General features: G+C 32.3%; 46 protein-coding genes, 1 tRNA gene, 1 other RNA gene and 1 pseudogene (1 of these 49 only partly in view). 37 read left to right on the plus strand and 12 right to left on the minus strand.

What is annotated here, in order from left to right; genetic code table 11:
• The 3 genes from Q4Q16_RS03985 to Q4Q16_RS03995 form a co-directional block, all read left to right on the plus strand.
• Nucleotides 1–867 carry the 3' portion of a manganese-dependent inorganic pyrophosphatase gene (locus Q4Q16_RS03985; RefSeq protein WP_303346424.1) on the plus strand. It extends 54 nt beyond the left edge of the window, so only the last 867 of its 921 coding nucleotides appear in the window; the start codon falls outside the window, past its left edge; its stop codon occupies nucleotides 865–867.
• Nucleotides 868–1104: 237 nt separating this feature from the next.
• The gene (mtnA, locus tag Q4Q16_RS03990) at nucleotides 1105–2034 is read left to right on the plus strand and encodes an S-methyl-5-thioribose-1-phosphate isomerase (RefSeq protein ID WP_303346425.1); all 930 of its coding nucleotides are present in this window, start codon (nucleotides 1105–1107) and stop codon (nucleotides 2032–2034) included.
• Between the two features lie 130 nt (nucleotides 2035–2164).
• Entirely contained in the window at nucleotides 2165–2602 is a 438-nt protein-coding gene (locus tag Q4Q16_RS03995; protein WP_303346426.1) for a hypothetical protein, read from the plus strand.
• 28 nt (nucleotides 2603–2630) lie between these two features.
• Here Q4Q16_RS03995 and Q4Q16_RS04000 read toward each other — a convergent pair whose 3' ends face one another.
• Complete coding sequence (locus tag Q4Q16_RS04000) at nucleotides 2631–3629, minus strand: class I SAM-dependent methyltransferase family protein (RefSeq protein WP_303346427.1); 999 nt, start codon at nucleotides 3627–3629, stop codon at nucleotides 2631–2633.
• 35 nt (nucleotides 3630–3664) lie between these two features.
• Here Q4Q16_RS04000 and dph5 point away from each other — a divergent pair, with 35 nt between their 5' ends.
• Both dph5 and Q4Q16_RS04010 read left to right on the plus strand, forming a co-directional pair.
• Nucleotides 3665–4456 (plus strand): diphthine synthase, encoded by a 792-nt coding sequence (gene dph5, locus Q4Q16_RS04005; RefSeq protein ID WP_303346428.1) that lies wholly within the window; start codon nucleotides 3665–3667, stop codon nucleotides 4454–4456.
• A gap of 474 nt (nucleotides 4457–4930) precedes the next feature.
• Nucleotides 4931–5395, plus strand: coding sequence for a MarR family winged helix-turn-helix transcriptional regulator (locus Q4Q16_RS04010; protein WP_303346429.1), 465 nt, complete (start codon nucleotides 4931–4933; stop codon nucleotides 5393–5395).
• On the opposite strand, the gene Q4Q16_RS04015 is transcribed toward Q4Q16_RS04010, so the two are convergent.
• Nucleotides 5392–6327 carry a 3-hydroxyacyl-CoA dehydrogenase gene (locus Q4Q16_RS04015; RefSeq protein ID WP_303346430.1) on the minus strand — a complete coding sequence of 312 codons (936 nt, stop codon included), beginning with the start codon at nucleotides 6325–6327 and terminating at the stop codon, nucleotides 5392–5394. The two genes, Q4Q16_RS04010 and Q4Q16_RS04015, sit on opposite strands and share 4 nt — an antisense overlap.
• A 270-nt stretch (nucleotides 6328–6597) precedes the next feature.
• Here Q4Q16_RS04015 and Q4Q16_RS04020 point away from each other — a divergent pair, with 270 nt between their 5' ends.
• The 4 genes from Q4Q16_RS04020 (at nucleotide 6598) to Q4Q16_RS04035 (ending at nucleotide 8593) form a co-directional block, all read left to right on the plus strand.
• The gene (locus Q4Q16_RS04020) at nucleotides 6598–6885 is read left to right on the plus strand and encodes a hypothetical protein (RefSeq protein WP_303346431.1); all 288 of its coding nucleotides are present in this window, start codon (nucleotides 6598–6600) and stop codon (nucleotides 6883–6885) included.
• 36 nt (nucleotides 6886–6921) lie between these two features.
• Nucleotides 6922–7170, plus strand: a complete 249-nt coding sequence (locus tag Q4Q16_RS04025; RefSeq protein ID WP_303346432.1) for a hypothetical protein — start codon at nucleotides 6922–6924, stop codon at nucleotides 7168–7170.
• 82 nt (nucleotides 7171–7252) lie between these two features.
• Nucleotides 7253–8167: a hypothetical protein gene (locus Q4Q16_RS04030; RefSeq protein ID WP_303346433.1), complete on the plus strand. Its 915-nt coding sequence runs from the start codon at nucleotides 7253–7255 to the stop codon at nucleotides 8165–8167.
• Nucleotides 8168–8170: 3 nt separating this feature from the next.
• Nucleotides 8171–8593 (plus strand): hypothetical protein, encoded by a 423-nt coding sequence (locus Q4Q16_RS04035; RefSeq protein ID WP_303346434.1) that lies wholly within the window; start codon nucleotides 8171–8173, stop codon nucleotides 8591–8593.
• Here the strand turns inward: Q4Q16_RS04035 and Q4Q16_RS04040 are convergent.
• Nucleotides 8585–9328 carry an archaeosine tRNA-ribosyltransferase gene (locus Q4Q16_RS04040; RefSeq protein WP_303346435.1) on the minus strand — a complete coding sequence of 248 codons (744 nt, stop codon included), beginning with the start codon at nucleotides 9326–9328 and terminating at the stop codon, nucleotides 8585–8587. The genes Q4Q16_RS04035 and Q4Q16_RS04040 overlap by 9 nt on opposite strands.
• A 186-nt stretch (nucleotides 9329–9514) precedes the next feature.
• Here Q4Q16_RS04040 and hdrC point away from each other — a divergent pair, with 186 nt between their 5' ends.
• From hdrC to Q4Q16_RS04085, 9 genes are all read left to right on the plus strand, one after another.
• A complete protein-coding gene (gene hdrC / locus Q4Q16_RS04045; protein WP_303346436.1) occupies nucleotides 9515–10426 on the plus strand; it encodes a CoB--CoM heterodisulfide reductase subunit C in 912 nt (303 codons plus the stop codon).
• Between the two features lie 21 nt (nucleotides 10427–10447).
• A complete protein-coding gene (hdrB, locus tag Q4Q16_RS04050) occupies nucleotides 10448–11335 on the plus strand; it encodes a CoB--CoM heterodisulfide reductase subunit B (protein WP_303346437.1) in 888 nt (295 codons plus the stop codon).
• A 197-nt stretch (nucleotides 11336–11532) separates the two neighbouring features.
• Nucleotides 11533–11799 carry a DUF749 domain-containing protein gene (locus tag Q4Q16_RS04055; RefSeq protein WP_303346438.1) on the plus strand — a complete coding sequence of 89 codons (267 nt, stop codon included), beginning with the start codon at nucleotides 11533–11535 and terminating at the stop codon, nucleotides 11797–11799.
• Nucleotides 11796–12323: a DUF2096 domain-containing protein gene (locus tag Q4Q16_RS04060; RefSeq protein WP_303346439.1), complete on the plus strand. Its 528-nt coding sequence runs from the start codon at nucleotides 11796–11798 to the stop codon at nucleotides 12321–12323. Before Q4Q16_RS04055 ends, Q4Q16_RS04060 begins: the two co-directional genes overlap by 4 nt.
• A gap of 8 nt (nucleotides 12324–12331) precedes the next feature.
• Nucleotides 12332–13021 (plus strand): metallophosphoesterase, encoded by a 690-nt coding sequence (locus Q4Q16_RS04065; protein WP_303346440.1) that lies wholly within the window; start codon nucleotides 12332–12334, stop codon nucleotides 13019–13021.
• A gap of 108 nt (nucleotides 13022–13129) precedes the next feature.
• Complete coding sequence (locus Q4Q16_RS04070) at nucleotides 13130–14032, plus strand: 2-phosphoglycerate kinase (RefSeq protein WP_303346441.1); 903 nt, start codon at nucleotides 13130–13132, stop codon at nucleotides 14030–14032.
• Nucleotides 14022–14408 carry a CBS domain-containing protein gene (locus tag Q4Q16_RS04075; RefSeq protein ID WP_303346442.1) on the plus strand — a complete coding sequence of 129 codons (387 nt, stop codon included), beginning with the start codon at nucleotides 14022–14024 and terminating at the stop codon, nucleotides 14406–14408. The genes Q4Q16_RS04070 and Q4Q16_RS04075 overlap by 11 nt, the downstream gene beginning before the upstream one ends.
• A gap of 166 nt (nucleotides 14409–14574) precedes the next feature.
• An RNA gene (gene ffs / locus Q4Q16_RS04080) (signal recognition particle sRNA) lies at nucleotides 14575–14890 on the plus strand.
• Nucleotides 14891–14953: 63 nt separating this feature from the next.
• Nucleotides 14954–15037 (plus strand) — tRNA-Ser (locus Q4Q16_RS04085).
• Nucleotides 15038–15045: 8 nt separating this feature from the next.
• On the opposite strand, the gene Q4Q16_RS04090 is transcribed toward Q4Q16_RS04085, so the two are convergent.
• The 3 genes from Q4Q16_RS04090 to Q4Q16_RS04100 are packed head-to-tail and all read right to left on the minus strand — an operon-like array spanning nucleotide 15046 to nucleotide 18674.
• On the minus strand, nucleotides 15046–15954 hold the full coding sequence (locus Q4Q16_RS04090) for a cation diffusion facilitator family transporter (RefSeq protein WP_303346443.1): 909 nt from the start codon (nucleotides 15952–15954) through the stop codon (nucleotides 15046–15048).
• Nucleotides 15947–17065 (minus strand): pyridoxal phosphate-dependent aminotransferase, encoded by a 1119-nt coding sequence (locus tag Q4Q16_RS04095; protein WP_303346444.1) that lies wholly within the window; start codon nucleotides 17063–17065, stop codon nucleotides 15947–15949. The genes Q4Q16_RS04090 and Q4Q16_RS04095 overlap by 8 nt, the downstream gene beginning before the upstream one ends.
• A gap of 58 nt (nucleotides 17066–17123) precedes the next feature.
• Nucleotides 17124–18674, minus strand: a complete 1551-nt coding sequence (locus Q4Q16_RS04100; RefSeq protein ID WP_303346445.1) for a radical SAM protein — start codon at nucleotides 18672–18674, stop codon at nucleotides 17124–17126.
• A 489-nt stretch (nucleotides 18675–19163) separates the two neighbouring features.
• On the opposite strand from Q4Q16_RS04100, the gene Q4Q16_RS04105 reads away from it, so the two are divergent.
• The 4 genes from Q4Q16_RS04105 to fwdF all read left to right on the plus strand — a co-directional run bounded on the left by Q4Q16_RS04105 (nucleotide 19164) and on the right by fwdF (nucleotide 23879).
• Nucleotides 19164–22019 (plus strand): Ig-like domain repeat protein, encoded by a 2856-nt coding sequence (locus Q4Q16_RS04105; protein WP_303346446.1) that lies wholly within the window; start codon nucleotides 19164–19166, stop codon nucleotides 22017–22019.
• Nucleotides 22020–22124: 105 nt separating this feature from the next.
• A complete protein-coding gene (locus Q4Q16_RS04110; RefSeq protein ID WP_303346447.1) occupies nucleotides 22125–22583 on the plus strand; it encodes a phosphopantetheine adenylyltransferase in 459 nt (152 codons plus the stop codon).
• 85 nt (nucleotides 22584–22668) lie between these two features.
• Nucleotides 22669–22860 (plus strand): 4Fe-4S binding protein, encoded by a 192-nt coding sequence (locus Q4Q16_RS04115; RefSeq protein WP_303346448.1) that lies wholly within the window; start codon nucleotides 22669–22671, stop codon nucleotides 22858–22860.
• Between the two features lie 8 nt (nucleotides 22861–22868).
• Entirely contained in the window at nucleotides 22869–23879 is a 1011-nt protein-coding gene (gene fwdF, locus Q4Q16_RS04120; protein ID WP_303346449.1) for a tungsten-dependent formylmethanofuran dehydrogenase subunit FwdF, read from the plus strand.
• 17 nt (nucleotides 23880–23896) lie between these two features.
• On the opposite strand, the gene Q4Q16_RS04125 is transcribed toward fwdF, so the two are convergent.
• A complete protein-coding gene (locus tag Q4Q16_RS04125; RefSeq protein WP_303346450.1) occupies nucleotides 23897–24079 on the minus strand; it encodes a class III signal peptide-containing protein in 183 nt (60 codons plus the stop codon).
• The gene (locus tag Q4Q16_RS04130; protein WP_303346451.1) at nucleotides 24072–24278 is read right to left on the minus strand and encodes a class III signal peptide-containing protein; all 207 of its coding nucleotides are present in this window, start codon (nucleotides 24276–24278) and stop codon (nucleotides 24072–24074) included. The genes Q4Q16_RS04125 and Q4Q16_RS04130 overlap by 8 nt, the downstream gene beginning before the upstream one ends.
• A 184-nt stretch (nucleotides 24279–24462) precedes the next feature.
• On the opposite strand from Q4Q16_RS04130, the gene Q4Q16_RS04135 reads away from it, so the two are divergent.
• Together Q4Q16_RS04135 and Q4Q16_RS04140 are read left to right on the plus strand one after the other, a co-directional pair.
• Nucleotides 24463–25602 carry a hypothetical protein gene (locus tag Q4Q16_RS04135; protein ID WP_303346452.1) on the plus strand — a complete coding sequence of 380 codons (1140 nt, stop codon included), beginning with the start codon at nucleotides 24463–24465 and terminating at the stop codon, nucleotides 25600–25602.
• Nucleotides 25602–26321 carry a metal-dependent hydrolase gene (locus Q4Q16_RS04140; RefSeq protein WP_303346453.1) on the plus strand — a complete coding sequence of 240 codons (720 nt, stop codon included), beginning with the start codon at nucleotides 25602–25604 and terminating at the stop codon, nucleotides 26319–26321. Before Q4Q16_RS04135 ends, Q4Q16_RS04140 begins: the two co-directional genes overlap by 1 nt.
• Here Q4Q16_RS04140 and rqcH read toward each other — a convergent pair.
• Nucleotides 26318–28324 carry a ribosome rescue protein RqcH gene (gene rqcH, locus Q4Q16_RS04145; RefSeq protein WP_303346454.1) on the minus strand — a complete coding sequence of 669 codons (2007 nt, stop codon included), beginning with the start codon at nucleotides 28322–28324 and terminating at the stop codon, nucleotides 26318–26320. The genes Q4Q16_RS04140 and rqcH overlap by 4 nt on opposite strands.
• Before the next feature lie 81 nt (nucleotides 28325–28405).
• Between rqcH and Q4Q16_RS04150 the strand changes: the two genes are divergently transcribed.
• Nucleotides 28406–28678 (plus strand): hypothetical protein, encoded by a 273-nt coding sequence (locus Q4Q16_RS04150; RefSeq protein WP_303346455.1) that lies wholly within the window; start codon nucleotides 28406–28408, stop codon nucleotides 28676–28678.
• On the opposite strand, the gene Q4Q16_RS04155 is transcribed toward Q4Q16_RS04150, so the two are convergent.
• A complete protein-coding gene (locus Q4Q16_RS04155; RefSeq protein WP_303346456.1) occupies nucleotides 28673–30493 on the minus strand; it encodes a DUF2070 family protein in 1821 nt (606 codons plus the stop codon). The genes Q4Q16_RS04150 and Q4Q16_RS04155 overlap by 6 nt on opposite strands.
• A 113-nt stretch (nucleotides 30494–30606) precedes the next feature.
• On the opposite strand from Q4Q16_RS04155, the gene Q4Q16_RS04160 reads away from it, so the two are divergent.
• The 3 genes from Q4Q16_RS04160 (at nucleotide 30607) to Q4Q16_RS04170 (ending at nucleotide 32704) form a co-directional block, all read left to right on the plus strand.
• A complete protein-coding gene (locus tag Q4Q16_RS04160; protein WP_303346457.1) occupies nucleotides 30607–31128 on the plus strand; it encodes a FumA C-terminus/TtdB family hydratase beta subunit in 522 nt (173 codons plus the stop codon).
• Nucleotides 31129–31219: 91 nt separating this feature from the next.
• Entirely contained in the window at nucleotides 31220–31549 is a 330-nt protein-coding gene (locus Q4Q16_RS04165) for a hypothetical protein (protein WP_303346458.1), read from the plus strand.
• Nucleotides 31550–32704 carry a TIGR03576 family pyridoxal phosphate-dependent enzyme gene (locus tag Q4Q16_RS04170; RefSeq protein WP_303346459.1) on the plus strand — a complete coding sequence of 385 codons (1155 nt, stop codon included), beginning with the start codon at nucleotides 31550–31552 and terminating at the stop codon, nucleotides 32702–32704.
• On the opposite strand, the gene Q4Q16_RS04175 is transcribed toward Q4Q16_RS04170, so the two are convergent.
• Nucleotides 32694–33611: a biotin--[acetyl-CoA-carboxylase] ligase gene (locus Q4Q16_RS04175; RefSeq protein WP_303346460.1), complete on the minus strand. Its 918-nt coding sequence runs from the start codon at nucleotides 33609–33611 to the stop codon at nucleotides 32694–32696. The two genes, Q4Q16_RS04170 and Q4Q16_RS04175, sit on opposite strands and share 11 nt — an antisense overlap.
• 20 nt (nucleotides 33612–33631) lie before the next feature.
• The gene (locus tag Q4Q16_RS04180; RefSeq protein ID WP_303346461.1) at nucleotides 33632–35122 is read right to left on the minus strand and encodes an acetyl-CoA carboxylase biotin carboxylase subunit; all 1491 of its coding nucleotides are present in this window, start codon (nucleotides 35120–35122) and stop codon (nucleotides 33632–33634) included.
• 342 nt (nucleotides 35123–35464) lie between these two features.
• On the opposite strand from Q4Q16_RS04180, the gene Q4Q16_RS04185 reads away from it, so the two are divergent.
• The 9 genes and pseudogenes from Q4Q16_RS04185 to Q4Q16_RS04225 form a co-directional block, all read left to right on the plus strand.
• Entirely contained in the window at nucleotides 35465–36292 is an 828-nt protein-coding gene (locus Q4Q16_RS04185; RefSeq protein WP_303346462.1) for a putative RNA uridine N3 methyltransferase, read from the plus strand.
• Between the two features lie 342 nt (nucleotides 36293–36634).
• Nucleotides 36635–37645 carry a 50S ribosomal protein L3 gene (rpl3p, locus tag Q4Q16_RS04190; RefSeq protein ID WP_303346463.1) on the plus strand — a complete coding sequence of 337 codons (1011 nt, stop codon included), beginning with the start codon at nucleotides 36635–36637 and terminating at the stop codon, nucleotides 37643–37645.
• A 2-nt stretch (nucleotides 37646–37647) separates the two neighbouring features.
• Nucleotides 37648–38412: a 50S ribosomal protein L4 gene (gene rpl4p / locus Q4Q16_RS04195; RefSeq protein ID WP_303346464.1), complete on the plus strand. Its 765-nt coding sequence runs from the start codon at nucleotides 37648–37650 to the stop codon at nucleotides 38410–38412.
• 22 nt (nucleotides 38413–38434) lie between these two features.
• Nucleotides 38435–38695 carry a 50S ribosomal protein L23 gene (locus Q4Q16_RS04200; RefSeq protein WP_303346465.1) on the plus strand — a complete coding sequence of 87 codons (261 nt, stop codon included), beginning with the start codon at nucleotides 38435–38437 and terminating at the stop codon, nucleotides 38693–38695.
• 12 nt (nucleotides 38696–38707) lie between these two features.
• Nucleotides 38708–39433 carry a 50S ribosomal protein L2 gene (locus Q4Q16_RS04205; RefSeq protein ID WP_303346466.1) on the plus strand — a complete coding sequence of 242 codons (726 nt, stop codon included), beginning with the start codon at nucleotides 38708–38710 and terminating at the stop codon, nucleotides 39431–39433.
• Nucleotides 39434–39448: 15 nt separating this feature from the next.
• Nucleotides 39449–39859, plus strand: coding sequence for a 30S ribosomal protein S19 (rpsS, locus tag Q4Q16_RS04210; RefSeq protein ID WP_303346467.1), 411 nt, complete (start codon nucleotides 39449–39451; stop codon nucleotides 39857–39859).
• A gap of 12 nt (nucleotides 39860–39871) precedes the next feature.
• Nucleotides 39872–40339: a 50S ribosomal protein L22 gene (locus tag Q4Q16_RS04215; protein ID WP_303346468.1), complete on the plus strand. Its 468-nt coding sequence runs from the start codon at nucleotides 39872–39874 to the stop codon at nucleotides 40337–40339.
• Entirely contained in the window at nucleotides 40339–41094 is a 756-nt protein-coding gene (locus tag Q4Q16_RS04220) for a 30S ribosomal protein S3 (RefSeq protein ID WP_303346469.1), read from the plus strand. Before Q4Q16_RS04215 ends, Q4Q16_RS04220 begins: the two co-directional genes overlap by 1 nt.
• A 34-nt stretch (nucleotides 41095–41128) precedes the next feature.
• Nucleotides 41129–41220, plus strand: a pseudogene (locus tag Q4Q16_RS04225) (50S ribosomal protein L29); the annotation flags it as partial.

Raw genomic sequence — 41220 nt, forward strand, 5'->3', positions numbered from 1 at the left:
TCAAGTTTAGTAATGGCTAATTTAGAAAAAGAACTGGGCAATGAACATGCTCAAGCTTACAGATTAGGAAATCTTAATAAAGAAACTGAATTTATTTTAAATTATTTGGGTATTGATGCGCCTGAGCTTTTAGAAAGTGTTGAAGATGGTGCGGATGTTATTTTAGTAGATCACAACTCTCCTGCAGAGTCTGTTGAAAACTTAGAAAATGCAAACATTTTAAAAGTTGTCGATCATCATAAACTGGCTTTAAATACTTCTTATCCTTTATCTTTAAGATTCGAACCGGTTGGATGCACCGAAACAATTCTCTGTAAGTTATATGAGGAAAACAATGTTGGGATTTCAAAGGAAATTGCAACTTTAATGTTGTCAGCAATTGTTTCAGACACTTTGCTCTTAAAATCTCCAACCACAACTGAAGATGATGAAATGGCTGTTGAAAAACTTGCCAAAATAGCTGAAATTGATGTGGAGGAATATGGTTTGGAAATGCTTAAAGCAGGAACAGATTTAAGCAGTTTTTCAATTGATGAAATTTTAGCTTTAGATGCAAAACAAATTGATTTTAAAGATGTCAAATCTATTGTCAATCAGATAAATACTGCAAGCATTCCTGATGTTTTAGAAATGAAAGATGATTTGGAAAAGGGTATGAATAAAATCATTGAAGATGAAAATCTTGATTTGTTCATGCTTTTAATCACTGATATTGTAAACAGTAATTCTCAAGTAATTGCTTTGGGAAAACATGCCGATTTGGTTGAAAAAGCATATGGTGTAAACCTTGAAGATAACATGGTTCTGCTTGAAGATGTAGTTTCACGTAAAAAACAAGTTGTACCTATCATGACTGAAAGTGCATAATTTTTTTTTAAAAAACTTTTTTTTCAGTTTTTTATAAAAATTTATAAATGATAATAGAATAAAGTATTATGTAGATGTATTTTTAATACATTTCTAATCATCCATTTTGGATATTTGAATATGGGAGCATAATTATAAAAACCTTTAATTGTATTTTCATACATTAAAAAAATTAGAAACTAACGCTAATTATGCTTTCCTATTTATTTACTATTTTTTTTAAAACAGGGTGTTATTATGAAAACACTTGAATGGGAAGATAATAAATTAAAGTTAATAGATCAAACAAAACTTCCTGATGAGTTAAATTATGTTTATTGTGAAAATTATCGGGATGTTATTGTAGCAATTAAAGATATGATTGTTCGCGGCGCTCCAGCTATTGGTGTTTCAGCCGCTTTTGGAATGGCCTTGGCAGACATTGAAGGTGTTTCTTTAGATAAAGCGGCTTCGGAAATTAAAGCTACAAGACCAACAGCGGTAAATCTTTTTTGGGCAGTTGATAGGGTTTTAAACAGTGACAATGCCTTAGCCGAAGCATTAAAAATGTATGAAGAGGACATGGCAACAAACAGGGCTATTGGAAAATTCGGCTGTGAAGTTATCGATGATGGAGACACTATTTTAACTCACTGTAATGCGGGGGCTCTTGCATGTGTTGATTATGGGACAGCACTTGGAGTAATCAGGGCCGCTCATGAACAGGGAAAAAATATTAATGTGATATGTGATGAGACTCGTCCTCGCGGGCAAGGAGCAAGTTTAAGTGTTTGGGAAATGCAGCAAGAAAACATTCCGGTTAAACTAATTCCCGATGTCGCTTCAGGATTTTTAATGTCTCAGGGAAAAATTGATAAGGTTGTAATCGGCGCAGATAGGATTGCACGCGGAGGTGTTGTAAATAAAGTTGGATCATTAATGGTTGCACTTGCCGCCAAACATCATAATATTCCGTTTTACGTTGCAGCTCCTTATTCTACCTTTGATCAGGAAATCTCAATATTTGACACAGTCATTGAAGAGAGGGATGGTGATGAGGTCAGATATTATGGCGGAGCAAGAATTTGTCCTGAAGGCACTGATGTGATTAATCCTGCTTTTGACATAACTCCAAAAGAATTGATAACCGGAATCATCACCGAAAAAGGAATTATTGACCCGATTTAAATAATTCCATTCTTTTTTTTATTTTAAAAATTTCACATAAATTTCTCGATTATTGTATACTATTTATATTAGTTAGTTTATACTAAATTCATTAAAGGGTAATTTGTTAAGTTAGGTGAGGTGTATTATTTTGGATAAAAAAATAGTGTTTGTCTTATTTACATTAATTGCTGTTTTAGCTTTGTTTTTGGTTTCGGCTAATGACAATCCTTCAGATAAGTCCAACAGGACAATATTGAATGTATCCTCTGAAGGGCCTTTAAACCTTTCCAAGGTTATTAAGGGCATTAAAACTAATCCGTTATACGAAGATTGTGATAACAAAACATTGAGGTGGATGGATTCATTAGGCGACAAGTATGTTTTCACTTCCTCTGATGAAATTGTAATTATGGATAAATGTGATGCAGATAAGATCCCCTCAATTTTCATTTGTGATGTATATATCTATGAAATCATTTCATGCAATGTTTTGGAAAACCGTTCATTAGGCGATAATCACAGGGATGTTTTGCTAGTCAGTGATGTTGAATTTATCAAACAGGAGGAATATCATGTATTGGTTTAATAATGGTGTGTGGTGTTTTAAATCTCATCTATATTATTTTTCCGTCGATAGCCACATGCCATTCTCCAGGCGATGTTGATTTGACTTTGCGGCAATTGATTATTTCAACTTCTTTTCCGGCTTCATTTGCAGCACTTTTTAATCGTTTTATGCCCTGTTCATATGAGTCGGAAAACTCATAATAATTGATTATTCCACCATCTTCAATTAAATTGACAGCCACATCAAGGAAAGTATAGGCAAGTCCCGGCAAATTCATAATTATTCTATCAAACTTGGAGTTAAATTCACTGCTGACCTGTCTTATATCTCCGAGGCAAGTTTGAATATTGCCTTTCAACTTATTTAACTTAATATTTTCATCTAAATATCTTATTGCAGATTCATTAATATCAACTGCAGTTATATCAACATCTTTATTACGGGCTATTACAATGGGAAATGGTCCGATTCCACAGAACATATCCAATATTCTTTCCCCATCCGTAACACTTTCCATAACACGTTTTCTTTCTGTTGCAAGTCTTGGGGAAAAATAAACTTCACGAACATCTAACTTTAATCTTGCGCCATGTTCCCTGTGGATTGTAACCGAATCATCCTTTCCTGACAGGAATTCTAAATCCCGGACACGTGTTGTTCCTTTAATCGCACTTTTCTTCATGTAAATTGATTTTCTTTTTGTAAACTTGAGCGCAGCATCTCCAATAATCTGTTTTTTATCCTGTAATTCTTCAGGGATTTCTAAAATCACAATATCTCCTACAGTGTCAAAGGAGGTTCTTAAATTTTCAATTTCCTCATCAGTTAATTCATTTTTAAGCAATTCAGAAAAATTATGTGGAACTTTTTTCATTGGTTCAAGTTCAACATCAACAATCTCATAATCATCAGTATCTTCATTTATTGGAATATATCCGAAATCGCCGGAGGCTTTTATTTTATATTCCATATTCATCATATCATTTTCCATTAATTTTATGCGAACATCATTTAATTGTTTTAACGGAACTTTTACACATTTCATAAAGTTTTTTATGTTTAAATTATTATATAATATATATGTTTTATTTAGTGGGTTTAGGACTATTTGATGAAAAGGACATATCCTTAAAAGGATTGGAATGTTTGAGAAATGTTGATAAAATTTATGCCGAGTTTTTCACCTCAAGATTATTCGGCTCAAGCTTTGATGCTATTGAAGAACTAATCGGTCAAAAGATTGAAGTTTTAGTAAGGGGCGAAGTTGAAGAGGAAAGTAAATTTATAAACGAAGCTAAAACACGGGATGTTGCTTTAATTACTGGTGGCGATCCCCTAATTGCAACAACCCACAGTGATTTTTTAGTTCAATGTTCTAAAAAAGGAATTGAGTATGAAGTTATTCATGGTTCATCAATTTTATCTTCAGCTCCTGCAATTTCCGGTCTTCAGGGTTATAAATTCGGTAAAGTAACAACCATTCCGTTTCCTGATTATAATTTTTATCCGAAATCTCCTTATGAAGCTATTGAAGAAAATTTAAAAATGGATCTTCACACTCTTGTTTTACTTGACATTCAGGCTCACAAGGACCGTTATATGACTGTTAACCAAGGTTTGGAATATTTGATGAATATCCATGATACTCTTGACAGGGAAGGTTTGGTTTGTGAAAACACTTTGGCAATGGGTATTGCCCGTGTAGGTTCAAAAGATGTTTGTGTTAAAGCAGGTGCAATCAGTGAATTGATTGATTTTGATTTTGGAGGTCCGCTTCACTGTATTGTAATTCCATCAAAACTTCACATTGTTGAGGCGGAATATCTGGTGGAAGTTGCTGGAGCAGATTCAAGTATTCTTGATGATGTTTGATTTAAAATAAGGGGGGAGAAGAAGTAGTACTGTTTTTCCTACTTCTTTTTGTTTTTTCATGATTTTCTTTAGTGATTAAAGAGGCTGATTTGTGTTAATCAAGGATATGAATTTTACTTCATATCGTATATTAGTTTTATTTTAAAAATATTTAAATCTTTTTATTTTATTTTTTCAATGTCTGTTAAAAAATAGTTACAATAAATTTAATTTTTTTTAATTTTAAAAAAGAAAAGGGGGGGAGTGGAAGTAGGATGTTTCTTCTACTTCCTAAAATAAACATTTTCTATCATTTTGGAGATTATAAAATGATTGATGTTTTTAATATTTGAAATGAATTTTTCTTCATATCGTTTATTAGTTATATCTTACTATTATATAAATCTTTTTATTTGATTTTTCAGATATTGCCGTGTAAGTTACTTTGACATTCAATAGAATTTTTAAATAATTGTTTTTATAAAATATATCTTGATGAAATTTAAAAAGACAATGGGTTTTTATGATTCAAATAGACTTGGGGACATTTTATTCATTTTCCATAAGAATCATAAAAAATATCTCAATGATGAACTTTCCAAGTATGATTTGAGCTTAATACAGGCATTATGTATTCTGATGATTTATGAAAGCGGGGAATTAAATCAAAAGGATTTGTCTGAAGGATTATATTTAACTAAAGGTGCAATTACAAAAGCGATTAAAAAATTAGAAAGTGGGGGATGGGTCGTGCGTGAAAAATCCTCTAAGGATAAGCGTTATTATATTTTAAAATTATCTGATAAAGGTGAAGATTTTATTCCGGTTATGGATGAAATCAATAAAAACTGGGAATCCAAAATGGGATTGGATAATTTAAATCCTGATTTTATGAATGTGTTTAATGAATTAACTTTAAAAGCTATTGATTTGAATTTAAAAAAAAATGAAAAGGATTAATATTCGTAAAATCCTTTTCCAGCATTAACGCCTGTTTCACCGGCGTCGATTTTTTCTTTAAGCATTTTGGCAATTTTTCCGGGGGTGGTTTCAGGATCTTTTGATTCAGGATTCATAACCACAATATTATAAGCAGTTTCAAGTCCCACAATGTCCAGTATGTGGAAAGGCCCTACAGGAGAACCGGTTGCTAAAATCCAAGTTTTATCAATTGTTTCAGGATCTGCTACATCATTTGCAAGCAATGCCTGGCCTGCATTTAAGAATGGAACCAGAAGGGAGTTTAATATATAACCTGGCTGCTCTTTTTTAAGTTTTAAAGGAATCATGTTGATGTCCTCAGCAAACTTGACAACCTCGTCATAGTATTTCTGTTCAGTTCCCGGATGGCCCATTACTTCAGCAGTATTGTTTGCCCAAATTGTGTTTGCAAAGTGCAGTGAAAGATATTTTTCAGGTCTTCCGGTATATTCGGCAAACATTGATGGAAGCAATGTTGATGAGTTTGTTACGAGTATTGTTTCATCTTCCATATGCTTTGCCAATTCTTGATAAAATTCAATTTTATGTTCCGGATTTTCAGAAATGGCTTCAATAATTAAATCAGCATCTTTCGCCGCTTCTTCATAACTTGTTGTTAATGTTAAACTATCATATGCGTTTTGTGCCTGTTTTTTCAGTTCATCTAATTCTTCAGAACTTAATTCTGTTTTTTTAGATAAACCTCTGCAGTATGCACTTGCATCTGTTTTCATTTTTTCAAGAGTATCAACATAGATGTTTTTAAACCTTTCGAGTTTTGGTTGAGCTCTTTTTATAGATCCTTCACTTCTAAGCCAGATTGCAACATCAAATCCACAGTATGCTGATTGAAGGGCAATTTGACTTCCAAGTACTCCTCCGCCTGCGACAACGACTTTTTTTATACTCATTTTAAAAACCTCAATAGTTTACTTGTATACTATTTTATATTGTTTTTACTATATAAAATGCTAAGTTTATTAAGTATCGATAATAAAAAAATATATATGGATGGATTAAACAGTCTGCAAAAAAGGAACAATTCCTTAAAATCAAAATTAAGGCACAAACAATTAAAATATGGGATTTATCCTTTTAAAAAACTTAATAAAAATCAATTAAAGGTTTTAAATGCATATAAATCGAATAAATCTCTTTGCAAAGCAGCATCAAGTTTGGGCATGGATAAACATACAGTTATGGATTGGTACATTTGGGGGATCTGTGGAAATCCTAATTTTAGACAGTTTTATTTGGCCGTTGCACATATTAACGGTGATTCAACCAGAAGCCATGATGATATTGTTTCACAAGTCGGCGAAATCAAAAAAGAGGATAAAATCTCTAAAATAGGAAATGCATGGGCTTACACTACTCAAATCGATGATAAAAAGATTTCCGTCATGTCCGGTGATTTAGATAATTTAAAGCAAAGAATAAACTCTCAAAATCTCTCTTCTGACTATTAGATTCAAAAATATTCCTGTTTAATTTTTCTAATTAAAATGGGAAAATGTCAATTTTTAAAAGTTAATGACAAAATGCTCTTAAAATTGACTAAAACATTTATTAACTTGTATGAACTATCTATTTTTATGACTCGAAACAGACGTGTTACCATTACTGTCAATAATGACATTGACTTGCATTTTCGCAAAATTGCTTCAAGTAAGATGTTATTTAAAACAGGATGGTACTCAAAAGCTATTGAAGAAGCAATGTTGCTGTGGATAGAAAATGAAAAGATTAAATAATTTTTTCCCTTCTATTTCTTTTTTTAATCATTAACTATTTAAATTAAACTAATCTATTTATTATTATAGAGTGGGTGTCAAAATGGATAATGACGAATTTAGAACTGTTAGAGTTTATACAAAAAAGTATACTAGTAAAGATAAAGACGGCAATACTGTTGAAAAGGAATCTCAACAAAAACAAGTTAGCCTTAAAAAAGAAGACCCTTTTGAAGATAATGATTTGGTAAAGGTAATGGCTCAAAATGAATATGAATCATTGCTGGACAATCAGTTTTCAGATTCAAAACTTGATGAATTTTATCATACAATCGAGGCTAAGGACGCTGAAATTGAAAACCTCAAAGATCAGATTCAAACCCTTAAGGGCTCATTTTTCGAGGATGTTGATTCTCTTAAGGAAAAACTTTCAGATAAGGAAGAGCTTTTAAAAGCAAAAGATGAAATTCACGAGCTAAACAAAAAAATCACTAAAATCGACGATGAAAGAGTAGCTATCTTTAAGGAATTGGACTATAAAAATAGAATGATTTTGGCTTATAATGTTGAGTTAAACAAATCTATCTTAAGCGCCATTAATGTTGTTATCGATGAGGCAAGGGATAATATTAACAAAAGAAATGCCGAACTTGTTGACGGTTTGGAAAAATCCATTGAAAAAGCCAAACATGATGTAAATGAAAAGAATAAAGCTATAGCATATGAAATAAACAGCACTGTTGAGGACATGAATGAGCAGATTAGAAATACCAGCACTATTAAAATGGTTTTAAATAAAAAAAGGATTAATTTAAGAGTACCCACTGATGATCTGCTTAAACCATTTGACTTTGACTTTGACGTTGAACAATTGCTTTCAGGACAGGCTTTGGAACTTGATGCTGCTGAAATATTAAAAGAAGTCATGCCAAAACTTCCGGAACCATTTTCTAAATATATTGAAACTATTGAAGAGGAACCTGAAACTATTGAAGTTTCATCAAAAAAAGAGGATTAGTCCATGAAAACTGTCAACACGGGAAATATTTCATTTAATTATCCTGATAGCTGGGAAGTTGAAAAAACAGACACATTATCCAATCCTGATTGTGTTGCCACTCTATCTAAAGGACAAGATAATTTAATTAATGCAGTAATGTTTCCGACTGATACAAATCTTGATGATTATAAAATTTTCATGGAAAATGTGATTTCTGATGATGGCGGGGAAATTTTAGCTTCTGATTTTATTCAAATTGCAGATAAAGATGCTGTTAAGCTCCATGCTAATATTGACACTCCTGAAATTAACTTTTACATCCATACTTATGTATTTATAGAAAATAAGGAAATCTATATTTTTGAACTAAGAACATTAGACGTTTCAGGCACATCTGAAATCGAGTTCAAAAATATTATTTCATCTTTTGAAATTTTAAAATAACTGAGTATGCTCCAACAGGTAATCCATGTGATTTTTATCAAGTATTTTTAAAGTCGAGATGTTTTGAGGTGTTGTAGCTGAACGTTCTTCTACAAGATTTCTCAAAGACCTGTTTTTCATGTGTGCATGGATTTCTTTTATTACAAATTCCATATTTTCAAGATTCTTTTTTTCCAAATCCTTTTGGGAAATATTTTCATAAATGGGATATGAATTCAAATCATATGATTTTGTTGGGGTTTGCAAAACATTTAAATGACTGTAATAATTTGCAGAATCTGTTAAAAATCCATCAACTCCCATATATGTTAAAATTGGCATAAAAGACAGTTCTGCAAATGGGAATATTAAATAACTTGATTTTTTAGCCGCTTTCTTCAGTGAAATTACAAGTTCAACAAGATCTCTTGAGTTGGTAAGCAATGCGTCGCCATTTGCTATTATAAATCCATTGTATCCGATTTCTTCCAGCTTCTTTAAACATTCAATTCTTAAATCAGTGTATTTTGAACCTTGGATTACTGCAATATCGCAATTGTCAACATTTTCACCAGCAAGTCTTAATGTTTCTTTTACATTAAATTCTGCAATCTCACGGTCGATATTATGTGCAGAACCTTCACTTGGCGCTATTTTCAATTCATTTCTAAAAAATATTTTGGGTGTAAGTTCACCATCGATTTTTCCAATCCTTCCAGGCCCGTCATGTGATTTGATTTCGAATTTTTTTATCATTTAATTCTTCCCTATTTTCTTTCTATATTTATTAATTGTATTTTTAAGTTTATAAAAATTTTTCATTAAATGTAACCTTTTAGATTACACTATTAAAAAATTTAGTAACCTTTATATATGGTTTTTTAAAGAGTATAATGTAGGATTTGAGGTATTAGTCCTATGATTATCCGAGGTGTGTTTTCAATGTCTATAATAAATCGTCTTAAATCCTTATTTAAAGGAAATGCAGATAAAGAAGAAACAGACATCAATAATGATGTATCAAACACATCTAATGATGTCGAAGTTACATCTTCCCAAAAAACAGAGGAAACTATCGTTTCTGTAGTTGAAACAGAAAAAGATAGTGATAAAGATTTAACTTCCAAAGAAGACATCGATCAATTAGAAGATTCATCTGAAACTGCCCAAGAGGAAACTTCTCAAGAAGAAGCAATTCCTGAAGAGGAAGCTATTGAAGGTGATGACGAAACAACAGTTGAAGATGTTGTTGAGGAAGTTGAAGAAAATTCAAATAAAGATAAAAAGAGAGATACTATGACTTTATTAACAGATAAAGAATTATTAAATGATAGTAATCGTGATCCAGATTTCGCTGCTGAGTTCATTGATGCTGGAATTGAAACTGTAAAACACTGTTTCCAATGTGGTACCTGTAGTGGTAGTTGCCCATCTGGAAGAAGAACTCCTTATAAAGTAAGACAACTTGTCAGAAAATGTTTATTAGGTTTAAAAGAAGAAGTTATTTCTGATGACGCATTATGGATGTGTACTACTTGTTACACTTGCCAAGAAAGATGTCTTAGAAGTGTTAAAATTGTGGAAATTATCAAAAAAGCACGTAACATTGCAGCTCATGCAGGATACATGGCTAAACCACATAAAATGACTGGTGTATTTGTTTTAAATACAGGTCACGCAGTACCTATTAACGATGAAGTAAAAGCTTTAAGAGCTAAAATTGGTCTTTCTGAATTACCACCTACAACTCACGCTCATCCTGAAGCTTTAGAAGAAGTACAAAAATTATGTAAAATTACCGCTTTCGATGAATTAATTGGTTACGATGAAGCAACCGGCGGATTAAAAGAATAGATTTATGAGGAGAGTTATAATATGGAAATTGCATACTTCTTAGGTTGTATTATGAACAACCGTTATCCTGGTGTTGAAAAAGCTACCAGAAAATTATTTGAAGCATTAGATATTGAATTAAAAGACATGGAAGGAGCATCTTGTTGTCCTGCTCCTGGTGTATTCGGTTCTTTTGATGAAGAAACATGGGCTACTATTGCAGCTCGTAACTTAACTCTTGCTGAAGACATGGGTGCAGATATCATGACTGAATGTAACGGATGTTTCGGTTCATTATTTGAATGTAATCACATGTTAAAAGAAGACGAAGACAAAAAAGCTAAAATCAATGAAAACTTAGCTGAAATCGGAAAAGAATACAAAGGAACAATTAATGTAAAACACTTTGCTCAAATTTTAAGAGACGATGTCGGTTTTGAAAAATTAGCTTCTTTAATTGAAAAACCTTTAGACTTAAATGTTGCTGTCCACTACGGATGCCACTTCTTAAAACCTACTGAAACTATCGGTATCGAAGATCAAGCTGAAAATCCATCTATCTTAGATGACCTTGTTGAAATTACCGGTGCTAAATCTGTAGACTATAAAGATAAAATGATGTGCTGTGGTGCAGGTGGAGGTTTAAGATCCAGAGATCTCGATGTAACTGCAAGTTACACTAAAGAAAAACTCGACCACATGTCTGCAGCCGGTGTTGACGCAATTGTTAACGTATGTCCTTTCTGTCACATGCAATTTGACCAAGGTCAAGTTGAAGTAAACGAAAGATACGGAACTGATTTCGCAATTCCTGTTTTCCACTTAGCTCAATTATACGGATTAGCTATGGGATTATCCGCTGATGAATTAACATTCAGCGCTCAAAAAATCGATGCAACACCTGCTATCAAAAAAGCATTAGGTGAATAAATTTAAGGATTTTTCAATCCTTTTATTTTATTTTTTTTAGGCATTGAAAACACAGTTCGGATTCTAGTTATCATTAAATGGTAACTATTTTTTTATATTAAATTTTTTTGTTTGTAATATTACGAATTATTCGTAAGTATGTTTATATATGATTACATAAAAAAGAATAATTGTTAAAATAAATTAGAGGTGTAATTATGTTTGTAGCAACATTAGATGGAATATTTAAGTATTCTGATCTTCCAGAAGAATATGAACCTTATGTTCAATTTAAAGCAACTATAGATAAAAGAGAACTTAAAGATAGTGATGAAATGGCTATTTTAAATATCGCAGGCACTTCCACTCATCATGTTTTATTTTTAGACGCTTATTCAAGTATTTCAGAAATCGAACAAGAATTAAAAGATGCTGATGCTAAAATCAATCACACTACTTTAAAAATTATAGGTGGCCATTTATGAGTTTGCCATCTGAACAAAATTGGTTAGTTCTCCAGCATCTTCTTACAGATTTGACAAAAAAAGGATATGACATACCTAATGGAATTAACCCTGAGATGGGATTAATCAGATCAACAATTAGTTCATATAAAAGAGATCCGTCCCATCCTGAATTGATTAATGGTTTGGCTAAAGCAGAAATAGCTTTAAACACTATTCAAGGAACCCTTCTAACTATTGCCGAGGAAGAGGGGGAAAAATATGTCGACCATTGGCTTGACTTATTAAAACAGGTCATGCAGGGAAAGGAAGTTTATGAATTTGCTAAATCAAGGTCAAGATTTTTGGTAAACACACCTCCGGGTTTGACTACTGGAAGAATTAACTTAAAAGTTCCTTTAGCAGAAGAAAGAGTTCAAGAAATTGCAGAATGGAACGGTCTTATTATCGAATTTGATGATGATGTGACTGTTCAGTTACATGGTGATAAAGAAGATCTTCAGATTGGTTTAAAAGAGATGGGATCTTTCTTTTTAGAAGAATAGGTGATATTATGACTAAAATTTTAGCCATCAGTGATGTTCATGGCGAAGAAAATGAAAATTTGTATGCTTATTTAAGCAACAATGATATTGATTTGGTTTTGATTCTTGGCGATATTACAAATTTTGGTCCTTTAGACTTTGTAGAAACATTTATTAATAAAATATATGAGCATGATGTTGATGTAATTGCAATTCCTGGAAATTGCGACCCTAATGGAATATGCAATGCAATTAATGAAGTCGCATTTTGCCTTCATAATAATATTGTTGCTTATGGTGATGCAATACTGTTCGGTTTTGGAGGTTCTAATCCAACTCCATTCGACACTCCCGGCGAAATGGATGATGATAAGATTTATCGTGAAGTTTATGATTTGTTAGCTAATTACGATTATGTTTACAATGAGGATGTTCCTAAAGTAAGAATTTTAGCTACTCATGCCCCCCCATTCAATACTGAAGCTGATAGAGTTGGAAACGGCGAACATGTAGGCAGTCAGGGAATTCAAAAATCCATTCATGAATTTGAACCTGAAATTAATATTTGCGGACACATTCATGAAGCCAGATCACTTAGTAAAATCGGAACAACTACTGATGTGGCAAATCCAGGTATGCTTAAAGATAATGGAGCTATCTTGATAGATATTAAAGATGGTTCAAATTATGACATAAACATTATCTCTTTAAATGAATAAGTATTTATTCTCTCTTTTTTCTTTTTTTTATTTAATATTTTAAGCCAAATTTAAATAACAACTTTTATTTAATATTAATTTTAAACATTTAAAACAAATGTGATTTTTATGATTTGGGTTACTTCTAATGTTGATGGTGATGTATATAAAGAACCGTTTTCTAAAGGAATAATGTCTCGTTCACTTAATATTGCATATTTTGGGTCTAAACGGGCATATGATTTAGCTAGTGATATTGAAGAGGAACTAATTAAAAATAATGTCACTGAAATTTCTAATCAGGAATTGGCAGTTGTTGTTTTAAACCATTTGAAAAAAGTAAATCCTATTATTGCAAAGAAATATGAGAATTTAAGGTCTCTTAGAAAATCTAAAAAGCCTCTTATTATTTTAATTGGTGGGGCATCAGGCGTAGGTACTTCTTCAATGGCATTTGGGCTGGCTAATAGTTTAAGACTGAAAAATATTATTAGTACAGATATGATTCGTGAAGTAATGCGTAAAACGGTTTCAAAAGAGTTAAGCCCTCTTATTCACAAATCCAGTTTCAATGCTTATGAAAGTATTAGAACACCATCCAACAGTATGGACAGGGTTATCGAAGGATTTATTAATCATGTTGATGTGGTTAATGTGGGAATTGAGGCTATTATCGAAAGATCTGTTAAGGAAGGAATCAGCACTATTATTGAAGGGGTGCATATTGTTCCGGGATTTATCAATAAAGAATTAATTGAAAATAACAATATTATTGTGTTTACATTAATTGTTGAAGATGAAGAATCACATAAACAACGTTTTTACTCAAGATGCAGTCAGCCATGGGTAAAAAGGTCTCTTGAAAGGTATATGGAGAATTTTGACACAATTAGAAAAACTCAGGATTTTTTAATTGAGCAAGCAAAAATTCATGATGGTCATATTATTAACAATGTTGAAATTAACGAAACAACAGATATGATGGTAAATGAAATTCTAGAAAAATTTGCAGGTGTTAGTTATGTTGAATAAGAAAGTTAAGGAAATAATGACATCTGATGTATTGACAATTACTTCGGATGTTGATGTAGTTTTTGCATTTGAGAAATTAATGGAAAATAAAATCAGTTCTCTTCCGGTTGTTGAAGATGGTAAATTAATAGGTATCATTACAGCAACTGACTTGGGTCATAATTTGGTTTTAGACAAATATGAATTAGGCACAAGTGTTGAAGAAATAATGGTGAAATCTGTAGTTACTATATCTCCAGAGGACAGTCTTGAAACTGCAATTAAAGTCATGAAAGAAAGCGTCTCTTCAGGTATATTGAATCAGCTTCCTGTGGTTGAAGACGGAAAATTAGTAGGTATTATTTCAGATGGGGATATTATTCAGGAATTATTCTAATTTAACCCAATAATTTTTATTTTTTTTAAAATTTACTTATTTTAAGTTAGTTACTGTAATTTTATTTTTTTTCCAGTAAATCATTTTTTTATTTTTTTTATAAGCTGTTTTTTTTTCTAGTAATCGATTTTTACTAACATTTATATAATATTAAGTTCATATATTATCATTGGCTAGACTGGAGGGTTAGGGGTCCTCTGTAAGCACACACCCCCTTTGGTGCAGTTGAAGTTCAAGAGGCGGCTTTTTAATGGAATATGAGCCTATTAAAAACAACGCAGAAACCTCGTCCTACAGGATTGGTGGTGGTGAGATTTTTACTGGAGGGTAAAAGTTAGTCATCTTCAATATGGAAATGGGTCAGGCCCGGAAGGGAGCAGCTTTACTATTAACATTCAATGCTTGTAGAATCCCGGGGCGGAGTTGGGTTTTATAGATCACTTGTATTTTTGAGATTAGTCCACTCTTGGACATGCCATTTAAATAAACAAATAACTTTATAAATAAGTTTTTACATATAATTTATTATACTTGTTTTTTTAACTGTCGGGATGGCCCAGCCTGGTACGGCGTCGGACTGCTAATCCGATGGTCTTATGACCACCCGGGTTCAAATCCCGGTCCCGGCGTTTTTATATTATTCATCTATTTCTTGGTCATGATTGTAATTTAATCCTGCAGGACAGGCATGGACTGTTACATATTTTATTTCAGGTATTTCATTAATGATGTTGTTTTGAACAGTATGAACAATTTTATGTGTTTCATTCAATGTTTTGTTTCCATTAATTTCTATATGTAATGTTACAGTTGCATATGAACCTAAATAATCAACTTTTATATTATGTGCGTTATTTGCATCAGGGCTACTAATATTGGCAACCTCTTTTATCTCATTGACAAATTCTTCAGAAGGAAGTTTTCCCATTATGTTGTCTATGTTTTCCTTACCTATTCCATAAGCTGTTTTTAAAATTAAAAATCCAATGAATAATCCGATGATAGGGTCTAATATAGGATAACCCAGATTTGAGACTATTACTCCTATTAATATAGCAACTGATGAATATATGTCTGTTTTTTGATGCTGACCATCAGCTACAACGGCAGGGCTATTAATTTTTTTACCTATTTTTATAATGTGTTCACTTATTATATAATTGATGAATATTCCAAAGAGAGCCATTGCCGCAGCATAGAAATCAGGAGCAGTAATTATAGATGGATTTAATATTTTTTCGATTGCACCACTCATTATTTCATAGGCAACCATTCCTAAAAACAGCATAATTACTAAACCGCTTATAGCTTCTGCACGGCCATGTCCGAGAGGATGTTCTTTATCTGCAGGTTTCTGACCTACTCTAAATCCGATATAAGCTATTATTGATGTTGCAATATCTGAAAGAGTATGTCCTCCTTCGGAAATTAATGCATAACTTCCGGACATTATTCCGACAAGTATATTGAAAAAGGTTAAAAAGCAGTTTGCAGTTATTCCTATTATTACAGCCTGTTTACCATATTTTGTTCTAAAATCATCCATTCACAATACGCTCCTCTAAAATATCCATTGCTTTTTCAATGTTTTCATAAGAATTGGCATATGATATGCGCACATGGTTTTCACCATTGGATCCAAAAGCGATTCCAGGAACTGTAATTACTCCTTCTTTTGCAGCCTTCATGACAAAGTCTTCATCTTCGATTTTGGGAAATACGTAAAATGCCCCTTCAGCATTTACTGTTTCATAACCCATTTCGTTTAAACGTGTAACTGTCAAGTCACGTCTTCTTTTAAATTCCCCAACCATCCTTTCAACTTCATCTTGAGGTCCGGTTAATGCTTCATATGCTCCTCTCTGTGTTATAGTATTTGCACAGGCGATGTTGTACTGGTGTATTTTAAGTAATTCTTCAGTGTAATTTTCATTTGCTGTTAAATAACCGATTCTAAGTCCGGTCATTGCATATGTTTTTGAAAATCCATTTAGGGTAATGGTATTGTCACTGTATTTTGCAGGTGAATAATTTTTTTTACCATAAATAATTTTTTCATAGATTTCATCAGAAATTATCATGAAATCTTTGTCCATTGATAAATCCGCAATCGCTTTAATGTCTTCTTTATCCATTACAGCACCTGTTGGATTTGATGGTGAATTTAAAATTATGGCTTTTGTTTTACCAGTAATTTTTTCCTGAACATCATCTGCTTTTAATTTAAATTCATTTTCCATTGTACAATCAACTGGAACTGCTGTTCCATTTGCTAAGTTTACACAGGCTTCATATGATAAGAAACTTGGATTTGAGATTAATACTTCATCTCCTTTTTCAATGAATGCCTGTGCGCACATATATAATCCTTCACTTGCTCCTACAGTTACAATCACATTTTCGGGATTGGTATTTATCCCATTTTCTTTTTTGAATTTTTTAACAATTTCTTCTCTTAATTCAATATATCCTTTATTTGGAGTATAATGGGTATCATTTTCATCAATTGCCTTTTTCATTGCATTTTTAATATTTTCCGGAACATTAAAATCAGGTTCACCAATTCCCAAATTTATTGCATCTGGATTTGTCACTTCAAACATTTTTCTTATTAATGATAATTCAATTGAGTTTAATCTACTTGCAGGATTAATCATAATTTTTGCCTCTTTTTTAATACATTGTTCTTTATATTAAATTAAGTTTTTCAAATAATTAATTTTCACATGCTCCACAGTTATAACAGGAGTCGGTTTCACACCATGGGGTTTGTTTTAGATTTCTTAATCTTTTGTTTTCTATTTTTAAAAATCTCTCATTTATGCCAACATCAATATTGCACCAAGGTAATGCATCATCAATATCATATTTTGGAATTGCTTCTCTCCATTCCTTTAATGTAGGTGGTTTTGTTAAGGATTTTTCAATAATTGCACCAATGTTCCTATTTCCACAAGAGAGTATATATTGAATTAGTCCTTTTTTAGGACTTTCACACTTAACATTATATTTCTTCATTTCTCTTTTAATATATCTGGTTTTCTTTTTAATATCTTTAAAATCATAGGGTTCCCATTGCAGAGGAGTGTGCGGTTTTGGAATAACCGGATTAACACTGAATTTCACATTCTTAATGCTGGTGTGCATATGGGCTATTTTTTTCATGTACTGGCAAAGTTCTTCAATATCCTCCATATTTTCTCCAGGTATTCCAATCAGGAAATATAACTTGATTTTAAAATCAAGGTCAACTGCATTTTTTATTACAGTAAAAATTTTCTCTTCCAGTATATCCTTGTTAATCACTTTTCTCAACCGATTTATTGATTCGGGTGCAAGTGTTATTGTTTTCAGTCCACTTTCTTTTAATGATTTTAATGTGTCTAAAGTAATGGATTCAATTCTTAAAGAGGGAGTGGAAATTTGAAAACCCTCTTTTTCCAAACCTTTGATTAACTTTTCTAAATCAGCATAATCCGAAACTGCTGCACCGATCAGTGTGATTTTATTCAATCCGGTATTTTTACGGTTTTCAATAGCTATGTCGATTAGTTTTTTATAATCAGTTTGTCTCATGGGCCGGTATAGATATCCGGCCATGCAAAATCTGCAGCCTCTTGCGCATCCCCTTGAAACATTCAGCATTATTGAATTGTTAAAAACTGTCTGGTAGTTGTCCTCATCACTCTTGCTTATGACCGGTTTTGTAATATGATATGCATCGGCCATGTCTTCAATAATCTGTATCTTTGCTTTATTATCATATTCCGGAATATAAACACCTGATATCTCCAGATATTTTTCTAAATCTTTATTATATTTGGAATATTTCTCTAAAATTTCATTAATAACAAATTCCCCTTCACCGATTACGAAGATATCTATGTAGTCTGACAGGGGCATGGGATTTGAAGTTGCACAGGGGCCTCCCGCAATAATTAACGGATCCTCTTTTTTTCTATCTTTCCTCTTAAGAGGTATTCCTGCATTTTGAAGCATCTTCAGCACATTAAAATAATCTTCTTCAAACTGGATGGAAAAGCCTATAATGTCAAAATATTTGCTGGGAGTATTTGATTCTATTGAATTGTTATTCGGAAAGATTATTCTTTCACACCAAACATCCTCATGCTCATTAATTTGATTGTATAAAATATTATATCCTAATGAAGACATTGCGGTTCTATAAATATTTGGATAGGCCAGTCCCATGTGGATATTTATATTTTTAATATTTTTTTGAAATATATTTTTTTCATATATCATACAATCAACTTCTTAATTTTCTTTTTTTTGATATTATTTCTTTATTTCTAATTTAACAATCTTAAATTAGGTGATTTTTTCCAATTTCAACAATAACATTGCAGATTTTATCATAAATTATGAATTTCATCTAATTTTTGTTATAAATCATCATATAATTAAAATTCTATTTTTTATGTAATGGTTAAAAACTTTAACAAAATTTAGGATATTTAACCTTATCTTTTATTATTTCAACTTAATTATTCTTTTACTTTAAATTTATATATGATTTCTATCTATTTTTAGCAATTTACATGATTTAAATGGGTTTTTTTCTTTTTAAAGTTGTAAAAACATTTATATAATAATAAATTATATATGTTTATCTGCTCATTATGAAATACTATATTTTAGTATAATCATATTTTACTATAAAATTTTCGTAATGAGAACAGAGGTGGAAAAATTTCGATAAAAAATAGATCTTTGTTTATTTCTTTTGTGTTAATGTTCTTCTTTTTTGTAGGAGCAGTTGGCGCAACCGAATTAAATAATGTTTCAAATACAGAAGATTCAAATTTACTGACTGATAATGCCAAGTCATTATCTGTTGAAAATAAATTAGAAGTTTCTAACGAGGATTCTATCTCAGAGACTAATACAGTTAATTCTCATGATGATGATTTGAACAATCATTCAAATAGTGATGTTTTAAGCAGCTGTTCGAATGATTCAGGGAAGGTCCAAGCTTCTAATTCAGTAGGAACTGATGAGAATGTTCTATCTGTTTCTAATGATAAAAATGTATTAAGCAGTTCTAAAGTATCTGCAAAGTTGGATGTATCTGATACTCATTATTCAAAATCAGCTACATATTTCAAAGTAACTTTGAAGGATAAAAACGGTAAGGCCATTAGTAATCAGAAGATTACTTTTAAAGTAAATGGTGTTGTATATACTGCCATTACCAATAGTAAAGGTATTGCTTCAGTCAAAACCGCTAAATTGTCTGTAGGTTCTTATACTGTTGCAATTAAATATTCCGGCAGTTCATTATATGGAGCAGCATCCATTTCTAAAAAGGTTAAAGTATTATCCTCTCTTAGTGGAAGCGATATTACTAAATATTACGGACCGGTTTCCAACTATTCAGTAAAATTTTGGAAAAATTATGATGCGTTGGCAAATACTAAAGTATCATTTAAAGTTAATGGAGTAACTTATACTAAAACTACTGATAAAAATGGAGTTGCCACATTGCCTGTTAATTTAGCACCAGGTAAATATGTTATTTATACAACCAATCCCTATTCCGGTGAAAAGTTGTCTAATAATTATATTTCATTAAAAGACGGTACAACTCTTAAACATGGTACAACAAGTACATATATAACTCCTAATAAAAAATATTCATTCACTGTAACTTTAAAATCAAAACATGATGTTTTAATTAAAAACAAGAATGTTGTTTTTAAGTTCAAGAATAAAAAAGTAACCGTTAAGACTGATTCGAACGGGAAAGCTACTTTGTCTATTCCTGCTCTTTCTAAAGGTACTTATTCCATTAGTTATTCATTTGCAGGGGATAAATATTATTCAGGATCATCCGAATCTGGAAAAATATATGTTCAAAAGTCAACTACAAAGCTCACATCTTCAACATTGAAGATGCAGTATAATGATGGATCAAAATTTGCTGTTAAATTAACAAAAAATAATAAAGTTTTAGCTAATAAAAATGTGAAATTCACATTTAACGGAAAAACTTATACTCAAAAAACTGATTCAAAAGGTATGGCATATTTGGATGTAGGTAATTTGAAACCTGCAACTTACACTGTCAAGTATCAGTATTTGACTCCAAGTTCTTTCGATTATTGTCAAGGATCAAATAAGATTGTCATTTCTAAACAAACTGCCAAATTGTCAGCAGGGGATTTAGTAATGAATCATAAAGACGGTTCAGTTTATGAAGTTGTTTTAAAGGATAAATTCGGAAACCCTCTTAAAAATATTAAGGTCAAATTCACAATTAACGGAAAAACTTATTCACATAATACTGATTCAAATGGTGTGGCCAAACAGTCTATTGGTCTTAATATTGGTTACTATCCTGTTAAGACTACAATTTCTGATGCTTATTATACAGTAAGTGCTGCGAATAAGCATATTTCAGTTAAAGGAACTAAATTTGTTGCTAATGATATTCAGACAACACCTGGTTCAAGTGTATCTTTCTCAGTAAAACTATTGGATTATAAAAATAATCCTATCAAAAGCACTAAAGTTACTTTTACTTTTGGTGGCAAAACATACGCTGCTACATCTGATTCCAATGGTGTTGCTAAAGTCAAGTTAGGTGTTTTATCTGTAGGTACTTATGATATTAAATATTCAGAAGGTTCCTATTCAGGATCATCTAAAATACATGTTGTTAATGCAGTAACTATTAATCAACTTATTGCAGCATCTAAAAGTGTAGAAAAGTATATTGAGAAAAATCATAAATTGCCGTCTACAGTTAAAATTGGCGGTGTTACTTATACAACTAACCAATATTTGTATTTAGCTTCCAAAGCTATTGTAAATTTAAAATCGAATATTAAATCTTCAATTCCTGTTAAAAGTGTTGGAGGTCCAAGTAACCCTTCATCAACTTATAGTGCCGGCAATTTAAATGACTACCTTTCAGTTGCAAAAAGTATTGTAAATACTGCAGACTCCAAAGGTAATGTACCTAATACTGTTAATTCTAAAATTGGAACCATTGGCTATAACAGTTTGGTTTATGCATTTGCTCGTGTTGTTGCATTTTATGGTGATGATGATAGATTGCCGTCTTATGTGACAATAAAATCAATTGGTAAATCTACTTCATCTGGTTTAAACAGTAAAAATACAATTAAAGATTTAACTGAATATTTAAAGGCATCAGCTCATTGTCAGGTTAACAATACTAAAATCAAACAGTTAGTCACTAAACTGACTAAGGGATTAACTTCCGATAAGGCTAAGGCCGATGCAATATTTAATTATGTACGTGATACAGTTTCATATAGTTTCTATTACAATACTAAATATGGTGCTGTAGGTACTTTGAATGCTAAAGCTGGAAATTGTGTTGATCATTCACATTTGCTTGTTGCTATGTACAGGACTGCAGGTCTTGCAGCCAGATACGGTCATGGAACATGTACATTCTCTAGTGGAAGTACATATGGTCACGTTTGGGTTCAAGTATTAGTTGGTGATACCTGGACCGTAAGTGATGCAACAAGTTCAAGAAACTCGTTAGGAAAAGTAGTTAATTGGAATACCAATTCTTATAAACTTAATGGATACTATCCAAGTATCTCATTCTAATTAACTATTTTATTTTTTTTTTTTAAATTTTCTTTTTTTCTATATAGCTAACAATTTATAATAGTTTTGATAAATAGATATTTAGCAAACTATTAGGACAATATTATGAATTTTAAGAAATATAATAAAGTGGCTGTTGGCGGAACTTTTGATAAATTTCACGATGGGCACAAAAAATTGTTATCAACTGCTTTTGAACTTGGCAATACTGTTGAAATTGGTGTCACTTCCGATGCTTTTGGTGGATTGAAAGGAGATATTGATTCTTGTAAGGAAAGAATGAGTAATCTCAGAGCTTTTTTTTCGGATAAATCTGATTTTGTTGTTATTCCTTTAAATGATCCTTATGGAACTACAATATGTGATGAAAATTTTGATGCAATTGTTGTCAGCGAGGAGACTGAACCTACTGCAGTTGAAATTAATGAAATTAGAATTTCTAAAGGTATGAAACCTCTCGATATTGTCGTAGTAAGTTTTGTGCTAGCTTATGATGGTAATCCCATATCTTCCACTCGAATTAGACGTGGTGAGATTAATCAAAATGGGAATGTTGTTGAATAATCAAAAAAATATCGATATGTTTATTAATACAGTTCGATAAATAATTAATTGCATAACTTATTTTATGCAATATTGAGGTGGTTATATGGCAGTAAAAATCGATTCTAATTTATGTGGACATATTCAGGATTGTCCCGTACAAGGATTATGTATTAAACTTTGTGAGCAAGGCGCAATCATAGAAAATGATGGGGATGTGACTATTGTCCCTGAAAATTGTGATGATTGTGATCTTTGCATACAAAACTGTCCGAATCAAGCTATATCTAAAGCATGAGGGATTTTATGTTTAATATAAAAAGAAATGGCGAAGAACAGCGCAATTTATCATATAATGATAGTAATTGTGTTGGTTGCGGAATATGTACTGATGTTTGTCCGACTTCTTCATTAAGATTAGGACCATTAGTTCCAATAGCTCGCGGTTTAATTGAAATGGATTTGATATCTGTTAATGAGGATTCTTGTGTATTTTGTGGTTTATGTTCCACATCTTGTCCTTTTGATGCATTATCATTATCTGTTGATGGCGAAAATATTAAAAATATTGCTTCTTATCCAATTTGGAAAAAAGATGCAATAGTTAATGATGATGATTGTATTTATTGTGGAAGATGTTACAGGGTATGTCCTAGCGATTCAATAATTTTTGAGAGGAATCTTCCTAATCCAACTGATTTGGTTAGGGGAGAAATAGATATAAATAAAGATAAATGTATTTATTGTTCTTTTTGTGCGGATTTATGTCCTGCTGATGCAATTACAGTCAAAAATGTTCCATCATCTTCTATTGATAAATTAAACAATTTCATTGAAGTGGATACTTCTAAATGTATCTTTTGCGGAATCTGTAAAAGGGTTTGTCCTGAAGATGCAATTAAACAGATTTGTTCTACTTGCATGTTAAGGGAAGAAATTGAAGTTCCAGAAATTACTGGAAATGTGATGATTTTTGAAGATTCATGTGTATATTGTTCATGGTGTTCTGAAATTTGTCCTAATGATGCTATTGAGATTATTAAGCCATTTGAAGGTAATTTAGAATTAGTTGAAAGTGAAGAAAAAGTTTGTAAAGGTGACTCTTGTCATGCGTGTCAGGACGTTTGTCCATGTAATGCAGTTTCTATTGTTGATGGAAAATCAGTAACTGATTTGGACTTTTGTAATTTATGCGGAGCTTGTGTAAGAGCGTGTCCGCAGGATATTAGAGCTTTAACAAGAACTAATTTAAAATTAGAAAATATTAATTCTGAATCCTGGAATGAAATCTTAAATTCATTATTAGTTGGAAAATAGAGAGTTTTACTCTCTATTCATATTTTATTTATTAAATATTCTCTTTGTGTTGTTAATAAATTTTCTATATTTGTTTGTGTTTTTTCAGTTATATTTGAGATATAACTGCCTACGAGGAGTACAACAACAATTAATCCTCCGATTATTAGAATTAACTCTGCACTTCCCTGTCCTTTGTTGTCAATTTGTCTTCTAAACATGGGTTCTGTTGTCGAGTATTGTGTTTCTCACATCTATTATATCGTCTTTTGCTTTTAAACTGACATCACTTGTCTCCATATATGATCGATATATGGTTAATGCCAGCAATGCTATTACAAGCACGCCTCCGAAAAGTAAAATGTATTCGGCAGCGCCCTGACCTGAATTTTCGTTGATGGTTTTTATAATAGTTTTCATGTTTTTTCACCAGTATTAAGTTAGATTTTTTACTATATTAATATTACTATTTTATAAAAAAGTATTATTTCTACTTTTTTTCCTCTTATTTTTCGTCTTTTTTTCCATTAGGTTTATTAATGGTGATTTAGATAATATATCATAATTAAATGTAGATTGATTAATAATTTATAAGGGTGAAAACGTGGGAAGCACAATAAAATTAGTTTCAGGTTTTATTTTATTTGTAGTTGGTGTTCTCATAGCTTATGAGACCAGCGTTTATAATTTAATTGATATTTTACTGGTTGTAGGAATTATCATTTCAATTGTTGGAATAATACTTATGATAAGTTATTTCGTTGATTCCAATGCATACAGAACAACAAACATGATTAAAGAATTTTTAGAGTCTAAAGAACAAAATTCACCTTCATTTTATGGTTTTGAAAAAAATAATTCTGATGAAGGCCCTTTAAAAATTCGAAGAGATTATGATGATTTGGATGTTGACTATGAGGATTTGGTCATTGAAGATTATGATGATTCAACTCCAAATGTATATTACGGCGAATCATTTGGGGATGATTCTAAAACAGTATCAATGGGAGAAAATGAATTAAATTTAGATAAACAATTGGTTTTCACTCCCAATTATGGCAGACCATTAAAAGTAACCAGAGTTCCTAGAAAACGTCAATCAAAAGTATTTGAGGACGAAATTCCTGAAATTGTTGTGGAACATGATAAATCCGAAGAGATTAAACGTGCTTTAGAAGAACCTGCCCCTAAGGAAAATATTGGTGCCCCAACATTAGTATCTCCAAAAGTAGCTGAAAATAGGGATATTAAAATTGATATTAACAACCCTGAAAGTTTACCTGTTCCAAAATCACTTAGAAGCCATGTTATCTGTGACGGTGATTTCATATCTTCACAAGACGCATTTGACCATTTAGCATGCAATGTTAAAAAAGAGATAATGTTGGAAATTCCTTCTTTAAATGACTTGTCTGATAGATTTTTATCCCATGTTCCTACTAGCTATTCCAGAGTAATCATCGATGAGTTCGATGTGTCTGACATGTCTTATATATTTTTAATTTCTTCTCTTTTAAAACAGGGAGTTCATATTAAAACCGTTCCTAAAGTCCATACTGTTAATCTAATCACTGATGATTCTCATGCAATGATTATATCTGAAGGATTTGATGATGTGGAGTATGGTGCGGTATATGATGATAGAAATTCTATTTCAGATATTCGTGCCAATTTTGAAAAAACCTGGAACATAGCTTCTAATTTAGATGAAAATATTCTAGTTGGTAATGGTGGTGTTGCTTAATGGAAATTAGATGGTTGGGCCATTCGGCTTTTGAAATAATTAGTGATGATGGCGTTAGAATTTTAATTGACCCATTCATCAGCAATAATCCTGCATGTCAAGTTGAAGTAGAGGATTTGAATCCGGATATTATATTGCTTACTCATGGTCATGCTGATCATTTTGGTGATGCTTTGGAGATATCCAACAGCACAAATGCTCCTGTAGCATGTATTCATGAAATTTCACTATTTTTATCCAAACAGGGAATTAGGAATATTAGTGTTAACATAGGTGGATCTTTCATTTACAGAAACATTAAATTCACAATGCTTGAAGCCAAACATTCTTCCGACATTGACATTGTTGAGGAAACCGTTCCTGGCGGAACCGCTGCAGGATTTTTAATAACTTTTGAAGATGGAACTAAAATATATCACTGTGGGGACACAGGATTATTTGGTGATATGAAAAATGTTGTAGGTTCAATTTATAAACCTGATGTGGTGATGGTGCCGATTGGTGATAAATTCACCATGGGTCCTTTTGAAGCCGCTCTTGCTTCTATGTGGATGAATCCTAAAGTTGTTATTCCGATGCACTACAATACATTTCCTCCGATAGAACAGGACCCTGCAATTTTTGCAAATTTTGTAAGTCAGTTTAACCCTAACATTGATGTTGTGGTTATGAATCCCGATGAATATTTTGAATTTAATCCTGAAGATTATCAGGATTAATTTTTTTCATATTTTTTTCTCAGATGATATTCTTCATCGATATCGCATTTTCCGGATGGCAGCACTCTTATGATGTCATCAAGCGTTAATAAATCATTTTCATTAATTTTATTTAATATTTTCTTAGCAATAGCTTCTTTTTTTGTAAATCCTGGCTTTAACACTACATAATTATCACAATGTGTCTCTAAAGCTTCAACTGGTCCTGCCATTATTCTTTTTCCTTCATAATCAACAATTCCAATAGCCAATTTTAATCTTGCACTTCTTATGTAATTGCGGTGGCCCCTTATTACAAATGACCCTTTTGCTAAAAATTCTCCTGCTTCGGGAGTTTTGGTAACCTGGTCAGGATGAACCCAAAATACGTCTTGGGATGTGAAGCCCATTGACCAAGCAGATGAAAATGATGCTGCAAACTCACCTGATTCTTTAAGGATATTGTCATTTAGTTCGCTACCATTCAATTTTATTGCTGTTGAACTTGCACCATGTATATCTGCATGAAGATATATGTCATTTGGTTCTAAATATTTCTTTACAACCATTTCATTGCTGTTTGCATCCCGTCCGCCAACAACCAGTATATTGTCGGAGCTAATGAACCATCTTAGTTTTTCATACCATTTAAGGTTCTTTTTAACTCTTTTCTTAGGTACTGCAACATGCTCCATGGCAATGTCCTTTTTAGACTTGATGTCTTCCAGCTGTTTTTTAGTATTTTCAATAGCTATTAAAGCACCTTTTGACTTTCTTTTTGCTTTTTTAGCTTTTTCATAATATACTTCGGCATTTTCAGGTATTGTTAATTTTGGATCGATAATTAATGATTTTTCAGCAATATTTAATGTTAAAACACCCAATTTGTCAATTGACTCATAAATTTGGGCTTCATCCATTCCGTCTTTTTTGGCGTCTTTTAATATTTTACCGATTTCCTTAAAAGAATAGTTTTTACTTCTTGCTGAGTTTACAACATTAATGATGTTTTCTATAGTGGAGTAATTAGAATAGATAACTTCTCCTTTATTTTGACTTTCCTCAATTGTTTTTGTAAAATTATCGAGTGTTTCTTGCTGCAGATTCAATCTCTTTTCGAACTTCTTAACTTTTTTATTCCATGCCGCTTCTTTTACATCTTTTATGGTGCTGTTTACTTTTTTGGAGTAAAATTCATCACATGCTTCATTAAAATTATCAAAATAATTTTTTTCAAAACTATCGTATTTAATAAGTTCTAAAGGAACAACGTCTTCTTTAGAATCTTGCTTTACAATCTGTGGTTTGATTAATCCTTGTCTTAGATTATCAAAAAGTTCTCTAAAACTTTTATAAATTTCAATAATTTGCTCGTCGGCTAATTGAGAAGCAGGTGTGTTTTTGCCTATTTCAATATTTTCATTTGCTCTTTGAATAATTTCTTCAGCATATAAACTTCCAAGCCCGTTCATTGCAAGGGTTCTCACTACATCCATTTCAGTATTTTTAAATAATTCCTTAAGCCCATCCTCATCAACAGCAATAGAATTTATTCCCCTTTCTTCAGGAAACCTGTACTCTCTTTTTGAACTGATGTCTCGGCTGCTTAATTGTTTTCTCTTAAGGGGTTGGATAATATTATTTTCATCATCTAAAAGAATAATGTTTCCTTTGTCAAACAGCTCAACAATTATCGTATAGTATTTGTCTTTTTTAACCTTAATTTCAACTACTCTGTCAAAATTGTGCTGTTTTATACTTTCAACGTGAGCTCCTTTAATTCTCTTTCTTAAAAGCATAGGAAATGATGGGGGAGTAGTGGGATTTTCAAGAGGATACTGGCTGGTATGGATTCTGGACCCGCATTGCATTACTAAATCAACTCTGCCGGTTCCAGGAACATGAAATCTCATTACAACAATATCATTTGTAGGTTGGAATGATTTATCTACTCTGGCACCACTTAATAAATTATTTAATTCATCACTTATTGCATAAATGTCTACATTGGACATGGATTTCATTATTAACACCTTTTTTATCAATACTTTAATATATTATAACTCACTAAATTATATTAATATATTTAATTTAGGAGGTTATCAATGAAAATAACTATTAAAATTACAAGCATTCATATCATTGCAGCTCTTTTTGCATCACTTCTTTCCGCTGGTTTGACTTTAGGCTGGTTCGGATTTAAAAATGATGTATTCGCATTCTTTATTGCAGTAATTATATTATATTTTATTGGCCAAATTTCTCAAAAAATAGCTGGAAGCGAAATTTCTGGATTTAGCCAATGGTTATGGGACGGAATTGCACCATTTTACTTTACCTGGGTTATGGTATATACATTATTTGTAATGTATTTATAATCCTCCAAAGAAAATCCATATAAATACAATTAATAATGCTGTAACTAGCAAGACTGGAGCTATAATTTTACTTACCGCAACTACGGAACTAATTGTTGAAATTAATTCAGTTGAATTTTTTGGTCCGAATGTGTTAAGATTCTCAATTTTTTCAGTTCCAGTTCCAACTTCTACTTTTTCCAAATCTTTTATTGATTCAATTATACTTTTTCTAACGTATTCGATGATTTCAGGTCTTTTTGAAGTTCCTATAGGATTGTATCCTCTTGAAAGAGTATTTACAGTATGGGTATCAGTTGTCATTACTTCAATTTCATCGATTTCCAAATCGCTTACAGAGTCAATAATTTCCTGTCTAAATCCGATTTCCATGTTGTTTGAATCAAAAAGGACATATGCGGTTCTCTGACTTTCAACTTCAATAACCATTGTTTTAATACCGCTGTCTCCAATACCTTCATGCTTGTCTAGGGATTCCATGTTATCCTCATAGCATCCCACTTTTACTTCGTATTTTTCCTGATTTGGATCGATTGTATCGATAACATCGATTAACTGGAATACTTCTGAATTTCCAGGTAATATCTCACCGCTTTCAGGGGTAAATGAGTTATGACAATCTACAATGATTGAATCTTCAACATTGCATCTGCTTCTGCTTTGAGCCATCATTGTCAATCCGACACCAAATTCAATATCATCAACAGCTTCAGGAGCAAAAGTGGATAAAATAACCATTCCCTTATTGAATAATTGAACTCCGATATTTGCTTTTTCAGAGCTATATCTTATAAATTTGCTGGCATTTGAAGAGTATTCCACCTTATTTAATCCTCTTTTTACGGACTTTTCTATTTTATCGATTTCAGATACTGCAATTGGGTTAAAGTCATGAGTAGATGGTCCGTGTGCAACCATTGTGAAATGATTAAACTTATTGGCCAATATTGTCGGCATATTTGAACCGCCCAAATCTCCTAAAGGCCCAGGATGAACAGAAGGGGAAATGAATAATGCTTTTATTCCATTTTCACCTTTAAAACTGATGAATGTAACTATTGTATCAATGGCTTCACTCATATTTTCAAACAGTCCTTCAAGGGAGTTTGATCCTTCATTCATATGTGCAATAAATAAACTTAACAGATCCAAAACACCAATTCCGAGGTTTTTCTTAAATGGTGATGCAATAACTTTGATAAATGCATAAATTGCCATAACAAGAATTATTGCGGCGATTATTGCTTTTATTGTAATCTGTAAAATGGCAGGACCAATAAAGCTTGTATCTAAAAATAAAAAGGTAATCAATGTATACATTGCCAATATAAGTAATGGCTGAATTAAACTGGTCACTGCTGCAATTACAAATCTGACTTTAGTTGTTGTCCATATAACCAATGTATTAAATCCGTATATTACAACACAACCGAATAACATTGAATTTAAAAAAATATCCATGCGAAAAATTTGTGAGATGACGCATCCGAGGATTATAATCACACCAAGCAGAGTCATTGAGAGAACAGATAAAAACATTGAATGTTTAATTTTTAAATTTATTCCATGAAGAACTTTGATCACCTGCTGATTCAATGCTCCGCTCATTATTGATGAAATTCCAAATACTGCTAGGCCAAATAACCCTCCTGCTATGAAATCTTCTAAAATTCCAGCATTCGGGATTAAATCTATTAAATAATAGGTACTTCCAATTATAAAACTTAAAATAGCCATGCTTATAATTGAAAATTCTGTTTTCGGCAAGGTTTTGATATATTTTGATAATCCTGCTACACTACTCATGCTTGACATTTTTTTCCTCTTTATTATTTTTTAGCCATTAAATTTATTTAATCTAAAATTTTTATATATAATCTAGTTATATTTTTTTTAATAAATATTTTATTACTAAAAAAGGTGTGTTGATGGAAAGAAAATTAAATGTTCCAATTAAAGATGAAAATTTAAGTGAATTGAATGCCGGCGATGTTGTTTACTTAACAGGCAATATTTTAACTGCAAGAGACCAGGCCCATAAAAGAATTCTTGAAGAAGGTGCTCCTTTGGATATTTCAGGTGCGGCCCTTTTCCATGCAGGCCCTATTGTTAAACATGACGATGGAGTTTATGAAATGGTTGCTGTTGGTCCTACCACTTCAATGAGAATGAACCCTTACCAAAGCGATGTTTTAGACCTTGGCGCTAAAATTGTCATTGGTAAAGGGGGAATGGATGATACTGTAAGGGAGGCGTTAATCAGGAATAATGCCCTTTATGTTGTGGCAACCGGAGGGTGTGCTGCTTTATATGTTGATGCAGTGGAAGAAATTGAGAGTGTGGACTGGTTAGACTTAGGAATGCCTGAAGCAATATGGAATTTAAAGGTTAAGGATTTTGGCCCTCTTGTAGTGGCTATAGATAGTAAAGGCAATAGTTTATATGACTGATTATTTTATTAAAAATAAATACTTATATATACTATAATTTCATACTATATTTTAATTAATTAGAGATTATTAATAACGGATGTGTTTTGTTATGGCTGATATTAGTGAACAAGCAGTAAAAAAATTGAAATCAAGAATGACAAAAATTAGAAAGTGCAACAGAGAACCTGACGAAAAAGCAAAATTTTCAGAAAAATTAGGTATTTCTTTTGAAGTTGAGTTTCAAAATAAAAACCCTGATAAACTCACTGACGGTATAACTTTTTTTACAAGCCCTGAAGGCAGAATTTTATATGCTGAATATTACTACCACATTCCTGAAAAAGAGGAATACACCTCTGTAGATATTGATGAAAAACAATTAAAATCAATTTTGGAATTTTTCGACGATTATAAATTAGAAGCGGACGACTCTGATTAGATGATTGTTAATAACTCTTTAGATGAAGTCAAAAAAAGAGAGAATGCTCTTGCTATCATCAAAAACATTGTCAATACTAAAGGAAGAGATGCTTTGTTTGATTTAACAGGGCTATCTGGAGGATTTATCGCATCTTCTTCTGAAATTAGTCTTTTAGAAACTTATGTTGGTCCTGCTATTTTTGAAGACGCTCTTCAAGAAGCAGGTAAGGAGCATATGGGTGGTGAAAAGGTTCTTGCAGTCAACAGGACTTCTTCAGGCATACTTGCAACAATATTGGCTCTTGCTGGTGAAAACTCAAATGTTGTTCATTACCTTGCAGAATTGCCAGCCCATCCGTCTATTCCGAGAAGCTGTAAATTGGTGGGGGCCAATTACTTTGAGACTGACGTTTTTGAGGAATTTTCAATACCTGAGAATACCTCATTAGTGGTCATTACCGGGTCTACAATGGATCATAAGGTAATTGATGAAGACGAATTTAGAAAAGTCATCAAAATGGCTCATGATAAGAATATTCCTGTAATGGTTGATGATGCTTCTGGTGCCAGACTCAGAACAGTTGTATTTAATCAACAGAAAGCATGTGACTTAGGTGCTGATATTGCAATTACAAGTACTGATAAACTGATGCCCGGTCCAAGAGGGGGTTTGATGGCTGGCAGAAAAGATTTGATTGATCAAATTAAAATTAAGGTTAATCAGTTTGGTCTTGAAGCTCAACCGCCGGCAGTTCTTGCAATGTTAAACGGCATTAAAAATTTTAAAGAGGATAATCTAATTAAAAGTTTCACAAGAAAAGACGATTTATATGAGTTGTTGTCTGAAAGATTTAATAATTTTGTAAAATCCCCTACCGGAGTTATGATTTCTCCTGAAAGTCTAAGTAAAGAAATTGACATTCCACATAATTTATCAGATAATGATTTGGCATTTGTGTTTTCATTTATCTTATTAAAAGATTATGGAATAATAACAATTCCACCGGTTTCAATGCCTGGTGCATCAGCAACAATACGATTTGAATTATCAAGTCCAGATGCATTTGATTTGGACTTAAAAGATTTAAATAAAAAAATAGAAGCTTCATTTGATAAATTACTAGATGTAATTGCAAATGAAGAAAAATGTAGGGAGATTGTATTTAGTTTTTAATAATACATTCTCCGGAAATTACTTTTTCTAAGGTTCCATCAATTTTTTCAACAACAAGTGCTCCTTCTTTGGTAATGCCTACAACGTAGCCATCATAATATTTGTTGAAAGGTTCTCTAACTTCCACAATTTTCCCAACTGAATAAGAACGTTTTCTCCATTCTTTTAATATTATTTCATATTCGCTGTGGTTGAAGAGTTCACAAATTTCTTCAAATTCTTCTAAAAAGATTTTAATTAAAAGATTTTCAGGACTTTTTCTTCCGAGTTCTTTTTCTATTGTTGTAGTTCCGATTTTTAACTCTTCAGGGAATTCATCAATATCCAGGTTTGCATCAATACCAACACCTACAATGACATTGTCGATGGTATTGAATTTGGTCACGGCTTCAGTTAATATGCCGCAAACTTTTTTTCCATTAATCATTATGTCATTTGGCCATTTGATTTCAGGATTTTCAATTCCGATTTTTTCAAGAGTTTTTGCTACTGCAACACCGGTAGCTATGGTTATTAACGGAAGTTTGGAATAGTCCACATGAGGATTTAAAACAATGGATAACCATACTCCTCCTAATGGTGATTCCCATACTTTTCCAGATCTGCCTCTTGCAGATGTTTGTTTTTCAGAGATTATCACACTTCCGTCTGGAACATTATTTGTTGATAAAAATTTGGCTATTGTGTTTGTTGAGCTTACTTCCTTAAATACATATAAATTTTTTCCAATATATTCTGTATTCAAATCCTCTAAAATCTCTTCGCTGCGGATGTGTTCTGTTTTTTGCTTTCCAATTTCCTTAACCATATTCGCAAATTCGTTGACATCTATTTTTTGCATTTCGTCAATTGTCTTAGTTGAAAGTTTATTTTCTTTTTTTAATAGTTTTATTATCTCGTCTTTCATTGCAGAATCCCCAAGTTATTTTATTTATTATGAATTTGTTTTTTAGCCATGTTCTGGTAAGATCCTACAGCTGCAGAAATTGCAGCTATTTTTTTACCCGGCATAAAAGTTGATTTTAATTTGTTTACATTTTCTAAATCTTCTGCAATAACATTTTCCATCTCCGCTTCAATGCCCTTTTTATAAGTATCGATAAAGTGTGTGTTCAAATCACCGGAAAGGAAATTAGGATTTCTTAAAATTGCTTTATGGAATGGAATTGTTGTTTTAACGCCTAAAATAATGTATTCGCTTAATGCTCTTTTCATTCTATTGATTGCGTCGTTCCTGTCTCTTCCATAGGTAATTAATTTAGAAATCATTGAATCATAGAAAGTAGGAATGGTATAATTCATGTATACTCCACTGTCTAAACGCACACCAGGTCCTCCGGGAGACCTGTAACCTGTAATTTTACCTGGATTTGGTGCAAAATCATTGAGAGGATCTTCTGCATTAATACGGCATTCGATTGCATGACCGGACACTTTAATGTCTTTTTGCCTGTAGCTTAACTCATCACCATTAGCTATTAATATTTGCTGTTTGATTAAATCGGTATTGGTGACAAGTTCGGTAATCGGGTGTTCTACTTGAATACGTGTATTCATTTCGAGGAAGTAGTATTGTCCGTTGTCGTATAAAAATTCAACAGTACCTGCACTTGTATATCCGATATATTCTGCAGCTTTAACAGCGCTTCCACCCATTTCTTCTCTTAATTCCTCTGTCATAATTGGTGAAGGTGCCTCTTCTAGAAGTTTTTGATGTCTTCTCTGGATTGAACATTCGCGATCCCCAACATGGATTACGTTTCCGTGTTCGTCTGCTAAAAGTTGGAATTCAATGTGACGTGGCTTTTCCAGGTATTTTTCTATAAATACTGTTGAATCACCAAAGTTGGTGGCTGCAACTGATTGTGTGGATTCAATTGCACGTACAAGTTCATCTTCTGCATAAACTGCACGCATACCAATACCTCCACCACCTGCAGAAGCTTTTACAATAACAGGATATCCGATTTGTTTGGCTATTTCTTTAGCTTCTTCAATATCGCTAACTCCTTCTGCTGTACCTTCAATTACTGGAACTCCGGCTTTTTTCATAAGTGCTTTTGATGTAATTTTGTCTCCCATTTTATTGATTACATCTCCGCTCGGTCCGATGAGCTTAATTCCGTTTTTTTCACATTCTTCTCCAAGTTTAGGATTTTCAGCTAAAAACCCATAACCTGGGTGAATTGCATCTGCACCAGATTCTAAAGCAATATCTATAATTTTTTCAATATTTAAATAAGATCTGGCCGGTGAAGGATTTCCCAACGGATAACTTTCGTCTGCATAATTTGTATAAAGAGAAGTTTTATCTGCATCGGAGTAAATGGATACGCTTTTAATGTCGAGTTCACGACAAGCCCTCATAACCCTTATCGCAATTTCTCCTCTATTTGCAATTAATATTTTTTCAAACATTTGAAACCTCAAAGTAATTTTATATTAATAATAATTTATATCTTAAATTATATATTAAATATTTGATTTTGCAAATAAACCATCTTCAAAAAGGAGTATATGATAATAAATTTATTTTATGGTTTCTTTTGCTATTTTTTCCTTAAAAAACAATACATTTATATAGTGAATGTTATATATTTAATATTAATATATTCTCTGAGTATAAAAAAGTTGGTAGCATAAAAAGAAGCTACGGATATTATAATTGATATAATATTTTTGCAAATGTGTAAGTCTTTTAGTGATAGATATATAAATGTAGGGTAATCTTTATATACTTTATTTTACATAGTAAATGTAATGTATAAAGATGAGCTATCTGTATTTATTCCAAATTCATTTATTTCCGAGTCTAAAGACCTTAAAATTCGTACATATAAGGTAGGTATTTTGGGAAGAGCTTTAGCTATTTTTCAAGCAGACAATGTGGTTATTTATAATGATGACCATGTTAAAAATGAAGAAGGGAAAATGGATGGAGAATTTATTGCTGAAGTTTTGAGTTATATGAATACTCCTCAATATTTGAGGAAACAAGTATTTCCTATAAGACCGGAATTAAAGCATGTAGGTATTCTTCCACCACTTAGAACTCCTCATCATCCTGTTAATAGTCAACCAGACGTGGGCGATTATAGACAAGGTTTTACTGTAAAGAGAAATAAGAAAGGAACTTTTGTTGATATAGGTATGGATAAACTTGCATTCTGTAAAGAGCAACTTTCTGTAAAAAGAATTTTTGACTTTAAAATTACTAAGATTGCTAAGAAAGAAGTAATAGTCACACCTGATAAACCAGATGACATTTACTGGGGATATAATGTTATATCTTCTAATAAAAGTCTTAAAAATAGCTTAAAATTAATTAAACCTAATCTTGTTGTTGAAGCTACAAGATATGGAGATTATATTAATTCTATTTTTGATGAATTAAAACCAAAATTAGATGAATCTAGAAGTACTGCTATTTTATTTGGTGGCCCTTATTCTTCAATTCAAGAAGACATTTCCAATCCTAACTGGGAACTGTTTAAAGTAAATACTCTTCCGGATCAAGGAACTGAAACTGTTAGAACTGAAGAGGCTGTTGTCGCTACACTTTCTTTATTCAACTTTATGAGATTTTAATTCTCTTGATTTATTAGTTTTTATCACTGCTAATAGATGACTTGCTCAACTTTTTATACATCGATATTTTTAGGACTTTTCTAAAAATAAAACTTAGCGCAGAATGATTTATGCATTGTAATATGTTCATTGTGCTCCGATTGGATTTAACTCAATGGAATATATTGAACTCTAATATTTATCTAGTTGTAAGTTTTCTTATGGCTATTTATTAATTCGATAAGGTTATTTAATTCATAATCTTGTCAAAATCTGTTAATAGTTATTGAATTAGCTATTAATCTACAAAAATTAAAATAATTTAAAAAATAAGGAAAAATATTAATAAGGAGGTTAAAATAAATGGTAAGACATCACCAGCCAAGAAAAGGGTCTGTTGCTTTTAGTCCAAGGAAAAGAGCAGCTAAAGAAACCCCTAGGGTAAAATCTTGGCCACAAATTGATGAACCAAAATTACTCGGCCTCGCAGGTTATAAAGTCGGTATGACTCACGCTATGGTCACTGATACCGATAAAAACTCTCCTACTAATGGTATGGATATTTTCACTCCAGTTACCGTATTGGAAGTACCTCCGGTCGTTGTGATGGGAATTAGAGCTTATGAAAAAACTTCTCGTGGATTGAAAGTAATCACCGAAGTTCTTGCAGACAATTTAGATAAAGAACTTTCTAGGAAAATTTCTCTTCCTAAGGAATACAATAAATCTGAAGCTATTGCAAAAATACAAGGTGCATTAGAAAACACAGAAGAAATTAGGGTATTAGTACACACAAATCCAAAAGTAACTAGCGTACCTAAGAAAAAACCGGACATTTTTGAATGTGGTATAGGTGGAGCAAATCCTGAAGAAAAATTAAATACTGCATTGGAATTATTAGGTAATGAAGTAAAAGCTAGTGAAATCTTCAACGAAGGTGAATTTGTTGATGCTATTGCAACTACCAAAGGAAAAGGATTCCAAGGTGTAGTAAAAAGATGGGGAATCAGAATTCAATATGGTAAAGCTGTTAGAGCAGGTAAAGGTAGACACGTAGGTTCTATTGGACCTTGGACACCTAGAAGAACCATGTGGACTGTTGCTCAAGCAGGTCAAATGGGATACCATAAAAGAACTGAATTCAATAAAAGAATTTTAAAAATCGCATCAGCAGATGAAGTTGACCAAGTCAATCCTGATGGTGGATTTGTAAAATACGGACTTGTTAAAAACGATTACGTTTTAGTCAAAGGATCCCTTCCAGGACCTTCTAAAAGATTAGTAATCTTAAGACAACCTATTAGGCCTAATAATAAAGCTGAGGATATACCTCAAATTAATTACATAAGTACAAAATCTAAACAAGGGGTATAATCATGAAAGTTAACGTTTATTCTATTAATGGGGAAGTAAAAGAGGAAATCGAACTTCCAGCTATTTTTGATGAAGTATACAGACCAGATTTAATCAAAAGAGCTGTACTTTCTGCACAATCTGCAAGAGTACAACCATGGGGAAACGATCCGATGGCAGGTAAAAGAACTTCTGCTAAAGGATGGGGTTCCGGTAGAGGTACTGCAAGAGTACCAAGGATTAAAAATGGTTCCAAAGCAGCTTTCGTACCAATGGCTATTGGTGGTAGAAAAGCACATCCTACTAGAGCTGAAAAAAATCATCACGAAAAAATCAACATAAAAGAAAGAAGATTTGCTATTAGATCTGCTGTTGCAGCAACTACCAATAAGGAAATTGTTGAAAACAGAGGTCACAAAGTTGCAGATTTAGAACAAGTACCTATCATTGTTGAAGATGACATCGAATCTGTAAAAACTACTAAACAAACTCGTGAAATCTTCCAAAACTTAGGCGTATATGATGATATTATTCGTGCTAAAGAAGGTAAAAGAATAAGAGCAGGTAGGGGTAAAACCAGAGGAAGAAAATATAAAAAAGTAAAAGGACCTCTTGTAGTCGTTGGTGAAGATAAAGGTATTAATTTAGGTGCAAGAAACCACGCTGGTGTGGATGTTGTTGCTGTTGAAAATTTAAATGCTGAATTATTAGCACCAGGTACCCATGCAGGAAGACTCACTATTTACTCCAAGTCAGCTGTCGAAAAGTTAGGAGGTTTATTCCAATAATTTGGAAAAATAGGTGATTATTATGGATTCATACTCAATTATTATTAAACCTCATGTTACTGAAAAAACCATGAACTTAATTGATCAAAATAATGAGATTACTTTTGTTGTACGCCGTACAGCTAATAAATCACAAATCAAAAGAGCTTTTGAACAATTATACGAAGAAAAAGTAGAAAGAGTCAACACTCACATTACTACTAAAGGTGAAAAAGTAGCATACATCAAACTTGTTGAAGAAGAAATGGCAGAAGAACTCGCTGTCAGAATAGGTGTATTCTAAGGAGGAATTTGAATGGGAAAACGATTAATACATCAAAGAAGAGGAAGAGGAACTCCTGCTCACCGTGTTGCTTCTCATCGTTTTAAAGATAAAATTAAATACAGATCCTACGATGCATTAGAAAAAGAAGGCAGTATTAAAGGTAAAGTCGTTGACATTTTACATGACCCAGCAAGAACCGCTCCTATTGCAGAAGTAAAATTCGAAAATGGTGAAAAGAAATTTATCTTAGCACCTGAAAGCATTCAAATTGGAGATGAAATTGAATGCGGTATTTCTGCACCTATTAAATTCGGTAATACATTACCTCTTGCTGAAATTCCTGAAGGTACTCCAATTTACGATATTGAAAACACACCTGGTGACGGTGGACGTTTTGTAAGATCTTCTGGAACTTATGCGTCTGTTGTTACTCATGATGCAAATCAAGCTGTTGTTGAATTACCATCTGGTGAATTAAAATACTTAAATCCTAAATGCCGTGCAAGTATCGGTGTTGTTGCTGGTGGAGGTAGAAAAGATAAACCGTTCCTTAAAGCGGGTAAAAGATGGCATGCTTACAAAGCTAAAGGTAAGAAGTTTATGACTGTTAGAGGAGTAGCAATGAATGCTGTTGATCACCCTCACGGGGGAGGTAACAGACAACATCCTGGTCGTCCAACTACTGTTTCAAGACACGCACCACCGGGAAGAAAAGTTGGTTCCATTGCAGCTAAAAGAACAGGTTTAAAAAGATAGATAGAGGGTGTTTCATTGGCAAGAAAAATATTTAAATATAAAGGTTATACTCTTGAAGAACTTCAGGACATGTCTTTAGAGGAAGTAATGGAATTATTCCCTGCAAGACAAAGAAGATCTTTAAAAAGAGGATTCTTACCAAGACAACAAATTGTTTTGGATAAAATGAGAAAATTAAATAAAGAAGGAACTAAAGATGGTCGTCCTGTAGTTATTAGGACCCATTGCAGAGACATGATTGTAATACCTGAAATGGTTGGAACCACTTTCGGTATTTATGATGGTCAGAATTTTGTTGAAGTCACTATTGCACCAGAAATGATTGGTCATTACTTTGGTGAATATGCACCAACCAGAAAAAGAGTTCAACACGGAGACCCAGGTATGGGAGCTACAAGATCATCTATGTTTGTACCACTTAAATAAGGAGATTAGAACATGGCTAACAACAAATATGCTTATAATGAAGAAGTTGATGAAGCAAAAACTGCACGTGCTATGGCAAAATCTCTCAAAATTTCTCCAAAGCACAGTGTTGAGATTTGCAGTGCAATTAGAGGAATGGAAGTAGGAAAAGCTAAAGCTTACTTAGAAAATGTTATTGATATGAAAAAATCAGTTCCTTTCAAAAGACACAACAAAAAAGTTGGTCACAGAAAAGGACAAGAAGGTTGGCCTTCCGGAAGATATCCTGTAAAAGCTGCTGAACAGATTTTAAAAGTATTAAAAAATGCAGAAGCTAATGCAGAGTACAAAGGTATGGACACTGAAAAATTAGTTATTGAACATATTTCTAGTCACAAAGGTGTTGTAATTCCCGGATATATCCCAAGAGCATTTGGTAGAATGACTCCATTTAACACACCTACTACTCATATTCAAATTGTATTACAGGAGGCTAACTAATGATAGAAAAAGATTTTGTCACCGAGGGCCTTAGAAGAACCAAAATTGATGAATACTTAGAAAAAGAACTTGAAAGAGCCGGATATGGTGGAATGGATGTTCAGATTACTCCTTTAGGAACCATGGTTGTTGTCTATGCAGAAAGACCAGGTATGGTTATTGGTAGAGGAGGTAAAAATGTAAGGGATATTACCAATACTCTTAAAACTAAATTCGGATTAGATAATCCTCAAATTGAAGTTAAAGAAGTAGATGTTCCTGAACTCAACCCTAAAATCATGGCTTACAAAATTTCTAACATGTTACAAAGAGGTATGCACTTTAGAAGAGTAGCTTATTCCACTATTCGTAGAATTATGGGTGCTGGCGCTCAAGGTGTAGAAGTAACTATTTCTGGTAAAATCAGAGGTTCCAGATCTGCTGTAGCTAAATTTGTTGAAGGATACATTAAAAAATGTGGAGAACCTTCAATAAGATTTGTAGAAGAAGGTTTTGCTACCGCTCAATTAAAACCTGGTGTCTTAGGTATTTATGTAAGAATTATGCCTCCGGAAACTGTATTACCTGATTCAGTTGAAATTCTTCCTCCAAAAATGATCATCGAAGAAGACGGTGATGTTATTGAAGAAGAAATCGATGTTGAAACCGAAGAAATCATCGAAGAAGAAATCATTGAGGAAGTTGAAGACCTCGACGAATTAGAAGAAGTTGTTGAAGAAGAATCTGCTGATGAAGTGGAGAAAGACGATAGTTAAATTTTAATTTAATTATCTTAAAAGAGTTGGAACAATGGCGATTTTAAGAAGTAAAGAAATTTGGGACATGGAAGTTGATGAGATTCAAGATAAATTAGTTGAACTCAGAGCTGAATTATCCAAAAA

The organism is Methanobrevibacter sp., assembly GCF_030539875.1.
Taxonomy (GTDB): Archaea; Methanobacteriota; Methanobacteria; order Methanobacteriales; family Methanobacteriaceae; genus Methanocatella.

Bases quoted from the DNA above. Each gene is read 5' to 3' on its own strand.
- Q4Q16_RS04030 (WP_303346433.1), top strand. From the start codon at position 7,253: ATGGATAATGACGAATTTAGAACTGTTAGAGTTTATACAAAAAAGTAT.
- Q4Q16_RS04160 (WP_303346457.1), top strand. From the start codon at position 30,607: ATGGAAAGAAAATTAAATGTTCCAATTAAAGATGAAAATTTAAGTGAA.
- Q4Q16_RS04165 (WP_303346458.1), top strand. From the start codon at position 31,220: ATGGCTGATATTAGTGAACAAGCAGTAAAAAAATTGAAATCAAGAATG.
- Q4Q16_RS04090 (WP_303346443.1), bottom strand. From the start codon at position 15,954: ATGGATGATTTTAGAACAAAATATGGTAAACAGGCTGTAATAATAGGA.
- rqcH (WP_303346454.1), bottom strand. From the start codon at position 28,324: ATGAAATCCATGTCCAATGTAGACATTTATGCAATAAGTGATGAATTA.
- Q4Q16_RS04010 (WP_303346429.1), top strand. From the start codon at position 4,931: ATGAAATTTAAAAAGACAATGGGTTTTTATGATTCAAATAGACTTGGG.
- hdrB (WP_303346437.1), top strand. From the start codon at position 10,448: ATGGAAATTGCATACTTCTTAGGTTGTATTATGAACAACCGTTATCCT.
- Q4Q16_RS04125 (WP_303346450.1), bottom strand. From the start codon at position 24,079: ATGTTTAGAAGACAAATTGACAACAAAGGACAGGGAAGTGCAGAGTTA.
- Q4Q16_RS04200 (WP_303346465.1), top strand. From the start codon at position 38,435: ATGGATTCATACTCAATTATTATTAAACCTCATGTTACTGAAAAAACC.
- Q4Q16_RS04205 (WP_303346466.1), top strand. From the start codon at position 38,708: ATGGGAAAACGATTAATACATCAAAGAAGAGGAAGAGGAACTCCTGCT.
- Q4Q16_RS04020 (WP_303346431.1), top strand. From the start codon at position 6,598: ATGGATAAACATACAGTTATGGATTGGTACATTTGGGGGATCTGTGGA.
- rpl4p (WP_303346464.1), top strand. From the start codon at position 37,648: ATGAAAGTTAACGTTTATTCTATTAATGGGGAAGTAAAAGAGGAAATC.
- Q4Q16_RS04220 (WP_303346469.1), top strand. From the start codon at position 40,339: ATGATAGAAAAAGATTTTGTCACCGAGGGCCTTAGAAGAACCAAAATT.
- Q4Q16_RS04140 (WP_303346453.1), top strand. From the start codon at position 25,602: ATGGAAATTAGATGGTTGGGCCATTCGGCTTTTGAAATAATTAGTGAT.
- Q4Q16_RS04025 (WP_303346432.1), top strand. From the start codon at position 6,922: ATGGGAAAATGTCAATTTTTAAAAGTTAATGACAAAATGCTCTTAAAA.
- Q4Q16_RS04100 (WP_303346445.1), bottom strand. From the start codon at position 18,674: ATGATATATGAAAAAAATATATTTCAAAAAAATATTAAAAATATAAAT.
- Q4Q16_RS04105 (WP_303346446.1), top strand. From the start codon at position 19,164: ATGTTCTTCTTTTTTGTAGGAGCAGTTGGCGCAACCGAATTAAATAAT.
- hdrC (WP_303346436.1), top strand. From the start codon at position 9,515: ATGTCTATAATAAATCGTCTTAAATCCTTATTTAAAGGAAATGCAGAT.
- fwdF (WP_303346449.1), top strand. From the start codon at position 22,869: ATGTTTAATATAAAAAGAAATGGCGAAGAACAGCGCAATTTATCATAT.
- dph5 (WP_303346428.1), top strand. From the start codon at position 3,665: ATGTTTTATTTAGTGGGTTTAGGACTATTTGATGAAAAGGACATATCC.
- Q4Q16_RS04175 (WP_303346460.1), bottom strand. From the start codon at position 33,611: ATGAAAGACGAGATAATAAAACTATTAAAAAAAGAAAATAAACTTTCA.
- Q4Q16_RS04130 (WP_303346451.1), bottom strand. From the start codon at position 24,278: ATGAAAACTATTATAAAAACCATCAACGAAAATTCAGGTCAGGGCGCT.
- Q4Q16_RS04095 (WP_303346444.1), bottom strand. From the start codon at position 17,065: ATGATTAATCCTGCAAGTAGATTAAACTCAATTGAATTATCATTAATA.
- Q4Q16_RS04110 (WP_303346447.1), top strand. From the start codon at position 22,125: ATGAATTTTAAGAAATATAATAAAGTGGCTGTTGGCGGAACTTTTGAT.
- Q4Q16_RS04170 (WP_303346459.1), top strand. From the start codon at position 31,550: ATGATTGTTAATAACTCTTTAGATGAAGTCAAAAAAAGAGAGAATGCT.
- Q4Q16_RS04185 (WP_303346462.1), top strand. From the start codon at position 35,465: ATGTATAAAGATGAGCTATCTGTATTTATTCCAAATTCATTTATTTCC.
- Q4Q16_RS04075 (WP_303346442.1), top strand. From the start codon at position 14,022: ATGTTGAATAAGAAAGTTAAGGAAATAATGACATCTGATGTATTGACA.
- Q4Q16_RS04035 (WP_303346434.1), top strand. From the start codon at position 8,171: ATGAAAACTGTCAACACGGGAAATATTTCATTTAATTATCCTGATAGC.
- Q4Q16_RS04055 (WP_303346438.1), top strand. From the start codon at position 11,533: ATGTTTGTAGCAACATTAGATGGAATATTTAAGTATTCTGATCTTCCA.
- rpl3p (WP_303346463.1), top strand. From the start codon at position 36,635: ATGGTAAGACATCACCAGCCAAGAAAAGGGTCTGTTGCTTTTAGTCCA.
- Q4Q16_RS04065 (WP_303346440.1), top strand. From the start codon at position 12,332: ATGACTAAAATTTTAGCCATCAGTGATGTTCATGGCGAAGAAAATGAA.
- Q4Q16_RS04015 (WP_303346430.1), bottom strand. From the start codon at position 6,327: ATGAGTATAAAAAAAGTCGTTGTCGCAGGCGGAGGAGTACTTGGAAGT.
- Q4Q16_RS04215 (WP_303346468.1), top strand. From the start codon at position 39,872: ATGGCTAACAACAAATATGCTTATAATGAAGAAGTTGATGAAGCAAAA.
- mtnA (WP_303346425.1), top strand. From the start codon at position 1,105: ATGAAAACACTTGAATGGGAAGATAATAAATTAAAGTTAATAGATCAA.
- Q4Q16_RS04150 (WP_303346455.1), top strand. From the start codon at position 28,406: ATGAAAATAACTATTAAAATTACAAGCATTCATATCATTGCAGCTCTT.
- Q4Q16_RS04180 (WP_303346461.1), bottom strand. From the start codon at position 35,122: ATGTTTGAAAAAATATTAATTGCAAATAGAGGAGAAATTGCGATAAGG.
- Q4Q16_RS04000 (WP_303346427.1), bottom strand. From the start codon at position 3,629: ATGAAATGTGTAAAAGTTCCGTTAAAACAATTAAATGATGTTCGCATA.
- Q4Q16_RS04060 (WP_303346439.1), top strand. From the start codon at position 11,796: ATGAGTTTGCCATCTGAACAAAATTGGTTAGTTCTCCAGCATCTTCTT.
- Q4Q16_RS04115 (WP_303346448.1), top strand. From the start codon at position 22,669: ATGGCAGTAAAAATCGATTCTAATTTATGTGGACATATTCAGGATTGT.
- Q4Q16_RS04040 (WP_303346435.1), bottom strand. From the start codon at position 9,328: ATGATAAAAAAATTCGAAATCAAATCACATGACGGGCCTGGAAGGATT.
- Q4Q16_RS04155 (WP_303346456.1), bottom strand. From the start codon at position 30,493: ATGTCAAGCATGAGTAGTGTAGCAGGATTATCAAAATATATCAAAACC.
- Q4Q16_RS04070 (WP_303346441.1), top strand. From the start codon at position 13,130: ATGATTTGGGTTACTTCTAATGTTGATGGTGATGTATATAAAGAACCG.